Origin of the sequence: Dokdonella sp., assembly GCF_019634815.1 — a bacterium.
Classification (GTDB): domain Bacteria; phylum Pseudomonadota; class Gammaproteobacteria; order Xanthomonadales; family Rhodanobacteraceae; genus Dokdonella_A.
Genome location: NZ_JAHCAP010000009.1, coordinates 57,014 through 108,360, shown reverse-complemented (window position 1 = coordinate 108,360; position 51,347 = coordinate 57,014). Strand labels below are relative to the sequence as shown.

Genomic DNA, 51,347 nt, shown 5'->3' with positions numbered 1-51,347 from the left:
AAAGCGCAGCAACCAGACGCATGCATCGACCACCGATCCCGATGCTCGGCTGTACCGCAAGAGCGATGCCGCGCCGGCCGTGCTGGGCTATCTGGCCCACGGCCTGATGGAGAATCGCAACGGTCTGATCGTGGACGTGGAAACCACGCCCGCCACCGGCACCGCCGAGCGCGAAGCGGCCTTGACGATGCTATTGCGCAGCAGGCGCAAGGCGGGCGCCACCATCGGCGCCGACAAGGGCTACGACACGCGCGACTTCGTTGCCCGCACACGCGCCGCCGGCGTGACGCCGCACGTTGCGCAGAACACCCGCAATCGCCGCAGCGCCGTCGATGCACGCACCACCCGCCATGCCGGTTATGCGGTGAGCATGCGCAAGCGCAAGCAGATCGAAGAAGCCTTCGGCTGGATCAAGACCGTAGGCGGCATGCGCAAGACACGCTTCACGGGCCAGGCGCGCGTGGCTGCGCAGTCATTGTTGACCTTCGCCGCCTACAACCTCGTGCGCATGAGCAAGCTGCTCGGCTGGTGCCGGGCGGCACCGGCGTAGGATAGTCACGCCCGCAGCGAGCGAAATCGCTGCGCAAACCCCGGAAACGGGCCGATTCAACGCTTCACAACGAGCAACAAGCTCCAGATCGGAGTGCAGGCACGTGCAGGCCATGCTTTTGCACACGTCACCGGGCTCGTTTTGGCGGGTTTTTCAGCACCCTGCTAGGCTCTACGGAAACGCCGCGCCGGACGTCAGCTTGCGCGACTGGCACGGATCAGCGCTGCAATTTCGGACGGCCCGTGGCATCGGCACGAAACCCGATTGTGCCCCGATGCGCGCGAGCCAGGCGCGCAATGCGGGGTACGCGACCAGTTCGATGCCGCCGCCCTCGGCGCAATGCGTGTCGGCGTACAACACGATCTCGGCAATGCCATAACCGGAAGGTGAGTAGCCGTACACCGCGATCATTTGGCGTCCCTTGTTCGTCGCGCCAGCCAGTCTTCGCGCGACTGGCCCCAGAGATCGATGCGCACGTCCTCGTGCGGTGGTGGCAGTCGCCCCGGCCCGCGATTGACCGAGCCCAGTCGCCGCGCGAGCGCCTGTGAGGCCCGGTTGTCGGGATTGATCGAGTGGATCACTTCCTCCCAACCCAGGTGATCGAAGACCCAGTCGATCGTCGCCACCGCCGCCTCGAAGGCAAAGCCCTTGCCCCAGGCATCGCGATGGAAGGCCCAGCCGACTTCGGTGCCGGGCCAGCCTTCGGGTTGCCACGGACCGCACTGCCCGAGCCACAATCCGCTGGCCTTGTCGATCACCGAGAACATCGCGTAACCCTGCACCATCCATGCGCCCGGCATCTGCAGGAACTTGCGCCAGGCCGGCGCGCGCAGCAGTTCGCCGCCGATGAAGCGCACCGCCTCGGCATCGGCATGCAACTGCGCGTAGCGCTCGAAATCCTCGCTGCACGGCAAACGCAGCAACAGGCGCGGGGTTTCGATCCGCGGCAGCAGGGTTTGCAAACGCTGGCGAAAATCCGGACTGTCAGTGGGCATCGCGCGGCTCCCGATGGGCAAGTTCGAGTGTAGCCAGCCGCGAAGGTTTTCGGCACGTGCCTTGATCTGGGGCAGATTGCGCCGCGTGGACAGCTGCTAACTTGCCCCGGCTTCTCGGAGGAGCAAGCGTGAATGCGTGACTGGGGCTTGCGCTGTTGCATGCTGTTGCTGGGCTGCTGGTCACTGGCAGCCTTGGCCGAACCAGCGCTGCTCCTGGTCAATGATCTGACGCAAGCGCCCGACTTGAGCAGCGCCGCTCCCGCGCTGGCCACCGGTCCCGGCCGTGAAACCGTCAAGGCCTGGACCCGCGCACCGCACGATCACCTGCAATGGGTCGAGTTGCGCTTGGCGCAGGATTGGCATCGCGCCAGTCCACCCTTGCTCGCCGTCGGCGGCGCGCTGGCCGCCCGCGTGGTTGTGCATGCGCCGCCAGACTATCGGGCCATCCTCAAGACCCGCTACGAAAACGATCTTGATCCGGGCTTCTCGCGCCGCGCAACGATCTACCGCTTGCCCAGCGAGCTGCGCAGCGATCAGCCGATCTATCTTGCGATCGGGCAGCCCGGACAGGTTGCCAAGGTCTGGGCCAGCATCGATGACATCGACAGTTACCGCGCAACTGACCTTGGCTTCGTGCGCGCGAACACCTTCTTCATTTCGGTGCAGTTCTCGATGCTGCTGGTGATCCTGTGCTTCTGGTTGATCCTGCGCGATCGCGTATTCCTGCACTTCATCGCCTACGACCTCTTCGTGGTGTTGTATGCGATGACCGACTCGGGCGAGTTCTACTCCCTGCCGGGCGCTGGATGGTTCGGCCAGTTCGGCTTTCACCTGCCACAAAGCGTGAGCGCGCTGGGCGCCGCCTTCTCGATCTGGTTCATCATCGAATTCGCCGAGCTGCGCAGCAATGCACCGCGCATGGCACGCTGGCTTGGATTCATGCGCTGGCCCTTCTTTGCCCTCGCCCTCGCCACCTGGATGAGCTTCCTCAGGCCGGCGCTATGGCACTCCCACGTCCTCAACCATCTCGTGGTGGTGGCGACCGGACTCGCGCTGGCTTCGACGTGGGTTGCATGGCGACGCGGCAATCGGCAAGCGGGCTTCTTCCTGCTCGCGTGGGTGCCCTTGCTGAGCCTCTTGATGCTGCGCGTGGTGCAACTGATCGCCGCGCTGCCGCAACCGGCATGGCTTGAATATGGGTTCCCGGCGAGCATGGCCTATGCCGCGATCGTCATCGCCGTCGGCCTTGCCGATCGCACCCTGCAGGCGCGCATCGAACGCGACCGCGCCGCGCACATGGCTCAGACCGACCCGCTGTCGGGCATTCTCAACCGCCGCGCGATCACGCAGCGGCTCGAAGAGGCCTGGGATGACGCAAGCGTGAAGGCGCTGTCCGTGCTGTTCCTCGATCTGGACCACTTCAAACGCATCAACGACAACTTCGGCCATGGTGCAGGCGATGCCTGCATCGTCGCGGTCGCCGATGCGATCCGCGCCGAAATCGGCGCCGATGACAGCCTCGGCCGCTACGGCGGCGAAGAATTCGTGATCGTGCTGCGCGATCAGGACGCAGCGGCCACCGCACGGGTGGCCGAGCGCATCGTCGAGCGCGTCGCCAGTCTCGCCGTCCACGTCGGCAAGCGCGCGATCACCTTCACCGTGAGCATCGGCCACGCGCTGCGCGATGCCAGCGTCGGCAGCGCCCGGGAACTGGTCGAAAACGCCGATCGGGCCCAGTATCAGGCCAAGCGCAACGGGCGCAATCGCGCCGTGGCTTTCCGCACGCTGCAGGCGCGACAGATCGAGTCCGAGCACGTCAACGAATGAAGGCCGGACCGCGCGTGCACGCTCTGCATTGCGCGCGCTTCACGCCGCCCGTGGCGTCCGGCATTGCGCCAGTTCGCGGAGCCTAGCAGATCAGGGAATGCGCTCCAGCCGGAACATCGTGAATGGTTTTTCGCAGGGCTGCATTGTTCTCATGGATGGTTCGCGTCCTTGATCACCGGCCGGGTGATGAGATCAAAGTCAGTTTGGGGGTTTGTTTGAGCATCAGGCCATCCAATCATCAAGTTTCAAGCCGGGCACGCGCTTGAAGTGGCGGGTGTTGTGAGTGACCAGTGGCAAGCCCAACGCCAAGGCATGGGCGGCGATCTGGGCATCCATCGCGCCGATGACTTTGCCGGCTTGTTGCAGCTGGGCCGCAATCTGGCCGTAGCAGTCGGCGGCTTCCACACTCCATGGCAGGGCGGGCAGCTCTTGCAGCAGCAAATCGACGCTGCGACGGCGTTTGTCGTTTGCTGCCAGCAGCGCCAGCCCGAACCGCACTTCCGCGCGGGTGATGACGGAAATGGCGGCTTCCTGACGTTGCAACGCTTGCAAAATACGCTTTTGCAACGCAGGCGAGCTGTTGCGGACGAAGTAGCCCAGGATATTGGTATCCAGCAGAAACTTGATCACGCCCGCCCCTTGGGCTTGGCGCTGCGCTTGGCTGGGGGGCTCTTCGCCGTGATCAATGCCGGCAGCGCAAACGGATCGATGGGTGGCGCGTTGCGACGCTGGGATTCGGACAGAAAATCGTCGGGTAACGGATCTTCGGCAATGGCGGCCATCAATGCCGCCAGTCGCTGCTGGCGCAGCAAACCTGTGTCCTTGGGCCGCAGGGTGAGTTCACCCGTCACCTCGTTGCGGGAGATCCACATTTCCTCCACGTCTACCCGGTACGCCTTGGGCAGGCGGATGGCCTGGCTGTGGCCGGTGATGAACACCTTGGCGGTTGCGGTCATGGCTGGCCTCCTCATGTATCTACGAAACAGTATCTATTTTATGACCGGCCAGGTGACCAAGTCAAAATCATCGCCGTCCCTGATGGTCGCTTGGGTGCCGACCAGTTTTCCGCCACGCCCTGTAAACAGATTGCCGGCGTTCTTGCGGCCAAACCGGGCGGCAATCGCGCTGTTCACGTTTGCTGCCTACAACCTCGTGCGCATGGGCAGCCTGCTCGGCTGGCGCCGGCGCAGGATAGCCACGCCCGCGGCGAGCGAAATCGCCGCTGCAACCCCGGAAACGGATCGATTGACCACAACGAAACGCGCGAGAAGCGCGAGATGCTCCGAAACGGAGCGAGGCAAACGACAATTCTGGCCGCGCGAGTGGCTCAGGATGCACCGGTTTTCGGTTCTTTCAGCATCCTGCCAGCCGGAACCCTGGCCGACGCCAATCAGCGTGTGCTACTGCGCGATGCTCACGCCGCTGCGCGGCACATACTCGCACGTGGCGAGCGCGCGCTTGATCTGCGGGTAGTCGCTGGTTTCGCAGCGCCACTGGATACCCATCGTGTCGACACGCGACAGGTCGGGAATCAGTCGCACGAGGCCACCGTCGACACCGGAGTTGGCATCGAAGATCAGGTGGATGCTGCCGTCGGCTGCAAGCGTCGCTGATTTCAGCGTCTGGCCGCGGTACTGCTCGGGTGACGACAGGCCCGCATCGGCAGGCTTCTCCGGCATCTTGCCCATCGACACGTAGTACTCGGCGATCGCCGTGCGCATTGCAGCGATTGCAGTGAAATCGCTGCGCATCAGAAGGCTAGCCGCATCATTTTCTGCCGCGAGCGATTTGCCGGCCTGGTCCAGTGCCTCGTGCGTGAGCTTGCTCTGCTGCATGGACTCGGTGATGTCCTTGCGCAGCGCAGTCACCTCGCCCGCCAGTTGTGCCTGTTGGCGTTGGCTCAGCAGCAATTGCCAACTGATCACGCCCAACAGGGCGAGCAGCATCACCACGATCAGCGGAACCAGAACCTTGCGCATCACCGACTCCCTGGTCTCGAACGGACTGCACTTGCTTCACGCACCCGTGCCGCGATGGCGTGCATCAGAATGCGTTGATCCCGGTGATCTCACGGCCGACCACGAGCTGATGCACCGTCTCGGTACCTTCGTAGGTGATGACCGATTCCAGGTTCAAGGCATGGCGGATCGGACTGTGTTCGGTGGTGATGCCGGCACCGCCGAGGATGTCGCGGCACTCGCGCGCGATGTCGATGGCCATGCGCACGTTGTTCCACTTGGCCAAGGACACCTGCGTGGGCTGCATCGTGCCGGCGTCCTTGAGGCGGCCGAGCTGGAGCGAGAGCAACTGCGCCAGCGTGATCCGCCGCGCCATGTCGGCGAGCTTGAGCTGCACCGCCTGGGTCGCCGCGATCGGACGGTTGAACAAGATGCGATTCTTCGCGTACTCGGTGGTTTCGGTGAAGCAGGCGATCGCCGCGCCGATCGGGCCCCAGGTGATGCCGTAGCGCGCCTGCGTGAGGCAACCGAGCGGACCCTTGAGACCCTTCACATTGGGCAGGCGATTGGCTTCGGGCACGCGCACGTTGTCGAAGAACAAGGCGCTGGTGACCGACGCGCGCAGGCTCATCTTCTTGTGCACTTCCTGCGCCGTGAAACCGGGCATGCCCTTTTCGACGAGGAAGCCCTGGATGCCGTCCTCGGTCTGCGCCCAGACGATCGCGAGATGGGCGAGATTGCCGTTGGTGATCCACATCTTGGCGCCATTGAGGATCCAGTCGGCGCCATCCTTCTTCGCATTCGTCTTCATGTTGGCCGGATCCGAGCCACCATGCGGCTCGGTCAGGCCGAAGCAACCGATCACCTTGCCCTGCGCCATCTGCGGCAGCCAGCGCTGGCGCTGTTCCTCGCTGCCGTAGGCGTAGATCGGATACATGCACAGCGAAGACTGCACCGAGGCAAAGCTGCGCAGGCCCGAATCTCCACGCTCGAGCTCCTGGCAGACCAGGCCGTAGCTCACGCCATTCATGCCGGCGCAGCCGTACTCGACCGGCAGCGAGGAACCGAGCAGGCCCAGATCGGCCATTTCCGGGATCAATTCGGTGGGGAAACGTCCCTGGTCGAAGCAGTCACCGATGATCGGCAGCACGCGCTCGTCGGTGAAGCGGGCGACGGCATCCTGCACCATGCGCTCTTCATCGCTGAGCAGGGAGCGGATATCGTAGAGATCGGTCGGGTTGAGCGGCGTGGCGGGCATGGACAGGGCAATCCGGTGAAGGTCAAAGCCGGGCATTGTAGCGGTCTGGCGTGCGCCCAGCCATGCCGCCCGTGACCTATGCTTGCGTCCTTGCCAGCGGCCAGCAGCGATGCGCGTTCCCGTCCTCACCTACCACTCCAACAACATCAGCGGCAACGACTACGCCAGCAACGACCACGTCGCGCTCGCCGCCGATCTGGGCACGATCTCGCGGCTGGGCCTGCGCATCGTGCCGCTGCACCAGGTCGTTGCCGCCTTGCTCGGCGAAGCCGAACCGGCGACGGTCGAGCGTGCGGTGGCGCTGAGCTTCGATGATGGCTCGTGGTTCGACTGGCACGATCTCGACCACCCGATCTGCGGTCCGCAGCGCGGCTTTGCCGGCATCCTGCGCGAGCATGCCGCACAAGCGGCCACGGCCGTGCATGCGACCAGCTTCGTGATCGTCTCGCCGCTCGCGCGCGACGAACTCGATCGCACCTGCCTGATCGGGCGCAGCTGGTGGGGGGACGACTGGTGGCTGCCGGCACAGCGCGAGGGACTGCTTGCGGTCGAGAACCACAGCTGGGACCACAACCACCACACCCTGACCCGCACCGCGCAGCGCGACGGACGCAAGGGCAGCTTCAGCGCAATCGACAGCCACGAGGACGCCGACGCCCAGATCCGCCAAGCCGCCGACTGGCTCGATGCCAGACTCGCGCCGCATCATGCGAGCCTGTTCGCCTATCCCTACGGACAGGCCAACGACTACCTCGTGCGCGAATATTTCCCTCACCACACGGCACAGCACCGCGTGCGCGCGGCCTTCGGTACCGAGCCGGCACCGGTCGAAAGCATCTCGCCGCGCTGGAATCTGCCGCGTTACGTCTGCGGCCAGCACTGGCGTTCCGGCGTGGAGCTTGAGCGCCTGCTCACCCAAGGCGCAGGCCGATGGTGAAGATGGCGCCCTCACGCTACAGTCAATTCAACGCCGAGCAAGCCGAATCATGGAACACGACGCCCTGCACACCCTTCCGGAATCACTGCGGCCGTTCTTCACCATCACCGAAATCGATGATGCGCAGTTCATCGCCGGCGATCTGTTCCGCCGCAAGTTCGCAGCGCCACCGCCGCCGTTCGGTCGTCACCTCGTCGCGCTCTACGGCGAGCCGGGCCAGGGCTTTCGTCTGGCCGGCTACTCGCACATGCGGCCGTTCGGCGACGTGTACCTTTCGGGTGGTTCGTGCAGCAATGGCGAAACGATCCGCGCGATGGATCCGGCGCACCGAGCCGCGATCGAAGCGGCCGGCGGTGTCTGGTTTCTCGTGCTCAAGTACGCCTTCGCGCGCTATGCCGACTGCTGCGATGCGTTCTTCGGCCATTGCGGCGATCGGCGCGCGCGCGAGGTCGCGTTGGCCGCGGGCTTCATCGATGCCGGCCACGAGCACCTGATCGTGAACTGGCACAAACCGCTGCACGAGAACATTCGCCGCGCCCTGGTCGCCAAGGTGCACGCACTCGGCCCGTTCTGAGCCAACCCGGATCGCGCGATCAGCCAGGCCGGCGCGGCACGTGCCCGGTGGCGACATGCTGGCGCGCGGATTCGACATTGACCGCCGAGTCATCGAAGAAGATGTCGGCGCCGAAGGCCTCGAGGAACGGGCCTTTGGGACGCCCGCCAAGAAACAGCGCCTCGTCGATGCGCACACCCCACTCGCGCAGGGTGAGGATCACGCGCTTGTGCGCGGGTGCAGAGCGTGCGGTCACCAGCGCCGTGCGGATCGGCGCATCCTCGCTCGGGAACGCCGCTTGCAGCCGATGCAGGGCATCGAGAAAACCGCGAAACGGCCCGCCCGAGAGCGGCTCGTGGGCGCGCTCGCTTTCGTGCCGATGGAAGGCATCGATGCCGCCCGCCTCGGACACGCGCTCGGACTCGTCGCCGAACAGCACCGCATCGCCATCGAAGGCGATGCGCAATTGCTCGCTGGCCCGTTGTGGCGCCTTCGACGGCAGGATCGTCGCCGCGGCAATGCCCGCACGCAGCGCCTGCGCCACGCTGTCGGGATTGGCCGACAGGAACAGATCGGCACCGAAGGCATGCACGTAGGGCGAGGTCGGCGCGCCGCGCGTGAACACCGCGCGCGCGATGTCGAGCTGGTAGTGCTCGATCGAATTGAAGATGCGCAAGCCGGTATCGGCCGAGTTGCGCGAGAGCAGGATCACTTCCACGCGCGGCGTCGCGCCGCTGCCCGCGTTGAGCGCGAGCAGCTTGCGCACCAGCGGAAAGGCGATGCCCGGTCCGAGCAATTCGTCCTCGCGCTCGATCTGGTAGCTCGCGAAGGCAGCGACCCCCTCGCGCTCGAACAGCTCGTGGCTCTCGCCCAGGTCGAACAATGCGCGCGAGGAAATGGCCACCACCAACGGTCCGCGCTCGCCTTGCTGGGCACTTGTCTCGTTCACCACCACCATACTCCCCGACCCGAACGGGAAAGCCGCTGCGTGCGCGGATCCCGGCCGTCAACAGTATCGCAGGACACGCAGCCTTGCTCGCCGATGAACAGCTCGCATGGTCGCACCGCGATCCCTGCGCATTCACATCGATCCAGCAAATGACTAACCGAAAACGAACGTCGAACCGTCCAGGATGGAATCCCGCGGCGGACGCGCGTGGACCTGCTGTGAAGCACGTCGGGGACGGCGATGCCGTTGCGGCCCAATCCGGCGCCCGGTCACCGGTTCGATTGCGAACCGTGACCGGTGCAACCGGATCGATCGCATCGAACAACGCGGATCGGCTCCGCGCCGCCCGCCGACCCGGGACGGTCGCTCACGCATCACGTGCGCCGCGCCAGACCCGGGCCGGACCCGGCATCCGCTGGCAAGCCGCCGATGGATTGTTCAGCGCGGCCTCAAATGGGGCAAGGCTCGGCACGCAGCGGTTCGAGCGTGCCGACCGAATGACCCTGCTCGGCGAGGTACTCGAGCCAGCGGTTGAGGAACGAGCTCATGCGCAGGCGTCGTTCGAACAAGTCCCGCGCCGGATGCAGCGGCCCGATCGCGCGCACCAGCCGCCGATCGGCGCACAGGTCCAGGACTTCGGCCATGTGCGCATCCAGATAGACGCGCAGCTGCGCCGAGGGCGATGGCTCTCCGGTACTCGCATCGACGAATTCGTAGGTCAAGCGCAGATCGAGGGTGTAGCGCTGGCGCTCGAGTACGTCCAGACGCACGTCCAGGCCATCGTCCAGCCCGGAACGGTAGCTGCCAAGCGCGAGTTCCAGCGGCGCGAACAGCCGTGTCAGACGATGGAAGTTCTCCGCATACAGCCCCATGAGCCAGGCGAAGCGGCTCGGCAGCACGTCGGGGCGATGGGCGAGGACGGAGGACATGGGGCGATCTTAGGGGTGAAACGGCGGTCGCGCACAGACTGTCGCAAAGGCGCCGACGGGGCTAAGATGTTCTCCCCACCGCAGACGTGCGCAAACGCCTATTCGCGCGCCACCTGCAGTGCGTGCGCGAGACGTTCGACCCCGATGATTTCCAGCTCGCCGATGTGCGTCTTCTTCGGCGCATTGGCCTTGGGCACGATCGCGCGGCGAAAGCCGTGCGTGGCCGCTTCCTTGAGTCGTTCCTCGCCGTTGGGCACCGGCCGGATCTCGCCCGACAGCCCGACCTCGCCGAAGGCAACGGTCTTGTCGGGCAAGGGCTTGTCGCGAAAGCTCGACAGCACCGCGAGCAGCACCGGCAAATCCGCTGCCGTCTCCTGCACGCGGATGCCGCCGACCACGTTGACGAACACATCCTGGTCGTAAACCGCGGCGCCGCCATGACGGTGCAGCACCGCGAGCAGCATCGCCAGACGGTTCTGCTCGAGCCCGAGTGCCACGCGGCGCGGATTGCCGAGCGAACTCTGGTCGACCAGCGCCTGCACCTCGACCAGCAGCGGGCGCGTGCCCTCGCGCGTCACCATCACCGCGCTGCCCGCAGTCGGCTGCGCATGCGCGGACAGGAAGATTGCCGAAGGGTTGGGGACTTCGCGCAGGCCCTTGTCGCCCATCGCGAACACGCCCAGCTCGTTGACCGCGCCGAAGCGGTTCTTGAAGGCGCGCAGCACGCGGAAACGCGAACCCGATTCGCCTTCGAAATACAGCACCGCATCGACCATGTGTTCAAGCACGCGCGGCCCGGCGATACCGCCTTCCTTGGTCACATGACCAACCAGGAACACGCTCGTGCCCGATTCCTTGGCAAAGCGCACGAGGCGCGCGGCCGCTTCGCGCACTTGCGAGACCGAACCCGGTGCGGCGGTGAGTTGTTCGGTCCAGATCGTCTGGATCGAATCGACGATCAGCACCTCGGGCCTGGCCTGCGTCGTTTCGGCGAGGATGCGTTCGATCGAGGTTTCCGCGAGCGCTTCGAGTCCTTCGAGCGCAATGCCCAGACGCTGCCCGCGTGAGGCCACCTGCGCAAGCGATTCCTCGCCGGTCACGTAGAGACCCTTGAGGGACGTCGCGCTCGCGCCAAGCATCTGCAGCAGCAAGGTCGACTTGCCGATGCCCGGGTCGCCGCCGATCAACACCACCGAGCCGGCGACGAGACCGCCACCGAGTACGCGATCGAGTTCTCCGATTGCAGTCGATGTGCGCCGCTCGGCATCGCCCGCGACGCTCGCCAGGCGCGTCACGCGCGCGCCTCCGCCGGCGCCTGCATAACCGCTGCGAACCGCACCGACGCCCTTCCCCGCAGGCTGCACGACGATCTCGGCCAGCGTGTTCCACGCCCCGCACTCGACGCACTGTCCCTGCCACTTGGCATGTTCGGCGCCGCACTCGGCGCATACATAGGCGGTCTTGGCCTTGGCCATCGATCTCTCCCTCGAGGTCCCGCATGATGCCGCCCGCGCGTCTCAGGCGCCAAGACTTGCTCCGGCTTGAGTCAGGGCCTTGCACCGACGACACTGGTGGCGCACGCCGTTTCCGCAATCCAAGGTGACGCCCATGTCCGATCCTGCTGTCGAACCCGGCCTCAGCCGCCGCCATCTGCTCGGCCTCGGCCTGAGCGCCGTTGCCTCGACGCTGCTGCCGCGTCACGCTTTCGCCCAGCTCGCACCGACCCATTCAACGAGCACACCCGCGCAGGCGCTGGCCCTGCTCAAGGCCGGCAATGCCCGGTATGCAGCGAACAATCCGCGCCACCGCGATTTCTCCGCCGGCCGCGCCTCGCGCACGCTCGGTCAGGCGCCGCATGCGGCGATCCTCAGCTGCGCCGACTCACGCGTCGCTCCCGAACTGATCTTCGATCAGGCGCCGGGCGACCTGTTCGTGGTGCGCGTGGCCGGAAATTTCGTCACCGATGCGGGGCTGGGCAGTCTCGAATACGGCGCGCAGGTGCTGGGTACGCGCCTGATCCTCGTACTCGGTCACAAGCGTTGCGGCGCGGTCACGGCCACGCTCCAGTCACTGCGTGATGGCAAGCCGCTGCCGGGCCATATCGAATCGCTGGTCGAAGCCATGAAGCCGGGCATCGCGCCCGTGCTCGAACATCCCGGCGCGGACGACAACGATCGCGCGGTCGTCGCCAACGTGCGCCACAACATGGCGCGACTGCAGCAGTCGCAGCCGATCCTCGCGCAGCGAATCAAGGACGGCTCGCTGGCCATTGCCGGCGGCGTTTACGATCTCGCCAGCGGCCGCGTCGAATTTCTCTGAAGGCGACGCGGGACTCACCGCGCGCGCTCAAGCCGGAGCCTGCAGGTCATCCTCGGCGAACATCACGCGCCGCGTGACCCCGCAGGTGAGGTCATAGGCGATCGTGCCCGCATGGGCGGCGACCTCCTCGACCGCGAGGCCCTGTCCCCACAGCACCACCGGATCGCCGATTCGCGCATCCGCGTGGCCGCGCAGATCGAGCGTGATCAGGTCCATCGACACGCGCCCGATCAGCTGCGCGCGCCGGCCGCCGACCAATACTGGCGTGCCCGCACTCGCACTGCGCGGATAACCGTCGCCGTAACCGACCGCGGCCACGCCGATGTCCATGTCCTCGGGCGCTTCCCAGGTCGCCCCGTAACCGATGCGCGCTCCCTTGGAGACGCGGTTGATCGCCACCAGTCGTGTCGCCAGCGTCATCGCCGCCTGCAGCCCGAAGTCGGCGCCGCTGCTGCCCTCGCTCACGCTCATGCCATAGAGCGCGCCGCCCGCGCGGAGCCAGTCGCCATGCGCCGCCGGCCAGCCGAGGATCGCTGCGGAATTGGCCAGCGAGGTGGTCGCGCCCAAACCCGCCACGGCCTGCGTGAAGCATTCGATCTGCCGCAGCGTTTGCGCATCGTCGAACACGTCTGAATTGGCAAAGTGCGTCATCAGCACGATGTCGGGGTCGACACCGGGCATCGCCCGCAAACGCGCATGGACTTCGCGTGCACGCGCGGCCGGAAACCCCAGACGATGCATGCCACTGTCGAGCTTGAGCCACACGCGCAGAGGCCGTGGATCAGTTTCGGCGGCGAGCAGCTCGAGCTGCGCTTCGTGATGGATCACTGCATCCAGCCGCAGGCGCCGCAACTCCGCCAGGTCGCCGAGTTCGTCGGGCCCCGAAAGCACCACGATACGCTGCGCCGCACCGGCAGCGCGCAGGCGCAAGCCATCGGCGATCGATGCCACGCCGAAGGCATCGGCCGTGGCGAGCGCGCGCGCGACGCGCTCGAGGCCGTGCCCGTAGCCGTCGGCCTTGACCACCGCCATCAACCGGCTGGCGGGCGCGCGGCTGCGCAACAGCGCCAGGTTGGCGCGCAGCGCGGTGAGGTGAATGGTGGCGCAAGCCGCCCGCATCAGGGACCCGCGCGCCGCGTGGCGCCGTTCACTCGTAACCCGCGACGTAGCTGTCGCTGGCAAGGTTCTCGAACTTGGTGTACTTGCCGAGGAAGGCGAGCTTGACCACGCCGGTGGGGCCATTGCGCTGCTTGCCGATGATCACCTCGGCCACACCCTTCTCGCCGCTTTCGGCGTTGTAGTACTCGTCGCGGTAGATGAACATGATGACGTCGGCATCCTGCTCGATCGCGCCCGACTCGCGCAGGTCGGCCATCACCGGCCGCTTGTCGGTGCGCTGTTCGAGCGAGCGGTTGAGCTGGGACAGGGCGATCACCGGCACGTTGAGCTCCTTGGCGAGGGCCTTGAGGCTGCGCGAGATTTCCGAAATTTCGGTGGCGCGATTCTCCTTGGTTCCGGGCACCTGCATGAGCTGCAGGTAGTCAATCACGATCAGGCCCAGATCGTGCTCGCGCTTGAGCCGCCGTGCACGCGCACGCAGCTCGCCCGGTGACAGCGCCGGCGTGTCGTCGATGAAGATCTTCGCCTCCGACAGCAAGGTGATCGCACTGGTCACGCGCGGCCATTCCTCTTCGGCCAAGGCGCCGGTCCGCAGGTTCTGCTGGTTGATGCGGCCCAGCGAGGAAATCAGACGGAACGCGAGCTGCGAAGCCGACATTTCCATCGAGAACACCGCCACCGCCTTTCGGGTCTTGAGCGCGGCATACTCGGCCATGTTGACGGCGAGCGCGGTCTTGCCCATCGAGGGTCGCGCGGCAATGATGATGAGATCGGACGGCTGCAGACCCGCGGTCATTTCATCCAGATCGATGAACCCGGTTGGCAGCCCGGTCACCGCGCCGGCGTTCTCGTAGCGTTGATGCAGGATCTGGAAGGCTTCCTTGACCGCCGTGCGCATCGGCACGAAGCCCTTGCGCCCACGTGCGCCCATCTCGGCAATGTGGAACACCTTTTGCTCGGCCACTTCGAGCAGCTCCTGAGTCGAGCGGCCGTCGGGCATGAAGGCATCGCCGGTGATCTGGCTGCCGGCATCGATCAATTGGCGCAGCACCGACTTGTCGCGCACGATGTCGGCATAGGCGGTGATGTTGGCCGCACTGGGCGTGGAGTTGGCCAGTTCGATCACGTAGCTGGCACCGCCAACCATTTCGGCCAGATTGTTGGCCGTGAACCAATCCCCGAGCGTGACCGCATCGCAGGGCATGCTCTTGTTCGACAACTCCTCGATCGCACGATAGATCAGGCGATGATCCTTGCGGTAGAAGTCATCGACGCCAAGGCGATCGGCAACGCGCTCCCAAGCCTCGGGCGCGAGCATCAAGCCGCCGAGCACGGCCTGTTCGGCCTCGATCGAATGCGGCGGCACGCGCAGCGCTTCGACGTTGGTCAGTGGGTTCCTGCGTTCGTTCTGCGCCATGCCTGCACGCCTCGTCTGACTCGCCATCATCGGCATGTCCGTCTCAGCTGTCGAGACAACAACCCTGTGGAAAACCTGTGCGCTTCGCGGCGCGCGCCGGATTTGCGGTCGCCGGCGATGCACGAATGCAAACGGGCGCCCGAAGGCGCCCGTCGCAGGCAATCATGCCGGGCGTGGATCACTCGTCGGCGACGACGTTGACCTTGACCGTGGTGGTGACATCGGCGTGCAGGGTGATGTGCACGTCGAACTCGCCGATGTGGCGAATCGGACCTTCGCCCATCACCACTTCGCTCTTGTCGAGCGCGGTGCCAGCGGCGGTGAACGCCTCGGCGATGTCGCGCGGACCAACCGAGCCGAACAGCTTGCCCTCGGCGCTGGCATTGGCCTTGATCGTGACCGTGGCGTTTTCGAACTGCGCCTTGCGCCCCTCGGCGCCGGCCAGCTGCTGGTTGGCGCGTGCTTCGTACTCGGCACGGCGCTGCTCGAACTCGGCGATGTTTTCGGCAGTGGCGGCGGTGGCCTTGCCCTGCGGCACGAGGTAGTTGCGACCGTACCCGGGCTTGACCTTGACCTTGTCGCCGAGGTTGCCGAGGTTCTTCACTTTCTGCAGAAGGATGAGTTCCATCGTGGGATTCCTGATTCGTTAGCGCCGGGTGCGCCGGCGCAGCAAGGGTGTTGTCCGAACGGGACGGTGCGGCGCTGCCGGATCATCCGGGCAGCCCGGGCCCGTGCCGGCAAGGCACGGGCCGCTGCGTTCAGTGCGAATCGCTGTAAGGCAGCAGGGCCAGATAGCGGGCGTGCTCGACCGCAGTGCCAAGCATGCGCTGATAGCGCGCCTTGGTGCCGGTGATGCGACTGGGCACGATCTTGCCGGTCTCGCCGATGTACTGGCGCAGCAGGTTGAGATCCTTGTAATCGATCTCGGTGGCGCCTTCGGCGGTGAAACGGCAAAACTTCTTGCGGCGGAAAAACTTGGACATGATCTGGGCTCCTTATTCGGCGGCGGATTCGGGTGCGGCTTCTTCGCGCGGGGCGCGCTCGCGGCGCGGACGCTCGTCGTCCGCATCTCCGAAACCAAAACCCTCGTCATCGCGGCGGCGGCCGCCCTTGTCGTCCTTGTTCTTCATGATCGGCGACATTTCGGTCACCGGCCCTTCGCGGGTGACGATGAGGTGGCGCAGCACCGCATCGTTGAAACGGAAGCCCGACTGCAGTTCGCCGAGCGCAGCCTGGCTGCATTCGATGTTGAGCAGCACGTAGTGGGCCTTGGCCAGATGCTGGATCGGATAGGCGAGCTGGCGACGACCCCAGTCCTCGAGACGATGGATCTTGCCGCCGTCGCCCTCGACCAGCGCCTTGTAGCGCTCGATCATGCCGGGCACCTGCTCGCTCTGGTCAGGGTGGACCAGAAACACGACTTCGTAATGACGCATGGAAACTCCTTGTGGGTACCGCGCGGACGGATTTCCGTCGCGGCAGCCTCCCGCGACGCGGTGAGGCAAGGCCTTCGCCAGTCGGCAAAGGGGCGCGGATTCTAATTCAATCAGGGATTTGGCACAAGCGCGTTGCCCTTCCGCAGCTTGCTGCCCTGGACTGGCTCGAGGCGGCTGATCGCCTGTGCCGGCAGGATCTGCACGTGCTGCGTGCCGGTGTCCAGCACGAACAGATACGCTGAAACCGCACCCAGATACGTCAGCGGTCCGCCATCGGCTGCCGCCCGATGCTCGCCGCCGGCCATCCAGACCTGGACCTGCGGGCCGTGGCCGCGCCGAACCTGCTCGACCCGATGATCGGCATAGATGGCGACGAAGGTCCAGCCATATCCGAACAGGATGAAACCGTACATCAATCGCATGTAGTTGTCGCGGCGCTTGAGCTGCCACTCGAAGTAGGTCCGTCGGGTGCGCTGCCAGCGATTGAGACCAGGCAAGGCCTGAAATTCCGCGAGCCGCTTGCGCATGCGCATACGCAGCCAGACGTTGAAGCGGTCAAACAGCCAGATCAGCGGCAGGGTCGACAGAACCAGCAGCAAGGCCATCGGCTCCTGCACGCCGGCAGTAAGGAAATCACCGACCTGAAGCAGGCTGAGGATGGGAATGCCGAATTGCGCGTAGAAGCGATAGTCGTAAATCAAGCCCGCCATTGCCACCAGCAAATAGGCCGCGGTCAGGCCCAGCGCGGGCTCACGTCGCAACAGATCGAACAGGTGCGGCAGCAGGCGGCCGAGCGTCGAGTCCGCGTGCGCACGCGAGACAGCGTCAGCCTGCGCAGCCGGCGTGGCCTCGCCCGCACTCATCCGTGCGACATCCGCCAGCCGCTCCGCTGCCAGACGCGAATCGAAGCTTCGATCATGCCGCTTGCCTGCATCCTCAGGATGCCGCGTCGACCGTGAAGCTGCTGCCGCAGCCGCATTCACCGGTTGCATTGGGATTGCGGAACACGAAACTCGCGTTGAGTCCGTTGCGCTCGAAATCGATGCGCGTACCGTCGACCAGCGGCAATGCGGCGCGGTCGATCACCAGCTGCAGCCCGTGATCGTCGAACACGACATCATCCGCGCCCACCGCCTCGGCCAGCGCCACGGTGTAGCCGAAACCGGAACAGCCGCTGCGCTTGATGCCGAAGCGGATGCCGGCCGCATTCGGCTGGCGGGCGACGAAGTCCTGCATGCGCGCACGCGCTGCATCGGTGATTTCAATGGCCATCGATCAATGCCGGGGCGTGCCACAAGGGCGATGCGCCATTGTAGCGCGCACGCCCGGCGCGGTCGCCCGGCCAGCTCGCGGCGCGAGTGACGGGCGCCGTGCCGCAAGCGCATGCCTTGCATCGCCGTGCATGGCCTTCCGTTATCATCGCCGGTTCGCGCGCCGCGGCGGGCGTGCCTTCCCGGGAGTTTCTGGCAATGGCGGCAAGTGGTTCAGCATCTATGGGCGTAGTCGAAGTCAAACAGGCGCTGTCGGGCGCGTTGACCGCGGGCAGCATGGTTTGCGTGCGTGGCTGGGTGCGCACGCGGCGGGATTCCAAGGCCGGCGTCTCCTTCGTCAATGTCAGCGACGGTTCCTGCTTCGATGCGATCCAGGTGGTCGCGCCGGCAACGCTGCCCAACTATGCCGAAGAGGTGACGCGCCTGTCGGCGGGTTGCGCGGTGATCGCCCGCGGTGAACTGGTCGCCTCGCAAGGCAAGGGCCAGAGTTTCGAATTGCAGGCAAGCTCGATCGAAGTGGTCGGCTGGGTCGATGACCCGGAAACCTATCCGATCCAACCCAAGCCGCACTCGCCCGAATTCCTGCGCGAAGTCGCCCATTTGCGTCCGCGCACCAACCTGTTCGGTGCGGTCGCACGCGTGCGCCACACGCTCGCCAACGCGATTCATCGCTACTTCAGCACGCACGGCTATTTCTGGGTCAATACACCCATCATCACCACCTCCGATGCGGAAGGCGCGGGCCAGATGTTTCGCGTCTCCACGCTCGACATGATGAACCTGCCACGCACCGACAAGGGCGCAATCGATTTCAGAAAGGACTTCTTCGGCAAGGAAACCTTTCTCACGGTGTCGGGCCAGCTCAACGTCGAGGCCTACTGCCTGGCCTTGAGCAAGGTCTACACCTTCGGCCCGACCTTCCGTGCCGAGAATTCGCATACCACGCGCCACCTCGCCGAGTTCTGGATGATCGAACCGGAAATCGCCTTCGCTGATCTCGCCGAAGATGCGCGGGTGGCCGAAGACCTGCTCAAGTACGTGTTCAAGGCCGTGCTCGACGAGCGCAGCGATGACATGGCGTTCTTCGCCGAACGCGTGGAGAAAACCGCGGTGTCGCGGTTGGAGGCCTTCATCAAGGCGCCATTCGAGCGCATCGAGTACACCGATGCGGTCGAAATCCTGAAGAAATCCGGCAAGAAGTTCGATTACGCGATCGAATGGGGCGCCGACCTGCAAACCGAACACGAACGCTACCTCACCGAGGAACATGTCGGCCGTCCGGTGGTCGTGACGAACTATCCGGAGAAGATCAAGTCGTTCTACATGCGCCTCAACGATGATGGACGCACGGTTGCAGCGATGGATGTGCTCGCGCCCGGCATTGGCGAGATCGTCGGTGGCTCGCAGCGCGAGGAACGCCTCGACGTGCTCGACCGGCGCATTGCGCAATTCGGTCTCGATCCCGCGCATTACCAGTGGTACCGTGATTTCCGCCGCTACGGCACCGTGCCGCACGCGGGTTTTGGCCTGGGCTTCGAGCGCCTGGTGGTGTATGTCTGCGGACTGGGCAACATCCGCGACGCCATCCCCTACCCGCGCGCACCGGGCACGGCGGAGTTCTGAGCGCATGACTCTCGTTCACCACGGAACTGCCTCATGACCGCATCGGCCTGGCACCAGTTCATCTTTATCGGCGGTCTCGGCCTGCTCGTCTCGGGCCTGACCACCTATTTCATGGTCTGCGCCCTCGTGGGCGTCACCCTGCGCGACCGCCATCCCGGCGAACGCGCCCGCTTGGGTGGCTTCCCGCTGACGCCGCGCCAGCTCTTGTGGTTTCTTGCCGCGCGTTGGCGCGCCTTGCGCGATCCCGCGGTCTCGGGGCTGGCCGTGCTCGGCACGCTTGGCACCTGGGCGATGGTGGTCGGAGCGATCGCGGCGAGCATCGCCAAGTGGTTGTCCCTGGCCGGAGCGGGAGCGTGAGCGGCGAGTCGACCCAGTGGTGGCTCGCGGTGATCGGCGACACCTTGATCTGGGCCCGCCTGCGGGTACTCGATGACGGCATCGCCGAAGTGTTCGACAGCGATGGCGGCACCCTGCGTTACGACGACGAAACCGCGGCGCGCATGGCCCTGCTCGATGCCGAGTTCCGCGCCTTCGACGGTCTCGATATCGATGATGCCGAACAGCTCGGTCTTGACCTCGAAGAAGTCGAACCACCGCATGCCGAGGACGACGAAGCCCTGTTGCCGCTGATGGTGCAAAAGTTCTGAGCGCGGCGGCGACGCGCGCTTCAATCTCCGACCGGTGACGACGATGAATCTGGATCTCGATGGCAAACACGCACTGGTCTGCGGCGGCTCGCAAGGCATCGGCTTGGCCGCGGCAAACGAACTGGCCATGCTTGGTGCCGACGTGACCCTGCTGGCGCGCTCGCGCGATGCGCTCGATGCAGCACTTGAAAACCTGCCTCGGCCACGCGCCACTCAACGACATGCGGCCATCGCCATCGACATGAATGATGCACCCACGCTCGCCGCCAAGCTTGCGGCGATCACGCAGGGGCACGCGGTGCAGATCCTCGTCAACAACACCGGCGGGCCGCCCGGCGGTCCCGCTCATGGCGCTGCAATCGATGAATTCCGCACCGCCTTCGAGCAGCACCTGATTTCCGCGCAGACCATCCTGCAGACCTTGCTGCCCGGCATGCGTGCGAGCGGCTACGGCCGCATCATCAACGTCATATCGACATCGGTAAAGGAACCGATCCGCAATCTCGGCGTCTCCAACACGATTCGCGGCGCGATGGCGAGTTGGGCCAAGACGCTCGCCGGCGAACTCGGCAGCCAGGGCATCACCGTGAACAACGTGCTGCCCGGCTACACGCGCACGCGCAGGCTCACGCAGATCGTTGCCGAACGCAGCCGCAGCAGCGGCAAGAGCAGCGCCGAGATCGAAGCAGCGATGCTGGCGAGCGTGCCCGCCGCACGCTTTGCCGAGCCATCCGAGATCGCTGCCGTGATCGCCTTCCTCGCCAGCCCGGCCGCGGCCTACGTCAACGGCATCAATGTGCCGGTCGACGGCGGGCGCACGCAATCGTTGTGACGCGCAGGCACCGTCTGGCGCGGCTGCGGCGCTACAATCGGCGCATGAACCTTGCCGCCGATGCACCGCGCGCCACCTCATGCGACCACCGCGGAGCGCTGCGCGCATGACGCTGGCGCTGGCCAATCTCATCGATGGTCGCCTGCAGCCGCCGCGCGATGGCGCCTATCTCGAAGTATTCGAACCCGCGACCGCGACGGTGTTCGCACGCTGTCCCGATTCGGGCGCTGCCGATGTCGAAGCCGCGGTGGCCGCCGCTGCGCATGCAGCGCCGGGCTGGGCAGCGACCCCCGCAAGCGAGCGGGCACGTCTGCTCGATCGCCTTGCCGATCTGATCGAGAGCGATCTCGAATCCTTTGCGCTACTGGAGTCACGGGATTCGGGCAAGCCGGTCGCGCTCGCGCGCTCGCTCGATATCCCGCGCGCGGTCGCCAACCTGCGCTTCTTTGCCGCCGCCATCACGCAGTGGGCGAGCGAGGCGCATCCGATGGATGGCCGCGCGCTCAATGTCACCTTGCACCAACCGCTGGGCGTGGTGGCCTGCATCTCGCCGTGGAATCTGCCGCTGTACCTGCTGACCTGGAAGATCGCACCCGCGCTTGCGGCCGGCAACACGGTCGTCGCCAAGCCATCGGAAGTCACGCCCTGCACGGCCGCGCGCCTTGCCGCGGCGGCGATCACGGCGGGATTTCCGCCCGGCGTGCTCAACATCGTCCACGGCCACGGCGCCGGCGTCGGTCAGGCACTGGTCGAGCATGCCCGCGTCAAGGCGATCTCGTTTACCGGCAGCACGCGCACCGGCGCGCGAATTGCCGCTGCCGCGGCACCGCATTTCAAGAAGCTCTCGCTGGAACTGGGCGGCAAGAATCCGGCGATCGTGTTCGACGATGCCGAACTGTCCGATGCCGATCTCGACACCATCGTGCGGTCGGGCTTCGCCAATCAGGGCGAAATCTGCCTGTGCGGCTCACGCCTGCTGGTGCAGCGCTCGATCTACGATGCATTCAAGGCGCGCTATCTCGAACGCGTGCAGCGTTTGCGGGTGGGCGATCCGCAGGAGGCCGGCAGCGATCTGGGTGCGTTGGTCTCGAAGGCACATTTCGACAAGGTCATCAGCTGCATCGAGCGCGCACGTGGCGAAGGCGGCAAGCTGCTGTGCGGTGGCGGCCCGGTCGCGGTTGAAGGACGCTGCGCCCACGGCTGGTTCGTGGCGCCGACCGTGATCGAAGGCCTATCCAACTGCGCACTGACCAACCAGGAAGAGATATTCGGCCCGGTGGTCAGCCTGATTCCCTTCACTGACGAAAGCGAGGCAATCGCCCTGGCCAATGCCAGCGGCTATGGCCTGGCCGCTTCGCTGTGGACGCGCGATCTCAAGCGCGCACATCGACTCGCTGCCGCACTCGAGTTCGGTATCGTCTGGATCAACTGCTGGCTGCTGCGCGACCTGCGCACGCCCTTCGGAGGCGTCAAGCACTCCGGTGTCGGCCGCGAAGGTGGCCTTGATGCGCTGCGCTTTTTCACCGACGCCAAGAATCTCTGTTTCGACCTGAGCTGAATCATGCCCCAGCAATTGCGCGACCTGCTTGAACGCAACCGCCTGTGGTCAGAGGCCCTGCGCGCCGAAGACCCCGGCTTTTTTCAGCGTCTGTCGCAACAACAGGCGCCCAAGTACCTGTGGATCGGTTGCTCGGATTCACGCGTACCCGCCAACCAGATCATCGACATGGCTCCGGGTGAGGTGTTCGTCCACCGCAACGTCGCCAACGTGGTCGTGCACACCGACCTCAACGCGCTGTCGACCGTGCAATTTGCAGTCGACGTGCTCAAGGTCGAACACATCATCGTGGTCGGCCACTATGGCTGTGGCGGCGTGCGCGCGGTGCTCGAGGAACGCCGCTTCGGATTGGTCGACAATTGGCTGCGCCACGTCGAGGATGTCAAGCACAAGCATGTCGATGCGCTTGATCGTTTGACCACGTTCGACGCCCGCCACGATCGCCTGTGCGAACTCAACGTGATCGAGCAGGTCGTCAACGTCTGCCAGACCACCGTCGTGCGCGACGCCTGGGACCGCGGCCAGAATCTCATCGTGCACGGCTGGATCTACAGCCTTGGCGATGGCCGCGTGCGCGATCTGGACATGCACGTGCCCGCCATCGAAGCGTTGCCGCAGGCCCGCGAGCGCGCTTACGCACGCGCTACCGGTTCCGCCTGAATTCCCGTCACCGGCGCAGCCGCGCAGACGTGTTCGCGAGCACTTCCGTCGCGCCCGTACGCAAGGGTAGGATCAAGCCCACATCGAAGCGGGCTGCTTCGCTGCCGGCGCGGCAGCGGCGCCCGCGCTGGAGCTCCCATGCGCGCATTCGGCAAGGCATTCCAGACATCAGGCACGGCGCAGCGCGAACCGGCGCCGGCAGCATTGCACGCACTGCTGCTCGGCCTTGGGCTCGGCCTTTGCGGCCTGGCCACGGCGCAACCGCAAGTGGCCACCCCGAAGGTTACCGCCGCACAGTGGCAGCAGATGCAGCGGAAAGCGTTCGCCGATTCGGAACGGATTTTTGCGCGGGCCCAAAGGCAGGGCAGCCTGCTTGGCCAGTACCGAGTTCTGTTCGACGCCTACAACGCCGATCCTGCGCCGGCATTCCGCATCATCTTCAGCCAGTACCTGTCGTGGTACGAGACTTATGTCGGCAACTATCCGGCGGCTCGCCGACTGTATTCGATTCGTCAGCTGGCCGAGTCCAACGATGCGCCTTCCCCGCTCAAGGACCCCAGGCAGACGCAGCGCGATGCATTCGAGGCGATCGCCGGCTTGGCTCATGGCCGCCAGGCCGTATTCTTCAACGAGGCGCACAACATTCCGTTGACGCGCACGCTCACCTTGCAATTGCTGCAGCGCCTGCGCCAGGACGGCTTCACGCACTTCGCTGCCGAGACGCTCTACGACACCGACCACGGCCTTGCCAAGCGCGGTTATCCGACCAGCGAGAGCGGTTTTTACGTCGAAGAACCGATCTATGCGGAAATGATCCGCGACGCGATCAAGCTCGGATTCACCGTGGTGGCCTACGATGCCAGCGAGGATGCGCAAGGCGATGCGCGAGAACGCATCCAGGCGCGTGCCCTGTATGACCGCGTGTTCAAGAAGAATTCGAAGGCGCGGCTGATCGTCAACGCCGGCTATGCGCACATCCAGGAGGACGGCAAGTACCTCGATGGCAAGGCGATGGCCTACTACTTCCGCAAGTTCAGCGGGATCGACCCGCTCACGATCGAGCAGACCATGCTCACCGAGCACGACATCACCGCTCATGATCATCCTTACTACCGTGCCTTGTACGATCGCCCCGACCATCCGCAGCAACCGGTGGTGTACGTTTCCGACGCCGGCAAGCCGTGGTCGCTCAAGCCCGGCTGGTATGACATCAGCGTGTTCTTTCCGCCCGAAAAGCTGATGCGAAATCGCCCGACCTGGCTCAACCTCAACGGCTCGCGCAGACCCTGGCCGGTGGGTCCGGCAATGTGCGCTGGCCAGTTTCCGTGCCTGATCCAGGCGCGCTACGCCGATGAAGGCGAGGATGCGATCCCCGCCGATCGCATCGTCATCGATGCCGGCACGCGCCCATCCGACAAGCCCAGCGAATTCAACGTGCTCTTCCTGCGCCCGGGCAAATACCGGCTTGAATCGCGCGACAGTGAAAAGCGGCTGCAAAGCGATACGATTACGGTCCCGCCCACATCCTGAGGCCAACCGTGCCATCGATCCATGCCGCCAATGCGCCCGCACCGGTGGGCTCCTATCCGCATGCGCGTCAGGTCGACGGTCTGCTGTTCCTGTCAGGCGTCGGTCCGCGACAGCCTGGCAGCCATCTCATACCCGGCAACGTGCACGACACCGATGGTCGTCTGCTCGGATATGACTTCGAAGCGCAGTGTCGCCAGGTTTTCACCAATGTCCGCGCGATTCTCGCTGCCTGCGATGCGCGCTGGGAGGATCTGGTCGACATCACCGTGTTCCTCACCGACATGGCTCGCGATTTCGCCACTTTCAATCGCATTTACGCCGAGCATTTTCCCGACCCCGCCGCCGCGCCCTGCCGCACCACGCTCGGCATCAGTGCCCTGCCGACGCCGATCGCGATCGAACTCAAGTGCATCGCCCGCGCCAGCGCACGAACGCCGCCATAGCGGCGGCCTGAAACGACCGCACAGGCACTACACTCGCGACACCCGTTGCCGTCGGACACCTGATCGATGCTGCCCGCTCCGTTCAACCTGCAAGTCTGGATCGACGCCCACCGCCATCTGCTCAAGCCGCCAGTGGGCAACAAGTGCATGGTCGACGGCGACTTCATCGTGATGATCGTCGGCGGGCCCAATCTGCGCAGCGATTACCACGTCGACGAGGGCCCCGAATTCTTCCACCAGATCGAAGGCGAGATGGTGTTGCGCATCCAGGAAGATGGCCGCGCCCGCGACATTCCGATTCGCGCCGGCGAGGTTTTTTATCTGCCGCCACGCGTACCGCATTCACCGCAGCGCATGGCCGGCTCGATCGGTCTGGTGATCGAGCGCAAACGCCTGCCGCACGAACTCGACGGTTTGATGTGGTTCTGCGAGCGCTGCAACAGCAAGCTCTACGAGGAGTTCTTCCCGCTGGTCGACATCGAAAAGGACTTTCCCGCGGTGTTCGAGAACTTTTATCGCTCGCGCGAAGCGCGCACCTGCCGCAGTTGCCATCACCTCAACCCTGCGCCCGAAAGATACCGCCTGGACCCGCCGTGAGCGCGGCCACCCGCGCGAGGCATGCCAAGCGCCGATGCTCGGCACACTGATCCAGTTCAATGCCCGCGACGTGCCCCTGCGCGTGGCCGTGCGCAATGCGCTGGCGATCGTCCTGCCGTTGCTGCTGGGCCTGGCGACCGGCCACATCGATGCCGGCCTGGGCATGGCCACCGGCGCGCTCACGGCGATGTTCACCGATCAACCCGGGCCCTACCGGCTGCGGGCCGTGCGCATGCTCGCATCGGCGCTGGTCGCGGCGCTGTCGGCCCTGGTCGGAAGCTTGATCGGTGCCAATGACACACTGACGGTAGCAACCGCCTTGCTGTGGGGCTTCGCCGGCGGCCTGCTCGTTGCGCTCGGGCCCGATGCCGCACGCGCCGGCCTCACCGCGATGATCCTGCTGGTCATTACCACGGCCCAGCCTCGTGTACTCGACGGTGCGGCGGCGGTGGCCGTGCTGGTGCTCGCAGGCGGCGTGTTGCAGACCCTGTTTGCCATCGCTGCCTGGCCTTTGCAGCGCTACGGCCCCGAGCGTCAAGCGCTTGCGCGCATGTGCCGCACTCTGGCGGACAGTGCGCGCAGTCAAGGTCATGCCAACCATCCGCCGCCGGCAACCGACCAGCTGATTGCTCTCGACAACCTGCTGCACGGCGCACATCGGGCGCGTGCCGAGATCATGCAGACGTTGCGTGTGCTGGCTGAGCTGCTCGAACGCGCACGTCGCGAAATCGTCACGCTCATCGATCTGCATGGTCTGCTCGCCGATGCGCAGGCACGGGCATCGCTGTCGCGCACGCTCGATCATGCGGCGCGGATCCTCGACATCTTCGCCGCGGCACTCGCCAGCGGCGAGCAGGCGCCGACCGCCAACGCCGCGCTGGCCGACCTCGACAGCACGCTCGATGCGCTCGCGCGCTTGCCAGCCACCAGGACGGACGCCCAAGACGCGCGCGCGCTGGTCGCCATCATCAGCCATGCCCAGGCACTGTCCGGCCAATTGCGCGCCCTGCTGCGCAACGTCGACATTGCCGGCAGCCGTGGCGACCTGCGAGCACTGCAAGCGGAAAGGCGCTTGCCATTGAGTCTTCAGCCGCGCAGTGCCCTGGCCACGCTGCGTGCCAACCTGAACCTGTCTTCGGTCGCGTTTCGCCATGCCTTGCGTTGCGGCGCGTGCCTGGCTTCCGCGGTGGCGATCGAGCGCGCGCTCGATCTTGCCCACGGCTACTGGATACCGATGACACTGGCGATCGTGCTCAAGCCGGACTTTGCCGGCACCTTCAAATTCGGTCTGCTGCGGGTGGTCGGCACCCTGCTCGGCCTGGCCCTGACCACGGTCGTGATCACCTTCGCGTTTGACGACGCCTGGTTGCAGGTGCTGCTGCTCGGACTGCTGTGCGTGGCCTACCGCATGCTGGCAGGCATTCAATACGCGCTTGGCGTGATGATGTTGACCGGTATCGTCGTGATCCTGCTCGGTCTGGGTGGCGAACCACCCCTTGCGGCGATGTCCGCCCGCGCCGTGGCAACCGCGATCGGCAGCGCCGCTGCCCTGCTCGCGTATCTGCTGTGGCCGACCTGGGAACGCAGCCGCCTCCTGCCGGCGTTGGCAACCATGCTCGACGCCTATCGCCGGTATCTCCTGACCGTGGTCGGCCAAACCCCCGAGGCCCGAATCGGTGCGCGCCGTGCCGCCCGCAGTGCGCGCACCAACGCCCAGGCTTCGATCGAGCGGCTGCGCGGTGAACCCCGCCCCGACACCCGCCTGCTTGCCTTCGCCGAAGGCGTTTTTGCGAATGCCAATCGCCTGATCCGTGCCTGCATGACGCTGGAGGCGATCGCCCAGAAGGCCGAACCGGGTGCCTTGCGCGAACCACTGGCGGCGTTCATGCGCGGCCTCGACGACACCCTGGCTGCCTTGGTGGCCCAATTGAGCGGGCGCGGCGACGCCGACCTCGAGTCGGGCCGCCTGCGCACGCTCGAGCGCCAATTCGCGCGTCAGACGGCGGCCGACACGGATGCCGGTTCCGTCCGCCTCGTCCAGCTTGCGGAGGTGCTCGATCGCATGACCGACAGCGTCGACACGCTCGCGTTCCTGCTGCGCGAGCGGTTTTCCGCCAAGCCGGGCTGATCCGCACGGCAGGAGGCGGGCAAGTGTGTTAGCGTGCGCGGCGGTGTCGAGGTCACGCCTGCCGTACGTTGATCGGCAAGCAACCTGCGAATTGGGGTTCGCAGTTGGCAACGACGCCACGCAAGATCTCGCACAATTTTCGCCGGGGAAAACCGATGACATCCAAGACTGGCCTCCAGGCCCGCCGCACGGTGCGTGCGCGCGGGTTGTTCAAACTGTTCAACAGCCGCAGCCTGATCGCACTCGTGCTCGCGGCTTTCACCACCCTCGCATTGGCGATCCAGCCAGTGGCACCGCCGCAGCGCGGCGCCCAGGTCAAACTGCAGCGCGCGATCATTGCCAAGGGGCTCGATGTCGAGCCCGCGCTTGAAGCCACCACCAGCCTCGCCGCGGCCGCCTCACAACGCCCAGCGGTGGCAGCCTTCCTTGCCCGCCAAGGCGGCAGCTGGGAAATGCGCTGGGACAGCCGCAGCGATCGCCCGAACCTGATTCAGGGCAGCGGCGTGCCGCTGATCCCGGGCAACGGCAATACGCTCACGCGGGCCGAGCTGGGTCTGGCCGCCGGCGATGAGATCGATCTCGCCACGGTCGAGACACGCCTGACCGACTTCATTGCCGCCAACAGCGACCTGCTCGGCAGCAAGGGCATGGAGTTCCATCCCGACCCGGGCAGCAGCACCGCCTACGGCAAGGACAACTCGCATTGGTTCGTCGAGTTCGAACAGTTCCACGACGGCGTCCGCGTGGAAGGTGCCAACCTGTTCTTCCGCATCGCCGCAGGCAACATCATCCAGTTCGGCAGCTATCGTGTCGCCCCGGTGCGCGAGGACACCCATCCGGTGTCTACGCCGCAAGCTGCCCTTGCGCTGGCCCTCGGCGAGCTGGCTTTCCCTGCAGGCACGCAGGTGCAGGAACTCATCAATGACGGCGAGCTGCTGCTGCTGCCGCTGAGCCCTGCAGGCGACGACGCAGGCGAGTCCTTCGCCGGTGTCGCGGGCAGTGGCTACGAGCACGAACTGGTGTGGCGTTTCGTGTTCCGCGTCAATGACGATCAGACCACCTACCAGGTGCTCGTCGACGCCCACAGCAATCGCGTCATCGATGTGCGCGACCTCAACACCTACGCCAATGCGACCGTCACCGGTGGCGTCTACCCGACCACCAATACCGATCCGGAAACCGTGGTGCCGATGCCGTTCGCGGCCGTCACCAACGGCGGCGCCAAGGTCACCGATGCGCTGGGCATCTACGACTACTCGGGCGGCACCGCCACCGTCACGCTGGACGGCAAGTATTTCCGCATGAGCGACAACTGCGGCTCGATCTCGCTGAGCAACGCGACCGACGGCAACCTCGCGTTCGGCAGCAGCGGCGGCACCGACTGCACCACACCCGGCGTCGGCGGCGCCGGCAACACGCATGCCTCGCGCAGCGGCTTCTATCACCTGACCAACATCAATCGCAAAGCCTCGACCTTCCTGCCGGGCAATTCGTGGATCGCCGGCAAGGTCACCGCGAACATGAACATCGATGACACCTGCAATGCGTACTGGAATGGCAGCAGCCTGAACTTCTTCAAGTCCGGCGGTGGCTGCTCCAATACCGGTGAAATCTCCGCGGTGTTCCTGCATGAGTGGGGCCACGGCATGGACACCAACAGCGGTGGCTCGGCCAGCGACATGGGCAGCGGCGAGGCGGTCGGCGACACCTTCGCCTTCCTCGAAACCAAGGACGCCTGCATCGGCAAGAACTTCAAACCGGGCGTGCCCTGCTACAACTGCGACGCGACATGCACCGGCGTGCGCGATGTGAAGGCCTTCAGCACCCTGGGCGCAGCGACGATTGCCAAACCGTCCAACGTAACCAGCGACAGCGGCATCAACTGCGACCGCTATGCCTGCCCGTACTACGCCAATGGCATCTCGCCCTATCAGGGCCCGATGGGGTATGAGGGCCACTGCGAGAGCTATATCGCCAGTTCGGCGAACTGGGATCTGGCGCAAGCACTGGTCGGCCACTACGGTTCGACCCAGGGCTGGCAGGAAATGGACCGCATCTGGTACAGCAGCCTCACGCCGAGCAAGGCCGCCTACCGCGTCGCCTCGGGCGGCACCTGCAATGCCAGCGCCAGCGTCGATGGCTGCGGCTCGAACAACTGGTACACGGTGTTCCTCGCCGCCGATGACGACAACGGCAATCTCAGCGACGGCACGCCCAACGGCTGCCGCATCTGGGACGCGTTCAGTGCGCACGGCATCGCCTGCGGTACGCGCCCGGCCTGCAGCGCCGATGTGCCCGACTTCACGCTCGCGGTCACGCCGACGAGCCAGGGCGTGTGCGCCAATCCGACCGCCAGCACCAGCTACACCGTCAACGTCGGCTCGCAGATGGGCTTCAGCAGCCCGGTCGTGCTCGCCGCAAGCGGCCTGCCCGCCGGCATCAGCGCCTCGTTCAGCCCGGGCACGGTCACGCCCGGCGGCACCTCGACGATGACGGTCAATGTCAACGGCGCTGCGGCGGGCACCGCCACGCTCACCGTCGACGGCACCGCTAGCGGCAGCCCCGGTCATTCCGCGAGCGCGCAGCTCGTCGTGACCACAGGCGTTGCCAGCGCACCGATCCTCAGCACGCCCGGCGACGGCAACAGCGGCACATCGACCACGCCGACGCTGACCTGGTCGGCGGCTGCGGGCGCGAGCAGCTACACGATCGAGATCGCCACGGACTCGGCGTTCACGAACATCGTGCAGACGGCAAGCGGTCTCACCGCCACCAGCTACACGGCCACCACGCTGTCGCCGTTGACGACCTACTACTGGCGCGTCAAGGCGGTCAACACCTGCGGCGAAACAGTCTCGACGATGTTCAGCTTCACCACCGCCAACCTGATCTGCAGCACGGTCGGCGCTGCGATTCCCGACAACAACACGACCGGCGTGAGCAATTCGATCACGGTGACCGACACCTCGACCCTGACCAATCTCAAGGTCTCGATCAAGGGCACGCACACCTGGGTGGGTGACCTCAAGTTCCAGCTCTCGCGCGGTGCGGGCAACGTGATGTTGGTCGACCGTCCGGGCTACACCGGTTCGGGCTTCGGTTGCAGCAACAATGACTTCGACATCGTGCTCGATGATGCCGCGACCACCCCGGTCGAGGGTCAGTGCAATGCGACGCCGCCGGCGCTGTCGGGCACGGTCTCGCCGAACAATCCGATCAATTCCGTGTTTGCGGGCGCACCGTTCAACGGCACCTGGACGCTGACGGCGACCGACAATGCCGGTGGCGATACCGGCAGCCTCGCCGAGTGGTGCCTGATCCCGACCACCGCGACCGGGGCCACCTACACGGTGGGCGGCAACGTCAGCGGTCTCACGGGTTCGGGCCTGCTGCTCTCGCTCAATGCCGGCGCGCAGTCGCTGCCGGTGGCGGCCGATGGTGCGTTCACCTTCCCGACCGGCTTGGCCAGTGGCGCAAGCTATGCGGTCACGGTGGGCACCCAGCCTGCGGGCCAGGTCTGCAGCGTCAGCAATGGCAGCGGCACGATCGGCAGCGCGAATGTCACCGATGTGGCGGTGACCTGCACCGCGGCGGCAACCTACACGGTGGGCGGCAACGTGAGCGGTCTCACGGGTTCGGGCCTGGTGCTCTCGCTCAATGCCGGCGCGCAGTCGCTGCCGGTGGCGGCCGATGGTGCGTTCACCTTCCCGACCGGCTTGGCCAATGGCGCCAGCTATGCGGTCACGGTGGGTACCCAGCCCACGGGCCAGACCTGCTCGGTCGCCAGCGGCAGCGGCACGATCTCCGGCGCGAACGTCACCAACGTGGCCGTGAGCTGCGTCACCAACACCTACACGGTCGGCGGCAACGTCAGTGGCCTCACCGGTTTGGGCCTGGTGCTCGCGCTCGATGCCGGCGCGCAGAGCCTGCCGATTGCCGCCAATGGCACGTTCACCTTCCCGACCGCGGTGGCCGATGGCACGACTTATACCGTGACGATCGCCACACAGCCGAGCGGCCAGACCTGCGCGGTCGCCAATGGCAGCGGCACGATCTCCGGCGCGAACGTCACCAATGTCGCGGTCACTTGCGTGACGATTCCGACTTGGACGGTCGGCGGTTCGATTCTCGGTCTGAGTGCCAACGGCCTCGTGCTCTCGCTCAACGCTGGCGCACAAACGATCGCGATCACCTCGGGCGTGACGGCTTTCAGCTTCCCGAACGGACTGACCAACGGCGCGGCCTATGCAGTCACGGTGCAGACCCAGCCGGGCAATCTGTACTGTTACGCGCAGAACGGCAGCGGCACGATCGCGGGCGCCAACGTCACCAACGTGGTGATCGATTGCACCGACCGCATCTTCGCGGACGGCTTCCAAACGCCCTGACGTTGCAACAAGCTGGACCCTTCAAAGCCGCAGGCTTCGCGCCTGCGGCTTTTTTCTTGATTGCGGGGCGCAGTTCCGAGCAGACGCCCTCAACCCGCCTGCAGCAGGCATGAAACCGGGCAGCGATGCTCAGGGTCGGGCGGGAGAGGTCCTTGCCTGCGCCGGAGACTTGCGCGCCGTCATGTGATGCAAGTACGCCAGCAAGGCATCGAGATCGCCTTCGGGCAGCACCTCGACGGCAAAGCCCGGCATGCGCGCCTGCGGCCAGCGTCGCAGAGCTTGCGGATCGCGCAGATACAGGCGCAGGAAGGCATCACCGAGATACTCGGTCGGTCCATGCGGCAAGTTGAGATCCGGCCCCAGCTGCGCATCGCCCCCACCATTGAGCGTATGACAGGCCAGACATTGGGCCTGGAACACCGCAAATCCGCGCCATACCGGATCCTTCGCCGACAGCGCGGGATCGGGTGCGAGCATCGGAAATCGATCCGCGGGCGGCGCCTGCCGGCGAATCGCCGCGAGTTGGTAGGGCCAGCGTTCGGGACCAATGCCAGCCAGACCCGGCTGGGTCCACACCACGTAGAACGGCCCGGCACCCTGCGCCTTGCCCGGCAACGGCGGCCACGGATGGGCAGGGTCTTCGATCGCAAGCCATGCGCTGCTGCCGCGCCGGTTGTCGATCAGGGACATCGGGATAGGCGCGCTGAAGCCGTCGGCGGCGACGAACAGCAGGTGATCTTCAGGGCCGGCACCTGCAAGCAGGGCCCGCAGCGGCACGGCGCGATAGCGCATCGTGCGCTTGAAGGCGACATCGGCGGGAATCTCGATCTCGCGCACATCACTGCGTGCGAGCAGTTGCGCCGAATCGAAACTGCGGGTGGTGACTCCCAATTCGATCGTGAGCTGCGCAGCCCACACAGGGGCCGTGCAACAGACCAGCCAGATCAGGAACCAGCGCATCATTCTCTCCCGGCTGCGGACATTGGCCGATTCTAGTCACACCGCGATCCACTGCGCGCTTGCAAACCGCCGCCGCTGGCACAATGTCGCGTTCGCAGATCAGGAGTCCGCCGATGACCAACCCCGCGCCCTCGCCTCACGTATTCGACGCCACCGAAGCCAACTTCCAGAGCGAAGTGCTTGATGCTTCGTTCCAGCAACCGATCCTCGTCGATCTGTGGGCGACCTGGTGCGGGCCGTGCAAGACGCTTGGTCCGATCCTTGAAAAGCTCGTCGACAGTTTCAACGGTGCACTGCGACTGGCCAAGGTCGACGTCGACAAGGAACAGGGACTGGCCGCGGCATTTGGCGTGCGCAGCATTCCCACGGTGGTGCTGATCCGCGATGGTCAGCCGGTCGATGGCTTCGGCGGCGCCCAACCCGAAAGCACGATCCGCGAGTTCCTGCTGCGTCACGTGCAACCCGCCGCAGCCGCCGCGCAGGAACCCGCCGCGGGCCTGCCCGAGGAGTCTCCACACCAGGCGATCGCGCGCCTCCAGCAGGAAATTGCCGCCGAACCCGATAAGGCCGAACTGCATCTGGACCTCGCCGTCGCGCAAATGCAGGTGGGCAATGCCGAAGCGGCCGAAGCCGAGCTCGATGCGCTGCCCGCGAATCTCGCCAACGATGATCGCGCGCGCCGCCTGCGCGGCCAGCTCGAATTCGCGCACTCGCTCAAGGACGCCCCTTCGGCCAGCGAACTGCGTGCGCGGATCGCGCGTGATCCTGGCGATCACGACGCACGCGATCTGCTTGGCGTCCGCCTGCTCATCGACGGCGATGCCGCTGCCGGTCTCGACGAATTCCTCGCCATCCTCAAAGCCGATCGCCAATGGCACGACGGTCAGGCGCGCAAGCGCCTGGTCGCAGCATTCAACGTGCTCGACGACGAGGAACTGGTCGGCAACTATCGGCGACGGATGTCGTCCCTGCTGTTCTGAAAATCCACATGCCCATGCCGGCGATTGACGGCCGCCGCGTGCCGGAGTTGCAGTCCATGGCTGAAAACATCGCCCGACTGCGTCAATATCGCAGCCGATCCCGACACCAGCAGCAAACGCCGTGAGCACGATTCCGGAAACTTCCCGCGATGGTTCCCCGCCTTCCACGGTCAAGGACGATGGCTTTCAGTACATCGTCTGCTGGCCCGAGATCCGCGACGACGACGCCGATGCGATCAAGGCATTCTGGCGCGCCGAAGGCGCGCTCAATGACGAGGCGGCGATGGAGCGGCGCGTCAAGCAGGTGGTGATGCATGCGCGCAGCGGCAGCGGCGAAGTCGCCGCCGTCTGCACCGCGATCGCGCTCACGCCACCTCGTCTGGCACAGCCGATGTACTACTGGCGCACCTTCGTCGGCGCCCGCTGGCGGGCCACGTCCCTGGTGATGTCGCTGCTCAAGCGTTCCTGCGTGCTGCTCGAAGCGCATGCACGCGCCCACGACTATCCCTGCATCGGCGTGCTGCTCGAACTCGAGAACGATCGTTTCCGCGAACGTGGCCGCATGGCAACCTGGTTCAATCCGCGCTTCACCTACATCGGTCGCAGCGAGCGTGGCCTTGACTTGCGTGTGCTCTACTTCAAGGGCGCTCGCCTCAAGCCAGCGCCCATCGGCCCCTGATCGCGTTCCGCATCGGGCGTCCGCTATGGCAGGATGCGGATACGCAACTGCCCGAGCCCTCATGAACTCGTACGAAACTCCCGCCGCGCCCGAAACCGCCGCCGCGTCGGCGCGCTCGATCGCCGAAGTGTTCGGCAGCATGCACACCAACAATTTCCCCGAATTGCTGCGTCAACTCGGCGGCTGCCTGCTGGTGAGCACCTACCAGGCCGGCAAACTGGTCATCCTGCGTCCCGATGGCCCGAGCATCAACACCCATTACCGCAACTTCAACCGCCCGATGGGCATGGCCGCCGACAGCGAGCGCCTGGCGCTGGGCACCGCAATCGAGATCGCCGAGTTCCGCAACATGCCTGCGGTCGCCAAGCGCCTGCAGGATCCGCCACGACACGATGCGGTCTACCTTGCGCGGCGCGTCCACATCAGTGGCGCAATCGACATCCACGAGATGGCCTGGGACAAGCACGGTGATTTGTGGTTCGTGAACACGCTGTTCTCCTGTCTGTGCACCCTCGACATGAGATCGAGCTTCGTACCGCGCTGGCGCCCGGGATTCGTCAGCCACTACGCGCCGGAGGATCGCTGCCACCTCAACGGCTTGGCGATGCGCGATGGCAAGCCACGCTACCTCACGGCGCTGGGCGAATCCAACGAGCCGCAGGGCTGGCGCAAGAACAAGCGCAATGGCGGCATCCTCATCGACATGGCCACCGACAAGGTGATTGCCCGTGGCCTGTCGATGCCGCATTCGCCACGCTGGTACGACAACAAGCTGTGGGTGCTCGAATCGGGCCGCGGCAAACTGGTCACGATTGACCCCAAGACCGGCACCAAGACCGATGTCGCCAGCGTGCCGGGCTTCGCCCGCGGGCTTGACTTCCTCGGTCCGGTCGCCTTCATCGGTCTGTCGCAGCTGCGCGAGACCAACGCTTTCACCGACATCGAAATCACCGACGACAACGCCGACCGCCAAAGCGGCGTATGGGGCGTGCATCTGGAAACCGGCAAGACCATCGCCCTGCTCAAGTTCACCGGTTCGGTGCAGGAAATCTTCGCCGTGCAGGCCTTGCCGGGTGTGCTGTTTCCGGAAATCATCAGCGACGGCGAGCTGCTTGCCCAATCCTATGCCCTGCCCGACGCGGCCCTGCGCGAAGTTGGCTTCACACCGCAGGCACCAGACGCGCCCACGTCGAACGACAGCGCCGCAGCTGCCGATCCAGCCTCCTGAAATTCATCCCGACCGCTTGGCGCGCCATGCCGCCACGCTGGCGCGTGCCTGTGCGCACATCACATCGAGTTCGGCCTCGCCGTCGATGCGAATGGTGTTGTCGGGTGGCGTCTGGAAACGCGCCACCACCGCATCGACCAGAGCCGGCCGCCGGTCTCCGGCCGGATGCGCACCGTCCACCATGTCGGCCTCGATGCGTTGGCGCGCCGTTGCCGGCCCGCATTCCACCAGCAATGGCAGCACCGCGAATTCATGCCGCGCGGCCAGCGCGGCCACTGCGTCGAAATCCTTGCGCCGGGAAAAGGTCATGCCATCGAGCACGCTGGGCGCATCGAGCAGGCAATTGATTTCCGTCGCCAGCAGAACCGCGCGATAGGCCGCACGCTTCTCCAGCCGACTGAAATTGCTGCTCGGAAACATCGCCCGACGGATCAGGTCGCGGCACACGCGGCGCAAGCCCAGTTCGCGCTCAAGCGCACGCGCGATCGTGCTCTTGCCCGCGCCAGGTATGCCCATGACGACGATGATGTAGCGCTGTCCGGCGGTGTTCAACGCAAGCTCCCGCGGCCGGCACGCCGCACACCGCGCGCAGCCGGTGCCCGCACCACATCGGCTAGAATCGAGGCGGTTGCGCGACTCGCGTCGCGCCTGTCATCGATCAACGGAACAGCCATGCGCTCCCTCCACGTCCAGCGCTACGTGTTTGCCGGCCTGCTCACGATCATTCCGGTGTGGCTGACCTGGATCGTGTTCAAGTCGATCTTCTCGATGCTCTCGGAAGTCAACCTGCCGTGGATCACGGCGCTCGTCAATGCCTACCCCAAAACCCTGGGCCATCTGCACCAGGAATGGCTGCTCTCGCTGCTGGCCTTCGTGATCACGCTGGCCCTGCTCTACATCATCGGCTTTGCGGCTTCGCGCGTTCTCGGTCAACGCGCGCTGGCGCTGTTCGAAAAGCTGATCGAGCACATCCCGATCGCGCACAGCATCTACGGCGGCGCCAAGAAGCTGATGGCGATGCTGCAGAGCAAGCCCAGCGGCACCCAGCGTGTGGTTTTGATCGACTTTCCTTCGCCTGAACTCAAGACCCTCGGCTTCGTCACCCGTGTGTTCCAGGATGCCGATGGCGTTGAACTGGCCGCAGTCTATGTGCCGACCACGCCCAATCCGACCGGCGGCTATCTCGAAATCGTTCCTGTCGATCGCCTCGTCGCCACCGACTGGAGCTTCGATCAGGCGATGGCCTTCATTCTCTCGGTTGGCGCCACTTCGCCCGACCGGGTTTCCTTCGCGATCGGACGCAAGGCGCCATGAGGCTGCGCCGTTTCCTGCTGGCCCTTGCCGCATGTTGCGCAAGTACCGGTGTCGTTCACGCCGAGCCGACTGCCGACTGGCGCACGCCGGCCGAAAAGGCCAAGTTCCAGACGACGCCGAGTTATGCCGAAACCAAGGCCTGGCTGCAACGGCTGGCCGAAGCGGCTCCGAGGCGTATCCGCTTGTCGCGCTTTGGTGTGTCGCCCGAAGGCCGTGATCTCATGCTGGTGGTGGCCGCGGGCGGCGGCGAATTCACGCCGCAGGCGGCGCGCGCCTCTGGCAAGACGATCCTGCTGGTGCAATCGGGCATCCATGCCGGCGAGATCGAAGGCAAGGATGCCGCGCTCATGCTGTTGCGTGACCTCGCCTTCGAACGCAAGCGCGCCAAATTGCTCGATCACACGATTCTGGTTTGGTTGCCGATCTTCAATGTCGACGGCCACGAGAACGCCACGCCCTTCAACCGCATCAACCAGAACGGCCCGGCGCGGATGGGCTACCGCGCGACTGCGCAGAACCTCAATCTGAACCGCGATTACATGAAAGCCGACGCGCCGGAAATGCGCGACTGGCTGGCGCTGTTCGACGCCTGGCAGCCCGATCTGTTCCTCGACATCCACACCACTGACGGCGCCGACTTCCAGTACGACCTCACCTGGTACATGGAGCAATGGGGTCCGCTGCCCGCATCCGTGCAGGAATGGCAAACCAAGGCCTTCGAGGGCGACATCCTGCCCGCTTTCGAGAAGATGGGGCATCTCGCCGCGCCTTACCTCGATGGCGTCGATCACAGGGACATCACCAAGGGAATCGCCAACTTCGGCTCGGGGCCGCGCTTCTCGACCGGCTATGTCGCGCTGCGCAATCGCGCCGCCCTGCTGGTCGAGACGCATATGCTCAAACCCTATGCGGTGCGCGTGAAGGCCGTGCACGATCTCGTGCTGGCCACGCTCGAGCGCCTGGCCCGTGATGACGGCGCCTTGCGCAAGGCGGTCACGCAGGCCGATACCGAAGTTGCCGCGCGAGGCGCCGGCACGTCGCTTGCGGTCGCTTTCGAAACCTCGAAGCAGTCCGTGCCGTTCACCTTCAAGGGCTATGAGTTCAAGACCGAGCCGAGCGCGATCTCTGGTGATGCCTTCGTGTATTACGATCCGCGCAAGCCGCGCACCTGGGTGATTCCGAACTTTCGCGACCTCGTGCCCACACGCAGCGTCACCCTGCCCTCGGCCTGGCTGATCCCCGCGGGCTGGCCGCAGCTGGTCGACAAGTTGCGTCAACACGGTGTCCGCATGGAGCGTGTCGATCGTCCACTCGAGCTCACGGTCGAGCGCTATCAGCTCGACCAGCCCAAATGGCAACAGGCTTCATTCGAAGGTCATCACCTGCTGCGCGATTTCAATCAGACTGCAGTGCGGGCCCGTCTCGACTTCGCACCGGGCGCGATGCTGGTTCCGGTCGATCAGCCACTGGTGAATCTGGCCGCCAACCTGCTCGAACCGGCTGCCGCGGACTCGCTGCTGCGCTGGGGTTTTCTCGATGCAATCTTCGAGCAGAAGGAATACGCCGACCCGCGCGTGGCCGAACAGCTCGCGCGCGACATGCTGGCCAAGGATCCGGCACTGCGTCGGCAATTCGAAGCGCGGCTCGAGAACGACGCCGAATTCGCCCGTTCGCCGTCGGCGCGACTCGCATTCTTTTACGACCGCTCCCCCTGGTATGCGGCGCAGCGGATCGGTGCCTATCCCGTGGTGCGGCTTGACGCCGCAGCGCTTGCCGCCGCGCGCCGTTGAGTGTTGCCAGGCCCGCGCGCTGCGCCGCGTGGTGGGCTGCAGTGACCTTCGACACGGGCTGGCACGCGCCCGGACCGCTACGCTCCACCACTTCATTGGCAGACTGCGGCTTTCCATGTCCCCGATACTCCGCTGTGCGTTGAGCGCAGCAACGCTGCTGGTGTCCGGCACCGCGCTTGCCCACACCAACCAGAGCGGCATCGACCCGCGCAATTTCGACAGCAACACCGGCGCCTGCAGCGATTTCTTCCAGCACGCCAATGGCGGCTGGCTCGCCGCCAATCCGATCCCCGCGCAATACAGTCAATGGAGTCTCGACGACGAACTGCGCGAGCGCAATCTCGAGCTGCTGCGCGGGATTCTCGAAGACGCCGCAAAAAACCCTGGCGCAAGCGGCAGCACGACACAGAAGATCGGTGATTTCTACGCCAGCGCGATCGATGAGCCGGCGATCGAAGCGGCCGGATATTCGCCCATCAAGGCCGAATTGGCGCGCATCGACGCAATCAAGACGGGCGCCGAGGTCGCTGCGCTGGTGCGCGACTGGCACACACAGGGCCTGCCCGTGCTGTTCCGTCTGGAAGTCGAGTCGGACATGAAGAACCCCGACCTCGTGATCGCTTACGCGATGCAGGGCGGACTGGGTCTGCCCGACCGCGACTACTACCTGCGCAAGGATGCCAAGGCGACGACCCTGCTCGGCCAATACCGCGCCCACGTCGCACGCATGCTCGGTCTGATCGGCGTCGGCGATCCGGCCCGGCAGGCCGAATGGGTCGTCGATCTGGAAACGCAGCTGGCCAAGGCCTCGCTTGACCTTGTCGCCCTGCGCGAGCCGCTCAATCTCTACCACATGGTCGATGTACACGCGGCCGACACGCAGAATCCGCATCTTGACTGGAGCGCACTCTTTGCCGCGCTCGGCCGCAAGGACATCAACCGCTTTTCGCTGTCGCAACCCGCGTTCTTCGCCGCTGCCGACAACGCGCTCGCCAAGGTGCCGGTGACGCACTGGCAAGCCTACCTGCGCTGGCACCTGGTCGATGCCGTCGCCAACGATCTGAGCACTGCCTTCGTCAATGCCAACTTCGATTTCCGTGGCCGTACCCTGCGCGGCGTGCAGGAGCTCAAGCCGCGCTGGAAGCGTGCAATCGACGCCACCAACCGCGCGCTCGGTTTCGCGCTCGGCGAGGCGTACGTACAACGTCGTTTCCCGCCGCAGGCCAAGCAGCGGGCGGTGGTGCTGGTCGAGAATCTGCAGACCGCATTGCGCGCACGCCTGCAAAAACTCGACTGGATGAGCGATGCGACCAGACAGGCCGCACTTGCCAAACTCGCCACCTTCACACCCAAGATCGGCTATCCCGACAAGTGGCGCGACTATTCGGCGCTCACCATCAAGCGCGAAAGCTATTTCGACAACGTGCACGCCGCCAATGCATTCGAGAAGCGGCGCCAGATTGCGCGCATCGGCAAGCCGCTGGACCGCAGCGAATGGATGATGCTGCCGCAGACCGTCAACGCCTATTACAACCCGCTGCAGAACGAGGTGGTGTTCCCTGCGGCGCAAATGCAGCCGCCCTACTTCGATGCCAACGCCGACGATGCCGTCAACTACGGCGCAATCGGTGCCGTGATCGGCCACGAGCTGCTGCATGGCTTCGACGATCAAGGCAGCCGCTTCGACGCCAAGGGCAACCTGAGCGACTGGTGGACCGCCGATGACCGCAAGCGCTTCGAGGCGCGCACTGCCAGGCTGGTCAAGCAGTTCGACGCCTATGTGCCGATCGATGAGCTGCACATCAACGGCAAGCTCACGCTGGGCGAGAACATCGCCGATCTCGGCGGCCTGTTGGTGGCCTGGGATGCCTTCGGGCTCACTGCGCAGGCCAAGGGCAGCGAGAAGATCGATGGCCTGAGCCCGGCGCAGCGCTTCTTCCTGTCCTTCGCGCAGAGCTGGCGCACCCAGCAGCGGCCCGAGGCGCTGCGCCTGCAGGTACAGTCCAACGAACATGCTCCGGCCAAGTACCGCGTCAACGGCCCGGTCAGCAACCTGCCGCAATTTTCCACTGCCTTCGGCTGCCGCAACGGCCAGCCGATGGCCCGTCCCGCGAATGTACGCGTGGACATCTGGTGATTCACTCCGCATTTCACTGAAGGCAAAACAGAGGAACGCCCATGTATCCGATTTCCGCCAAGCACCTCGCGCTGGCCATCTGTGCCGCACTTTCAACCAGCGCCATGGCTGCTTCATTCGACGTCAGCGATCTCGATGCCAGGATCAGCCCCTGCGCCGACTTCAACGGCTTCGTCAATGCCAAATGGGTCGCCGCCAATCCGATTCCGGCTGATCGCACGCGCTGGGGCGCGTTTGATGCACTGCGCGAGCAGAGTCTCAACACCCAGCACGAGATCGTCGAGGCCGCCGCGCGCAATGCCGACAAGGCTGCGGCCGGCTCGATCGAGCAGAAGATCGGCTGGTTCTACCACGCCGGCATGGACGAAGCGGCAATCGAAAAGGCCGGCCTCACGCCGCTCAAGCCCGAGCTCGATCGCATTGCCGCGCTCAAGACGCCGCAGGACATCGCCCGCTACATCACCGACAGTCATGCCCGCGGCGAAGGCGGCATGTTCATGTTCGGTGCCGGCGCCGACTTCAAGAATTCCAAGGTGCAGATTGCGTTTGCGATGCAGGGTGGCCTGGCGCTGCCAACCAGCGAGTACTACAGCAAGCCCGAGTACAAGGAAGTGCGCAACGCTTATCTGGCGCATGTAGCCAAGATCCTGCAACTGGGCGGCGCAAACGCGGCTGACGCCAAGCGCGATGCCGATCGCGTGCTCGCATTCGAGACGCGACTTGCCAGTGCCTCGCTGACACCGGTCGAGTGGCGCAAGCCGGAAAACCAGTACCACTTCGTCAGCCTCGCCGACGCCGACAAGGCTTCGCCGAACTTCTCGTGGAGCAAGTTCTTTGCGGCCCAGCACGCCGATATCCAGGGCGGCTTCTCGCTGTCGCAGCCGAAGTTCTTCGCCGAGTTCGACAAGATGCTCGTCGACGTGCCGGTCAGCCACTGGCAGGCCTATTTCCGCGCCCATGCGATCGACGGTGCCGCGCCTTACCTGTCCAAGGCCTTTGCCGACGAATCCTTCGCGTTCTACAAGAGCAAGCTCAACGGCCAGAAGGAGCAGGAACCACGCTGGAAGCGCGTGCTCGGCGCCACCAACGAGACGATGGGCATGGCGCTGGGCGAGCTCTACGTGGCCAAGGCGTTCCCGCCCGAGTCCAAGGCGCGCGCATTGGAACTGGTCAACAACGTCGTGGCCGCACTCAAGACGCGCATCGAGGGCCTGGATTGGATGAGCGCGGAAACCAAGAAGAAGGCGCTGGAGAAATGGGCGAGCTTCCTGCCCAAGATCGGCTATCCCGACAAGTGGCGTGACTGGTCCGGCCTGCAGCTCAAGCCCGATGACTATTTCGGCAACATCCTTGCGGCGGCGCGCTTCAATCACGACTGGGACGTGGCCAAGATCGGCAAGCCGACCGATCGCCTCGAATGGGGCATGACACCACAGACCGTCAACGCCTACTACAACCCGACCGACAACACGATCAATTTCCCGGCGGCCATCCTGCAAGCACCGTTCTTCGACGCCAAGGCCGACGATGCACTCAACTACGGCGGCATCGGCGCGGTGATCGGTCACGAGGCGACCCACGGCTTCGATGACGAAGGCAGCCAGTTCGACGCGCAGGGCAACAATGTCAACTGGTGGAGCAAGGATGACCGCGCCAAGTTCGACGCGCGTACCGACAAGCTGGTCAAACAGTTCAATGCGTATGAAGCGCTGCCGGGCAAGCACGTCAACGGCCAGCTCACGCTGGGCGAGAACATCGCCGACCTCGGTGGCCTCAACGTGGCCTGGGATGCGTTCCAGAAGGTTCTCAAGACCCATCCGCAGGAAAACCACAAGATCGATGGCTACACGCCAGACCAGCGCTTCTTCCTCAACTGGGCACGCGTGTGGCGTGGCTCGGTGCGTCCCGAACGCGCGCAGGTCATGCTCAATGCCGACCCGCATGCACCCACGCAGTTCCGCGCGATCGCCGCACCTTCGAACATGCCGCAGTTCGCAAGCACCTTTGCCTGCAAGCCCGGTGATGCGATGGTGCGCGGCGGCGATGCGCAAGTGAAGATCTGGTGACGTGAGCCGCGGCGCCCATCCACACGGCTGGGCGCCGCCGGTTTGATTCAATCGTGTTTCCCGCAATGAGGTTTGCCATGTTCCGATTCCGCCCGCTATGCCTGTCTCTCGCTTCCTCGCTTGCGCTGGGTGCGCACGCGCTGGCCGCGCCGGTGTTCGATATCGCCGACCTCGACAAGAACGTTTCTGCCTGCGCCGACTTCAACGCCTACGCCAATGGCAAGTGGATCGCCGCCAACCCGATCCCGCCCGATCGCACCCGCTGGGGTGCGTTCGATGCGCTGCGCGAGCACAGCCTCGCCGCGCAGCACGCGATCGTCGAGCAGGCTGCCAAGGATGCCGATCAGGCGACGGCCGGCTCGATCGAACAGAAGATCGGCTGGCTCTACCGTTCGGGCATGAATGAGGCCGCCATCGACAAGGCGGGCCTGAAGCCGATCCAGGGCGACCTCGACGCCATCGCCAGGCTCAAGACCAGCGCCGATCTCACGCGCTGGCTCGGCCAGGCTTTCGCGCGCGGTGACGGCGTGGGATTTCGTTTCGGACCCGGCGCCGACTTCAAGGATGCGCGTCGCCAGATCGCCTTCGCCAGTCAAGGCGGCCTCGGTCTGCCCACACCCGATTACTACAGCAAGGACGAACACAAGGCCCTGCGCGAGGCCTACGCCGCCCATCTGGGCAAACTGTTCGAACTCAGTGGCGACAAGCCGGACAAGGCGCAGCAGCGCGCGCGCAATGTGTTGGCATTCGAAACGCGCCTGGCCAAGGCCTCGCTGTCGCGCGTGGAATTGCGCGATCCCAGGAATCAGTTCCACTTCGTGAGCTTTGCCGAAGCTGCCAAGCTCACACCCCATTTCGACTGGGTGGCCTTCTTCAAGGCACTTGAGCTTGTGCCGGGCGACGGCTTTTCGCTGTCGCAACCCGGGTTCTTCACCGAATTCGACCGCATGCTCGCCGAAGTGCCGATCGCACAATGGCGCGACTATCTCAGCGCACACACCCTGGATGATGCTGCGCCGTGGTTGTCCAAACCGTTCCAGCAGGCGAGCTTCGAATTCCACGACAAGACGCTCAATGGCCAGCCCGAACAGCGCGCGCGCTGGAAGCGCGTACTCGATGCCGTCAATGGCAGCATGGGCATGGCGCTCGGCGAGCTCTACGTCAAACAGCATTTCCCGCCCGCTGCCAAGCAGCGTGCGCAGCAACTGGTCGACAACGTCAACAACGCGATGCGCGCGCGACTGGAAAAGCTCGACTGGATGAGCCAGGCCACCCGTGAAAAGGCACTGCAGAAGTGGGCGACCTTCCTGCCCAAGATCGGCTATCCCGACAAGTGGCGGCAATGGGACGGCCTCAAGATCGTTGGCGACGACTTCGCTGCCAACCTGCGTGCCGCGGCCGCGTTCAATTACCGCTATGCGCTCGACAAGATTGGCAAGCCCACCGATCGTTACGAGTGGTTCATGACACCGCAGACGGTGAACGCCTACTACAGCGCCGCCACCAACACGATCAATTTCCCGGCGGCGATCCTGCAACCGCCGTTCTTCTATGCCGATGGTGATGACGCCATCAACTACGGCGGCATCGGCGCGGTGATCGGCCATGAGTCCGGCCACGGTTTCGACGACAAGGGCAGTCAATTCGACGGCGCGGGCAACAATGCGAATTGGTGGAGCAAGGAGGATCGCGATCGCTTCGACGAGCGTACCGCCAAGCTGGTGGCCCAGTTCGACGCCTACGTGCCACTCGCCGACCATCCCGACCAGCACGTCAACGGCAAGCTCACCCTCGGCGAGAACATCGGCGATCTCGGCGGCCTGAGTTTCGCCTTCGACGCGCTGGAGAAAGCCAGCGCGGGCAAGCCCGATCCAATGATCGATGGCCTCAGCCGCGAGCAGCGCTTCTTTCTCAACTGGGCGCGCGTCTGGCGCGGCAACATCCGCGAAAAGGCCCAACTCGTCCTGCTCAACACCGATCCGCACGCGCCGGCAAGGTTTCGCGCGATTGGCGCGCCATCGAACATGCCCGCGTTCGCCAAGGCTTTCGACTGCAAGCCAGGTGATGCGATGGTGCGCGATGCCAAGGCACAGGTGAAGATCTGGTAGCGGCAGGCCGGCGCTTACCCCATCCTGCGACGGCGTCCTCGTGACGCCGTCGCTGTATTCGCAGCGCACATGACGTTACCCTCGCACGGGCCCGGCGCTCGCACGCCCGTCCTGGAGAGCTGCGATGACACTTCGAATCCCCTTTGCCCTGACCGCGTTTTTTTGCGGCTTTGCCATTGCCCACGCCACCGTTCCGGTCTATGGGCAAGTCGAGCTGCAGGCGCGCAGCAACTTGATCGTCAACGACAACGGCTTCAACGTCCCGCCGGGCACGTCCTTCAACAGCATTTCGGCCAATCTGAACGATGCTGGCATGGTCAGTTTCACCGCTGGCGTGGTGCCGATCGCCGGCGGCCAGGGACAGGTTGGTGCCGGCATCTGGTTCGGCGGTCATGGCGCGGGGCAGTTCGTCGCCGTGCATGCCCCCGCCAGCGCCGATCCGGAGGCGACGATGATCATCTCCGATCGACCCGGGATCAATTTGCACGGCTGGCTCGGCTACTACACCAGTGACGATGGTGCGCCTTATGTGTTGCGGCGCTACAACCCGCTCACCGGCGCCTCGGCGCCCGTCAGCGTGTCACCGCTGACGCCAACTTCATTTGCCAATCCGAACATCGGCTCCGACCGCAGCATCGGCTTCAAGGGCAACTTTGGCTCCGGTTACGGCATCGCGCTGGCCGGAGTCAATCCCGGCGCGCTTTATGCCTCCGACAGCAATGTCGATGCCGGCAGTCCCTATGCCTACATTTACTCACCGGCATCCAACGACGCCCAGCGCATCGCGGTCAAGGTCAGCACGACCGACTACAGCCACAATGAGATCCGCCTGTTTCGTGGCCCGGGTGCGAGCGACCTCGTGGTTGCCGATCAGGCCACCGACAGCGCTTCGCCATTCACGAAGTTCGACAACGGACTCGCTCTCAACGAGCGCCATGCAATTGCCGTGGTGGCAACGCTTTCCGCCGGCAACGCGCGTGCGGTGTATCGCTTCACTCCCGGCCCGGGCGGCTATGTTGCGCAAGAGATTGCCCGTGTCGACAGCAGCGGCCTGGTCCGCGTGATCGACGCTTTCGCGCCGGCCATCAATGACGATGGCCTGGTCGTCTTTCGCGGTGAAGATGCCAACGGCCAAGCCATTTTTGCCGGTGACGGCAACAGCCTGGTGCGCGTGATCGGCAAGGGCGACGTGGTCGGCACCGACCTGGGCAGCGCCCAGCTCGGCCAGCATGACGCCAGCCCGGTGTTCAGTGGCGCACCCGCGGTCAACAACTTCGGCGACATTGCCTTCGTTGCCGGCGTGCATCCCCAGGGCGACAACCAGACCGAGTGGGGCAGCGGCGTTTTCGTCGACTACGCGGTCCGCCCGGATGCGGTCGTCGATTTCATTTTCCGCAACGGCTTCGATGACGCGAGCCTGCTCGAATACGTGCGCGACGACGGCGACGGCGACACCAATCAAGGCCCGCCGAGCGCCTTCGATCCGGACATGCTGTGGGGCAACTACTTCCTGGTGCAGGCCGGCGGCGAAGTGATCACGCAGATCCAGGCCGCGTTCGGCCCGACCTTCCCTTCGCTGGCGCATGGCCCGGTCACGTTCTGGCTGCTCGAGGACAGCGATGGCGATGGGGATCCGCGCAACGCGCACGCCATCGTTCAGCTGCGTGCGGTCCCCGACGTATCGGGCGATGCGTTTTTCACGCTGGCGATCCCGCCGACCCATGTCAGCGGCGCGTTCTTCGTCGGCGCCAGCGCCAAGCTCATGGGGGGCCAGGACAAACCGGCACGCGCCGATACCACGAGCTCCGGCAACGACTCCTGGTTCTGTTATGCGCCCGACATTGCCAGCGTGATCGACGATCTCGCCAGCGCGCCATTTTGTTCACGCAATATCGCACCGAACGTGCCTTTGCCGGGCGCCTTCATGCTGCGCGCAAGTGGCGCGTCTGCTCCCTGAACCACACCTCAGGCACGCCCAAGCAAGCCGCGGTTTTCCTTTGCGAATCCGCGGCAACGGCGGATAATCGCGTCCCGTTTCGTCACGATCTGGTTGCATGGCCTTCATTCCCGGACAACGCTGGATCTCCAACGCCGAACCAGAATTGGGATTAGGCACCGTGGTGCGAATCGAAGGCCGCACGGTACAGGTGTTGTTTGCCACCGCCGGGATGCTGCGCCATTACGCGATGCATGCGGCGCCGCTGTCGCGCGCGCAGTTCCGCATCGGCCAGAAGGTCAGCGGGCAGAAGCAGGTTTTCGCCATCGAGCGCATCAGCGAGAACGAAGGCCTTTTCACTTATCACGGCCGCGACCGCGCCCTGCCCGAGGCCGAACTCGACGACACGCAGCCCTTGTCGCGCGCTGATGAGCGCTTGCTTTCGGCACGCGTCGATGCACCCCATCGCTTCGACTTCCGCGCACAGGCACTTGCGCGCCGCGCCGCGGCAATGCGCTCGCCGGCGTGGGGACTGGCCAGCGCGCGCATCGATCTGATCGAACACCAGCTGCGGGTCGCCGAGATCGTCGCCCAACGCCGACCGCCGCGCGCCCTGCTCGCCGACGAGGTGGGTCTGGGCAAGACCATCGAGGCCGGCATGATCCTCGCGCGTCAGCTTGCCAGTGGCCGCGCCACGCGCGTGCTGGTGCTCACGCCCGCAAGCCTTGCCGCGCAATGGTTCATCGAACTCTTGCGCCGCTTCAATCTGTCGTTTGCGCTGTTTGACGAGGAGCGCTGCGAAGCGATCGAAATCGGTGACGACACGCGCAATCCGTTCGAAGACGAACAGACAATCATCGCGGAAATCGGCTGGCTCGCGGGCAACCCCCGCCGCGCCGCCCAGGTGCTGGCTGCGGGCTGGGATCTGGTGGTCGTCGACGAGGCGCATCATCTGGAATGGACAGCCGAAATCGCCGGGCCCTCGTACACCCTGGTCGAGCATCTCGCGCGCACGACTCCGGGCTTGGTCCTGCTCACCGCCACCCCGCAGCAGTTGGGTCGCAGCGGCCACTTCGCCCGCCTGCGCCTGCTCGACCCCGCGCGCTACACGGATCTGGATGCCTTCATCAGCCAAAGCGACGACTACGCGCACTTGTCGCAGATCAGCGAGCGCCTGCTCGAGGCGCAGCCGCTGCAGATCGGACAGCGTGATTTTCTCGCCGCGCGTTTCGCCGGCGACGACGAACTTTGCGACCTGCTCGAGCATTACGAGGACGACCGCGCCCGCCATGCGCCCCTGTTGATTGACGCCTTGATCGATCGCCATGGCACCGGCCGCGTGATGTTCCGCAATCGACGCGCCCAGATCGGTGGATTTCCGCGCCGTATCGCACACATCGATGTACTCGATGCCAGCGACCTCGAGGCGGCGCAGCGCGAGTCCCTGCTCGCCGAGTTTCATGCCGATGGACAGCCGCAGCCGCCCCAAACCGAGATCGACTACACCAATGACCCGCGCCTGCCGTGGCTGCTTGCCCTGCTCGATCGCCATGTCGGCGACAAGTTCCTGCTGATCTGCCGCACTCAGGCCAAGGTGACCGCACTCGAGGATGCGTTGCGCACACGCAGCGGCGCGCGTGTCGCACGCTTCCACGAAAGCATGGGACTCGTGCAGCGCGACCGCAACGCCGCGTTCTTCGCCGATCCGGATGGCGCGCGCTTGCTGCTGTGTTCCGAAATCGGCTCGGAGGGGCGCAATTTCCAGTTCGCCCATCGTCTGATCCTGTGGGATCTGCCGCACGATCCCGACTTGCTCGAACAACGCATCGGGCGGCTAGACCGCATCGGCCAGCGCCACGATATCCGGATTCACGCCGCTGCATTTGCCGGCTCCGCGCAACATGCCTTGCTGCGCTGGTACGAAGAAGGGCTCGATGCCCTGCGCACGAGTCCGGCCGACGGCCGCGAAATCCTGCGCCAGTTCGGCGCGCGCCTGCTGACTGTTGCCCAGGCACACGCGCGCGGCGGCGAAGCGAACGACGCCGAACTCGATTCCTTGATCACCGACACCGCCGCCGCACACGCCGAGCTCTCCGAACTCGTGCAGCGCGGCCGTGACCGCCTGCTTGAGCTGGCCAGCCAGCGTCAGGTGCCGGACATCGCACTCGCGCAGGCCCTGCGCGAGCAGGATGCGGACGTCGGCGCCGATGCCTTCGTGCTTGAGCTGTTCGAGCAGTTTGGCATCAGCCACGAGGAAACCTCGGAGCGCAGTGTCGTGCTCGATCCGGAATACCTCAGCACCGACGGACTGCCCGGATTCACCCAGGGGCCGCAGGCAGTGACCTTCGAGCGCAGCCTTGCACTGTCGCGCGAGGACATGCCCCTGTTGCGGCTCGATCACCCGCTCGTGCATGGCGCCCTCGACTTGCTGCTCGAAAGCGAACTCGGCAATGCCGCGATTCTTGTCGACCAGGCTTTACCGCCGCGCAGCGCCGTGCTCGAGTGCGTGTTCGTGCTCGATTGCGTGGCCGAACGCGGACTGGACGTGGGTCGATTCCTGCCGCCGCTGCCGATCCGCGTCGCCGTTGACACACGCCTGAGCGTGCGCGCGGAGCATTGCGCCGACGCCGCCAGTTTGGCGCGCGCCCGCGAGCAACCACTGGACACTGCACGTTTTCGCCCCCTGCTGGCCAAGCTGGTGCCGCCGATGCTGGCCGCCTGCGAAACCGAAGCGCGACGCATGGCTGCCAGCGAAGTCGGCAACGCCTTGGCCGAACTCGAACGTGAACTTGGCGCACAGCGCGCGCGCCTCGTCGCCCTCGCCCGAATCAATCCCGCGGTGCGTGCGGAAGAAATCGAATCACTCGATCACGAACTCCAGGCCTTGCGTGATGCGCTCGCGGGCGCGGCACCGCGCCTGGACGCGATCCGCTTCAGCAGCAGCGCCGATATCGCCACGCGTTGATCCGCGTCCCTCCCGCTTTGCGGAATCGGCTGTCGACGCAACGTCACGTCTGGCTCACCGAGTCGGTGCGACTCCATCGCACCGGCAGCGCCTTGCGGATGAGCGATCTCGCGCGGCACCGCAACACGACTCCGCCTTGGTCAGACGTGCGCCAACCTTGACCCACGTCAAGGTTGCGTTTTGGTCGCAGGCGTAAAAAGCTCTTCGCCTGTCATGAGCCGTGGTTGGCCTGCGTACGATGACAAGGCGCATGATCCATCACCCGCTGCATGCCTGCCTCCGGGGAGAGCCCAATGACTGAATCTTCTGCCGCCGTTTTCGAACCTGGTGCCGGCGACCCCCGCTTTTGGCGGGATGGCGCCATTGCCACCACGGTTTTCATGTTGCTGGTGCTGCTGCTGTTGACTGTCGACAGCCTCAGGGTGCTCACCGAAGGTGGCGGCGGCAATGTGCCCGCCTATACGGTGATCAACCAGAAGATCACCTACGAGTTTGACGCCGCGTCAAACATGGACAAGCCGGTAATCGGCGAGGAAGAACTGCTGTTCGGGCATCGCTACAGCGAAGCCGAAGCCAAGGCGATCATGGACAAGGGCAAGCTGGTGATCCAGAGCCGTTCCTGCATCAACTGCCACGCCTTCTTCGGCAACGGTGCCTATTACGCACCCGATCTCACCAAGGCGTGGCTCGATCCGACATGGGAAAAGATGTGGATGCCGATGACCCAGGCCAAGACCAAGGAGGAGGCGATGGTGCAATTCCTCATGCACCCCGACCGCTATCCGACCTGGGCACGCCAGATGCCCAACCTCAACCTGAGCGAGGAGGAGGCACGCGCCGTCACGGCGTATCTGAAGTGGATTTCTTCGGTCCAGACCAACGGCTTCCCGGCCGGCTTCGGCCGCCGTGAAGTGGCTCGATAGGGGAGAGGCGGAATGAACCAATCCAAGAAACTCGGGGTGCAGTATCTGACTGCCTCGATCGTGATGATGGGGGCGCTGCTGCTGTTCGGACTGCTCGCATCGATCTTCTACCTCAAGTACGGCTTCCTGCTTGGCAAACTCGATTTCAATATCGTCAAGCAGGTCCACATCAACGCCCTGATCATCGCCTGCCTGTGGGGTTTCATGGGTGCGATCTACTGGTTTCTACCCGATGAACTGGGCATAGAAACCGTCGGCATCGGCTTGGCCAGATTGCTGTTCTGGGTGTTCGTCGCAGCCGTGGCCGTGGTCGTCCTGGTGTTTATCTTTGTCCAAT

At 65.1% G+C, this 51,347-nt stretch carries 47 protein-coding genes (1 of these 47 cut by a window edge); 28 read left to right on the top strand and 19 right to left on the bottom strand.

What is annotated here, in order from left to right; translation table 11 throughout:
• Positions 1–550, top strand: a 550-nt coding sequence (locus KF759_RS06820) for a transposase (protein WP_291223885.1), incomplete at its 5' end; no start/stop codon positions are given.
• Between the two features lie 171 nt (positions 551–721).
• Here KF759_RS06820 and KF759_RS06815 read toward each other — a convergent pair.
• Together KF759_RS06815 and KF759_RS06810 are read right to left on the bottom strand one after the other, a co-directional pair.
• Complete coding sequence (locus KF759_RS06815; RefSeq protein WP_291223883.1) at positions 722–961, bottom strand: hypothetical protein; 240 nt, start codon at positions 959–961, stop codon at positions 722–724.
• Positions 958–1,545 carry a GNAT family N-acetyltransferase gene (locus tag KF759_RS06810; RefSeq protein WP_291223881.1) on the bottom strand — a complete coding sequence of 196 codons (588 nt, stop codon included), beginning with the start codon at positions 1,543–1,545 and terminating at the stop codon, positions 958–960. Before KF759_RS06810 ends, KF759_RS06815 begins: the two co-directional genes overlap by 4 nt.
• 132 nt (positions 1,546–1,677) lie before the next feature.
• On the opposite strand from KF759_RS06810, the gene KF759_RS06805 reads away from it, so the two are divergent.
• Positions 1,678–3,372 (top strand): diguanylate cyclase, encoded by a 1,695-nt coding sequence (locus KF759_RS06805; protein WP_291223879.1) that lies wholly within the window; start codon positions 1,678–1,680, stop codon positions 3,370–3,372.
• Positions 3,373–3,594: 222 nt separating this feature from the next.
• On the opposite strand, the gene KF759_RS06800 is transcribed toward KF759_RS06805, so the two are convergent.
• From KF759_RS06800 to KF759_RS06780, 5 genes are all read right to left on the bottom strand, one after another.
• Positions 3,595–4,002 (bottom strand): type II toxin-antitoxin system VapC family toxin, encoded by a 408-nt coding sequence (locus KF759_RS06800; protein WP_291223877.1) that lies wholly within the window; start codon positions 4,000–4,002, stop codon positions 3,595–3,597.
• Complete coding sequence (locus KF759_RS06795; protein ID WP_291223875.1) at positions 3,999–4,328, bottom strand: hypothetical protein; 330 nt, start codon at positions 4,326–4,328, stop codon at positions 3,999–4,001. The genes KF759_RS06800 and KF759_RS06795 overlap by 4 nt, the downstream gene beginning before the upstream one ends.
• Before the next feature lie 33 nt (positions 4,329–4,361).
• A complete protein-coding gene (locus tag KF759_RS06790) occupies positions 4,362–4,505 on the bottom strand; it encodes a hypothetical protein (protein ID WP_291223873.1) in 144 nt (47 codons plus the stop codon).
• Between the two features lie 267 nt (positions 4,506–4,772).
• On the bottom strand, positions 4,773–5,351 hold the full coding sequence (locus tag KF759_RS06785; RefSeq protein ID WP_291223871.1) for a pilin: 579 nt from the start codon (positions 5,349–5,351) through the stop codon (positions 4,773–4,775).
• A 64-nt stretch (positions 5,352–5,415) separates the two neighbouring features.
• Entirely contained in the window at positions 5,416–6,588 is a 1,173-nt protein-coding gene (locus tag KF759_RS06780; protein WP_291223869.1) for an acyl-CoA dehydrogenase family protein, read from the bottom strand.
• Positions 6,589–6,697: 109 nt separating this feature from the next.
• On the opposite strand from KF759_RS06780, the gene KF759_RS06775 reads away from it, so the two are divergent.
• Complete coding sequence (locus KF759_RS06775; RefSeq protein ID WP_291223866.1) at positions 6,698–7,525, top strand: polysaccharide deacetylase family protein; 828 nt, start codon at positions 6,698–6,700, stop codon at positions 7,523–7,525.
• Between the two features lie 49 nt (positions 7,526–7,574).
• Positions 7,575–8,099, top strand: a complete 525-nt coding sequence (locus KF759_RS06770; protein ID WP_291223865.1) for a hypothetical protein — start codon at positions 7,575–7,577, stop codon at positions 8,097–8,099.
• A 19-nt stretch (positions 8,100–8,118) separates the two neighbouring features.
• On the opposite strand, the gene KF759_RS06765 is transcribed toward KF759_RS06770, so the two are convergent.
• From KF759_RS06765 to radA, 3 genes are all read right to left on the bottom strand, one after another.
• Positions 8,119–9,027 (bottom strand): 5'-nucleotidase, encoded by a 909-nt coding sequence (locus tag KF759_RS06765; protein ID WP_291223863.1) that lies wholly within the window; start codon positions 9,025–9,027, stop codon positions 8,119–8,121.
• 449 nt (positions 9,028–9,476) lie between these two features.
• Positions 9,477–9,956, bottom strand: a complete 480-nt coding sequence (locus KF759_RS06760) for a DUF1249 domain-containing protein (protein ID WP_291223861.1) — start codon at positions 9,954–9,956, stop codon at positions 9,477–9,479.
• A 98-nt stretch (positions 9,957–10,054) separates the two neighbouring features.
• The gene (radA, locus tag KF759_RS06755) at positions 10,055–11,431 is read right to left on the bottom strand and encodes a DNA repair protein RadA (RefSeq protein ID WP_291223859.1); all 1,377 of its coding nucleotides are present in this window, start codon (positions 11,429–11,431) and stop codon (positions 10,055–10,057) included.
• Positions 11,432–11,564: 133 nt separating this feature from the next.
• Here radA and KF759_RS06750 point away from each other — a divergent pair, with 133 nt between their 5' ends.
• Positions 11,565–12,275 (top strand): carbonic anhydrase, encoded by a 711-nt coding sequence (locus KF759_RS06750; RefSeq protein WP_291223857.1) that lies wholly within the window; start codon positions 11,565–11,567, stop codon positions 12,273–12,275.
• A 27-nt stretch (positions 12,276–12,302) separates the two neighbouring features.
• Here the strand turns inward: KF759_RS06750 and alr are convergent, their stop codons facing one another.
• From alr to KF759_RS06715, 7 genes are all read right to left on the bottom strand, one after another.
• On the bottom strand, positions 12,303–13,394 hold the full coding sequence (gene alr, locus KF759_RS06745) for an alanine racemase (RefSeq protein WP_291223855.1): 1,092 nt from the start codon (positions 13,392–13,394) through the stop codon (positions 12,303–12,305).
• Between the two features lie 28 nt (positions 13,395–13,422).
• Entirely contained in the window at positions 13,423–14,811 is a 1,389-nt protein-coding gene (locus KF759_RS06740) for a replicative DNA helicase (protein ID WP_291223853.1), read from the bottom strand.
• A 178-nt stretch (positions 14,812–14,989) separates the two neighbouring features.
• Positions 14,990–15,439 (bottom strand): 50S ribosomal protein L9, encoded by a 450-nt coding sequence (gene rplI, locus KF759_RS06735; protein ID WP_291223851.1) that lies wholly within the window; start codon positions 15,437–15,439, stop codon positions 14,990–14,992.
• Positions 15,440–15,569: 130 nt separating this feature from the next.
• Entirely contained in the window at positions 15,570–15,794 is a 225-nt protein-coding gene (rpsR, locus tag KF759_RS06730) for a 30S ribosomal protein S18 (protein WP_291223849.1), read from the bottom strand.
• Between the two features lie 12 nt (positions 15,795–15,806).
• Positions 15,807–16,247, bottom strand: coding sequence for a 30S ribosomal protein S6 (gene rpsF, locus KF759_RS06725; protein WP_291223847.1), 441 nt, complete (start codon positions 16,245–16,247; stop codon positions 15,807–15,809).
• A 110-nt stretch (positions 16,248–16,357) separates the two neighbouring features.
• Positions 16,358–17,110 carry a hypothetical protein gene (locus KF759_RS06720; RefSeq protein ID WP_291223845.1) on the bottom strand — a complete coding sequence of 251 codons (753 nt, stop codon included), beginning with the start codon at positions 17,108–17,110 and terminating at the stop codon, positions 16,358–16,360.
• Positions 17,111–17,183: 73 nt separating this feature from the next.
• On the bottom strand, positions 17,184–17,519 hold the full coding sequence (locus KF759_RS06715) for an iron-sulfur cluster assembly accessory protein (protein WP_291223843.1): 336 nt from the start codon (positions 17,517–17,519) through the stop codon (positions 17,184–17,186).
• A 221-nt stretch (positions 17,520–17,740) separates the two neighbouring features.
• Between KF759_RS06715 and asnS the strand changes: the two genes are divergently transcribed.
• The 11 genes from asnS (at position 17,741) to KF759_RS06660 (ending at position 31,924) form a co-directional block, all read left to right on the top strand.
• A complete protein-coding gene (asnS, locus tag KF759_RS06710) occupies positions 17,741–19,141 on the top strand; it encodes an asparagine--tRNA ligase (protein WP_291223841.1) in 1,401 nt (466 codons plus the stop codon).
• 33 nt (positions 19,142–19,174) lie between these two features.
• Complete coding sequence (locus KF759_RS06705; protein ID WP_291223838.1) at positions 19,175–19,498, top strand: hypothetical protein; 324 nt, start codon at positions 19,175–19,177, stop codon at positions 19,496–19,498.
• Positions 19,495–19,788, top strand: coding sequence for a hypothetical protein (locus KF759_RS06700; protein ID WP_291223836.1), 294 nt, complete (start codon positions 19,495–19,497; stop codon positions 19,786–19,788). The genes KF759_RS06705 and KF759_RS06700 overlap by 4 nt, the downstream gene beginning before the upstream one ends.
• A 43-nt stretch (positions 19,789–19,831) precedes the next feature.
• Entirely contained in the window at positions 19,832–20,620 is a 789-nt protein-coding gene (locus KF759_RS06695; protein ID WP_291223834.1) for an SDR family oxidoreductase, read from the top strand.
• A gap of 106 nt (positions 20,621–20,726) precedes the next feature.
• Positions 20,727–22,178: an aldehyde dehydrogenase gene (locus tag KF759_RS06690; RefSeq protein ID WP_291223832.1), complete on the top strand. Its 1,452-nt coding sequence runs from the start codon at positions 20,727–20,729 to the stop codon at positions 22,176–22,178.
• A gap of 3 nt (positions 22,179–22,181) precedes the next feature.
• Positions 22,182–22,838 carry a carbonate dehydratase gene (can, locus tag KF759_RS06685; protein WP_291223830.1) on the top strand — a complete coding sequence of 219 codons (657 nt, stop codon included), beginning with the start codon at positions 22,182–22,184 and terminating at the stop codon, positions 22,836–22,838.
• Between the two features lie 138 nt (positions 22,839–22,976).
• Positions 22,977–24,368, top strand: coding sequence for a hypothetical protein (locus KF759_RS06680; RefSeq protein ID WP_291223828.1), 1,392 nt, complete (start codon positions 22,977–22,979; stop codon positions 24,366–24,368).
• 8 nt (positions 24,369–24,376) lie between these two features.
• Positions 24,377–24,811, top strand: coding sequence for a Rid family hydrolase (locus KF759_RS06675; protein WP_291223826.1), 435 nt, complete (start codon positions 24,377–24,379; stop codon positions 24,809–24,811).
• 66 nt (positions 24,812–24,877) lie between these two features.
• Positions 24,878–25,408, top strand: a complete 531-nt coding sequence (locus tag KF759_RS06670) for a 3-hydroxyanthranilate 3,4-dioxygenase (RefSeq protein WP_291223824.1) — start codon at positions 24,878–24,880, stop codon at positions 25,406–25,408.
• Positions 25,409–25,442: 34 nt separating this feature from the next.
• Positions 25,443–27,536 carry an FUSC family protein gene (locus KF759_RS06665; RefSeq protein ID WP_291223822.1) on the top strand — a complete coding sequence of 698 codons (2,094 nt, stop codon included), beginning with the start codon at positions 25,443–25,445 and terminating at the stop codon, positions 27,534–27,536.
• Positions 27,537–27,691: 155 nt separating this feature from the next.
• Positions 27,692–31,924: a proprotein convertase P-domain-containing protein gene (locus KF759_RS06660; protein WP_291223821.1), complete on the top strand. Its 4,233-nt coding sequence runs from the start codon at positions 27,692–27,694 to the stop codon at positions 31,922–31,924.
• A 129-nt stretch (positions 31,925–32,053) separates the two neighbouring features.
• On the opposite strand, the gene KF759_RS06655 is transcribed toward KF759_RS06660, so the two are convergent.
• Positions 32,054–32,884 carry a cytochrome c gene (locus tag KF759_RS06655; RefSeq protein WP_291223818.1) on the bottom strand — a complete coding sequence of 277 codons (831 nt, stop codon included), beginning with the start codon at positions 32,882–32,884 and terminating at the stop codon, positions 32,054–32,056.
• A 113-nt stretch (positions 32,885–32,997) separates the two neighbouring features.
• Here KF759_RS06655 and trxA point away from each other — a divergent pair, with 113 nt between their 5' ends.
• From trxA to KF759_RS06640, 3 genes are all read left to right on the top strand, one after another.
• Complete coding sequence (gene trxA / locus KF759_RS06650) at positions 32,998–33,864, top strand: thioredoxin (protein ID WP_291223816.1); 867 nt, start codon at positions 32,998–33,000, stop codon at positions 33,862–33,864.
• Between the two features lie 121 nt (positions 33,865–33,985).
• On the top strand, positions 33,986–34,543 hold the full coding sequence (locus tag KF759_RS06645; protein WP_291223814.1) for a hypothetical protein: 558 nt from the start codon (positions 33,986–33,988) through the stop codon (positions 34,541–34,543).
• Between the two features lie 61 nt (positions 34,544–34,604).
• The gene (locus KF759_RS06640) at positions 34,605–35,771 is read left to right on the top strand and encodes a TIGR03032 family protein (RefSeq protein ID WP_291223813.1); all 1,167 of its coding nucleotides are present in this window, start codon (positions 34,605–34,607) and stop codon (positions 35,769–35,771) included.
• A gap of 3 nt (positions 35,772–35,774) precedes the next feature.
• On the opposite strand, the gene KF759_RS06635 is transcribed toward KF759_RS06640, so the two are convergent.
• Positions 35,775–36,323 carry an AAA family ATPase gene (locus KF759_RS06635; protein ID WP_291223811.1) on the bottom strand — a complete coding sequence of 183 codons (549 nt, stop codon included), beginning with the start codon at positions 36,321–36,323 and terminating at the stop codon, positions 35,775–35,777.
• A gap of 120 nt (positions 36,324–36,443) precedes the next feature.
• Here KF759_RS06635 and KF759_RS06630 point away from each other — a divergent pair, with 120 nt between their 5' ends.
• The 9 genes from KF759_RS06630 to KF759_RS06590 all read left to right on the top strand — a co-directional run.
• The gene (locus tag KF759_RS06630; RefSeq protein ID WP_291223809.1) at positions 36,444–37,085 is read left to right on the top strand and encodes a DUF502 domain-containing protein; all 642 of its coding nucleotides are present in this window, start codon (positions 36,444–36,446) and stop codon (positions 37,083–37,085) included.
• On the top strand, positions 37,082–38,875 hold the full coding sequence (locus KF759_RS06625) for a M14 family metallopeptidase (RefSeq protein ID WP_291223807.1): 1,794 nt from the start codon (positions 37,082–37,084) through the stop codon (positions 38,873–38,875). The genes KF759_RS06630 and KF759_RS06625 overlap by 4 nt, the downstream gene beginning before the upstream one ends.
• 115 nt (positions 38,876–38,990) lie before the next feature.
• The gene (locus KF759_RS06620; protein ID WP_291223806.1) at positions 38,991–41,012 is read left to right on the top strand and encodes a M13 family metallopeptidase; all 2,022 of its coding nucleotides are present in this window, start codon (positions 38,991–38,993) and stop codon (positions 41,010–41,012) included.
• Between the two features lie 41 nt (positions 41,013–41,053).
• Positions 41,054–43,078, top strand: a complete 2,025-nt coding sequence (locus KF759_RS06615; RefSeq protein WP_291223804.1) for a M13 family metallopeptidase — start codon at positions 41,054–41,056, stop codon at positions 43,076–43,078.
• A gap of 77 nt (positions 43,079–43,155) precedes the next feature.
• Entirely contained in the window at positions 43,156–45,186 is a 2,031-nt protein-coding gene (locus KF759_RS06610; protein ID WP_291223802.1) for a M13-type metalloendopeptidase, read from the top strand.
• A gap of 124 nt (positions 45,187–45,310) precedes the next feature.
• Entirely contained in the window at positions 45,311–47,143 is a 1,833-nt protein-coding gene (locus tag KF759_RS06605; RefSeq protein ID WP_291223800.1) for a hypothetical protein, read from the top strand.
• Between the two features lie 97 nt (positions 47,144–47,240).
• The gene (rapA, locus tag KF759_RS06600) at positions 47,241–50,087 is read left to right on the top strand and encodes an RNA polymerase-associated protein RapA (protein ID WP_291223798.1); all 2,847 of its coding nucleotides are present in this window, start codon (positions 47,241–47,243) and stop codon (positions 50,085–50,087) included.
• Between the two features lie 293 nt (positions 50,088–50,380).
• Positions 50,381–51,010: a cytochrome c gene (locus KF759_RS06595; protein WP_291223797.1), complete on the top strand. Its 630-nt coding sequence runs from the start codon at positions 50,381–50,383 to the stop codon at positions 51,008–51,010.
• 12 nt (positions 51,011–51,022) lie between these two features.
• A protein-coding gene (locus tag KF759_RS06590) for a cbb3-type cytochrome c oxidase subunit I (protein WP_291223795.1) crosses the window boundary here: on the top strand, positions 51,023–51,347 show its 5' portion. The gene runs 1,070 nt beyond the window's last position; the window shows 325 of its 1,395 coding nt (coding positions 1–325); it begins with the start codon at positions 51,023–51,025; its stop codon lies beyond the right edge, outside the window.

Excerpts from the sequence above, each read along its gene's own strand:
- KF759_RS06815 (WP_291223883.1), bottom strand. The coding sequence starts at position 961 with ATGATCGCGGTGTACGGCTACTCACCTTCCGGTTATGGCATTGCCGAG.
- KF759_RS06810 (WP_291223881.1), bottom strand. The coding sequence starts at position 1,545 with ATGCCCACTGACAGTCCGGATTTTCGCCAGCGTTTGCAAACCCTGCTG.
- KF759_RS06805 (WP_291223879.1), top strand. The coding sequence starts at position 1,678 with ATGCGTGACTGGGGCTTGCGCTGTTGCATGCTGTTGCTGGGCTGCTGG.
- KF759_RS06795 (WP_291223875.1), bottom strand. The coding sequence starts at position 4,328 with ATGACCGCAACCGCCAAGGTGTTCATCACCGGCCACAGCCAGGCCATC.
- KF759_RS06785 (WP_291223871.1), bottom strand. The coding sequence starts at position 5,351 with ATGCGCAAGGTTCTGGTTCCGCTGATCGTGGTGATGCTGCTCGCCCTG.
- KF759_RS06780 (WP_291223869.1), bottom strand. The coding sequence starts at position 6,588 with ATGCCCGCCACGCCGCTCAACCCGACCGATCTCTACGATATCCGCTCC.
- KF759_RS06775 (WP_291223866.1), top strand. The coding sequence starts at position 6,698 with ATGCGCGTTCCCGTCCTCACCTACCACTCCAACAACATCAGCGGCAAC.
- KF759_RS06770 (WP_291223865.1), top strand. The coding sequence starts at position 7,575 with ATGGAACACGACGCCCTGCACACCCTTCCGGAATCACTGCGGCCGTTC.
- KF759_RS06760 (WP_291223861.1), bottom strand. The coding sequence starts at position 9,956 with ATGTCCTCCGTCCTCGCCCATCGCCCCGACGTGCTGCCGAGCCGCTTC.
- radA (WP_291223859.1), bottom strand. The coding sequence starts at position 11,431 with ATGGCCAAGGCCAAGACCGCCTATGTATGCGCCGAGTGCGGCGCCGAA.
- KF759_RS06750 (WP_291223857.1), top strand. The coding sequence starts at position 11,565 with ATGTCCGATCCTGCTGTCGAACCCGGCCTCAGCCGCCGCCATCTGCTC.
- alr (WP_291223855.1), bottom strand. The coding sequence starts at position 13,394 with ATGCGGGCGGCTTGCGCCACCATTCACCTCACCGCGCTGCGCGCCAAC.
- KF759_RS06740 (WP_291223853.1), bottom strand. The coding sequence starts at position 14,811 with ATGGCGCAGAACGAACGCAGGAACCCACTGACCAACGTCGAAGCGCTG.
- rplI (WP_291223851.1), bottom strand. The coding sequence starts at position 15,439 with ATGGAACTCATCCTTCTGCAGAAAGTGAAGAACCTCGGCAACCTCGGC.
- rpsR (WP_291223849.1), bottom strand. The coding sequence starts at position 15,794 with ATGTCCAAGTTTTTCCGCCGCAAGAAGTTTTGCCGTTTCACCGCCGAA.
- rpsF (WP_291223847.1), bottom strand. The coding sequence starts at position 16,247 with ATGCGTCATTACGAAGTCGTGTTTCTGGTCCACCCTGACCAGAGCGAG.
- KF759_RS06720 (WP_291223845.1), bottom strand. The coding sequence starts at position 17,110 with ATGAGTGCGGGCGAGGCCACGCCGGCTGCGCAGGCTGACGCTGTCTCG.
- KF759_RS06715 (WP_291223843.1), bottom strand. The coding sequence starts at position 17,519 with ATGGCCATTGAAATCACCGATGCAGCGCGTGCGCGCATGCAGGACTTC.
- asnS (WP_291223841.1), top strand. The coding sequence starts at position 17,741 with ATGGGCGTAGTCGAAGTCAAACAGGCGCTGTCGGGCGCGTTGACCGCG.
- KF759_RS06705 (WP_291223838.1), top strand. The coding sequence starts at position 19,175 with ATGACCGCATCGGCCTGGCACCAGTTCATCTTTATCGGCGGTCTCGGC.
- KF759_RS06695 (WP_291223834.1), top strand. The coding sequence starts at position 19,832 with ATGAATCTGGATCTCGATGGCAAACACGCACTGGTCTGCGGCGGCTCG.
- KF759_RS06690 (WP_291223832.1), top strand. The coding sequence starts at position 20,727 with ATGACGCTGGCGCTGGCCAATCTCATCGATGGTCGCCTGCAGCCGCCG.
- can (WP_291223830.1), top strand. The coding sequence starts at position 22,182 with ATGCCCCAGCAATTGCGCGACCTGCTTGAACGCAACCGCCTGTGGTCA.
- KF759_RS06680 (WP_291223828.1), top strand. The coding sequence starts at position 22,977 with ATGCGCGCATTCGGCAAGGCATTCCAGACATCAGGCACGGCGCAGCGC.
- KF759_RS06670 (WP_291223824.1), top strand. The coding sequence starts at position 24,878 with ATGCTGCCCGCTCCGTTCAACCTGCAAGTCTGGATCGACGCCCACCGC.
- KF759_RS06665 (WP_291223822.1), top strand. The coding sequence starts at position 25,443 with ATGCTCGGCACACTGATCCAGTTCAATGCCCGCGACGTGCCCCTGCGC.
- KF759_RS06660 (WP_291223821.1), top strand. The coding sequence starts at position 27,692 with ATGACATCCAAGACTGGCCTCCAGGCCCGCCGCACGGTGCGTGCGCGC.
- KF759_RS06655 (WP_291223818.1), bottom strand. The coding sequence starts at position 32,884 with ATGCGCTGGTTCCTGATCTGGCTGGTCTGTTGCACGGCCCCTGTGTGG.
- trxA (WP_291223816.1), top strand. The coding sequence starts at position 32,998 with ATGACCAACCCCGCGCCCTCGCCTCACGTATTCGACGCCACCGAAGCC.
- KF759_RS06640 (WP_291223813.1), top strand. The coding sequence starts at position 34,605 with ATGAACTCGTACGAAACTCCCGCCGCGCCCGAAACCGCCGCCGCGTCG.
- KF759_RS06630 (WP_291223809.1), top strand. The coding sequence starts at position 36,444 with ATGCGCTCCCTCCACGTCCAGCGCTACGTGTTTGCCGGCCTGCTCACG.
- KF759_RS06625 (WP_291223807.1), top strand. The coding sequence starts at position 37,082 with ATGAGGCTGCGCCGTTTCCTGCTGGCCCTTGCCGCATGTTGCGCAAGT.
- KF759_RS06620 (WP_291223806.1), top strand. The coding sequence starts at position 38,991 with ATGTCCCCGATACTCCGCTGTGCGTTGAGCGCAGCAACGCTGCTGGTG.
- KF759_RS06615 (WP_291223804.1), top strand. The coding sequence starts at position 41,054 with ATGTATCCGATTTCCGCCAAGCACCTCGCGCTGGCCATCTGTGCCGCA.
- KF759_RS06610 (WP_291223802.1), top strand. The coding sequence starts at position 43,156 with ATGTTCCGATTCCGCCCGCTATGCCTGTCTCTCGCTTCCTCGCTTGCG.
- KF759_RS06605 (WP_291223800.1), top strand. The coding sequence starts at position 45,311 with ATGACACTTCGAATCCCCTTTGCCCTGACCGCGTTTTTTTGCGGCTTT.
- rapA (WP_291223798.1), top strand. The coding sequence starts at position 47,241 with ATGGCCTTCATTCCCGGACAACGCTGGATCTCCAACGCCGAACCAGAA.
- KF759_RS06595 (WP_291223797.1), top strand. The coding sequence starts at position 50,381 with ATGACTGAATCTTCTGCCGCCGTTTTCGAACCTGGTGCCGGCGACCCC.